Consider the following 57,671-nt stretch of genomic DNA (forward strand, 5'->3'; position numbering starts at 1 on the left):
ACCTCATCACGCTCACCCGGGCGGTCACCGCCCCCATCGGCAAGGCCGGCTGACACCCGGCCGGCCGACGGGGTCAGTCAGGCCGCCCGAGCATGCCGGGGTAGTCGCGTCCCGGCCGGCCGGGACGCTCGCGCCCGGGCACCCCCGGAGGCTCCAGCCCACCGGGCCGCCCGTGGCCGGACATGCCGGGGTGACCCGGCCCGGGCACCCCGGGCCGTCCCTGGCCGGGCATGTCCGGCCGCCACTGGCCGAGCATGCCGGGATGCCCCGGCCCGTCGGCCGGCCCAGGCTCGGGACGCTCCTCCTCGGGACGGTCGTCCCGAGGCGCCCGCAGCAGCCGGTCGGCACGGCCCTCCTGCTGCCACTCGATCGACGGCGCCGTCGGGCTCTGCCCGAGCAGCCACTCGAAGAGCCGGCGGTGCCGCCGGAAGAACGGGTGGACGCCGCGCTTCTTGCGCTTCTCCTCGGCCAGGGCCTTCTCCAGCCCCGGCGTGTGACCGCCGCCGAAGCGCGACATGTCCGGCCCCGGGAACCCCTTCGGCTCCGTACGCCGCAACGCCGGCCCCATCGACTCCACCCAGATCGGCCCCGGCAGCGACGCCCCCTGCACCGACCCGTAGTACCGGTCCCCGATCTGCACCCCCTGCAGCAGCGGGAACCGGTACGACCCCCGGATGTCCCCCACGCTGACCGCCGCCGCCAGGGCGGGCGTGTAGCCGGCGAACCAGGCCGAGGTGTAGCCGTTGTTGGTGCCCGTCTTGCCCGCCGCGGGCCGGCCGATGCCCTGCCCGTGCATGGTGCCCTTGTCGAAGACGCCCTTGAGCACGTGGTTGACCGCGTCCGCGACCGGCTTCTCGATGACCTGCTCGCACGCGGGCGGCACGTGCGTACGCCGCCCGTCCCTGCCCGTGATCTCCACGATGGCCAGCGGCCGGCAGTACAGTCCCCTGGCCGCGAACGCCGCGAACGAGGCGGCCACCGTCACCGGATCCATCTCGTTGACGCCCAGCGTGAACGTCGGCACCTCCCGCAGCGGCGCCCCGTCCGCCCTGGTGACGCCGAGCGCCCTGGCCGTGCGCACCACGTTGCAGAGCCCGACCTTGCGCTCCAGCATCATGTAGAAGATGTTCACCGACTTCCAGGTGCCGGTCTCGATGCTGTGCGGCCCGCCCTCGCCCTCGCCGCTGGCGTTGAGCACCCGGGTGCCGGGGTCGTTGACGGACCGGCCCGCGCAGTTGCGGTAGCCCTGCGCGGGGCTCATCGCCCCCGGCGTCTGGAAGCCGTCGTTGAACCGCCAGCCCTGCTTCAGCGCGGTGGCCAGGGTGAACACCTTGAACGTCGAACCGGCCTGGAAGCCCTGCCCGCCCCCGTGGGCGACGTCGGCGGGCAGGTTGAAGGTGGTCTTGGGGCCGTTCTTGCGGTTGCCGGGGTTGCGGCCGAACCGCTTGCTGGCCGCCATCGCCTTGATCCGGCCGGTACGCGGCTCCACCATCGCCTCGGCGGCCACCTCGGTGTCCTCCGGCGAGACGTGCCGGCGGATGGCCCGGTCGGCGGCGCGCTGCGCGATGGGGTCGAGGCTCGTCCTGATCACCAGGCCGCCCCTGGCCATCCTGGCCCGCCGCTCGGCGGGGGTGTTGCCGAAGACGGGGTTCGACAGGAGCTCCTGCTTCACGTACAGGCAGTAGAACGGGTAGTCGCTCTGCTCGCACCCGCCGGGCTCCGGCCGGAGCCTGATGTTCAGCGGCGCCGCCTTGGCCTGCGCCGCCTCCTGCTGGGTGATCTGCTTGAGCCCGGCCATGCGGTCGAGCACGAGGTCGCGCCGGCCCTTCAGCCGCTCCCGGTGCGCCTGGCCGAGCGAGGGATCGGTCGAGTACGGCATCCGCACCGCCCCCGCCAGCGTGGCCGCCTGGGTCAGCGTCAGCCGGGAGGCCGAGGTGGAGAAGAAGCGCCTGGCCGCCGCCTCGACGCCGTGGGCCCCGGCGCCGAAGTAGGCGATGTTCAGGTAGCGCTCCAGGATCTCGTCCTTGCGGTACTTCTTCTCCAGCGCCAGCGCGAGCCGCAGCTCGCTGATCTTGCGGGCCAGGTTCGGGGCGCGGGCCCGGTCGCGCTCGGTGTCGCTGCGCGCGCTCTCCACCAGGATGTTCTTGACCAGCTGCTGGGTCAGCGACGAGCCGCCCTGCCGGATCCCGCCCGCCTGGGTGTTGGTGAGCAGCGCCCGGATCGTGCCCCTGACGTCGAGGCCGCCGTGCTCGTAGAAGCGGGCGTCCTCGATGGCCACGATGGCCCTGCGCATCACGGGCGCGACCGCGCCGAGCGGGACGGCCGTCCTGTTGGCCTCGTAGAACTGGGCGAACTGCCGGCCGTCCTTGTCCAGCAACCTGGTCACCTGCGCGAGCGGCTCCTCGCGCGGTGCGGGCGGCAGGTCGACGAAGGTGTTCGCGACACCCATGGCGGCGAGGCCGCCCCCGCTCACCAGGGGTGCGGCCAGTGCGGCCGCCAGCACCCCGCCGAGTGCCCCCGCCAATCCGAGCGCTCCGACGGATCTGAGTACGGTCACGTCAGATGGTGTGCGACGTCCAGGTCGACGGCAAACGCCCGTTTCCGACGTCTTTACCGATATTTACCGCTGCCTGCGGATGTTCAGACCCAGCGAGGCGAACTGCTCGAACGGCCGGTGGTAACCGCGTTCGATGTGGTGCACGCCGCGCAGCGTGGAGGGCCCGTCGGCCACCGCCGCCGCCAGCACGGCCGAGAACCCGGCCCGGATGTCGGGCAGCGTCACGTCGGCGCCCTTGAGCCTGGACACCCCGCGCACGACGGCCGAGTGGCGGGCGTTGGTGTCGTGGTAGCGGCAGGCGGGGCCGCCCAGGCACTGGTCGAACACCTCGATCTCGCAGCCCATCTTCTGCAGCGCGGGCACGTACACCAGGCGGTTCTCGAAGACCGTCTCGTGCAGCACCGACATGCCCTGGCTCTGCGTGAACAGCACCATCAGCGGCGTCTGCCAGTCCGTCATGAACCCGGGGTGCGTGTCGGTCTGCACGGCCGCCGAGCGCAGGCCCTCGGGGGGCGCGGTGGCGCACAGGTACTCGTCGTTGATGTCGAACTGGGCGCCCATCCTGGCCAGCGTGGTGATCGCGGTGACCAGGCGGTCCTGGGGGCAGCCGTGCACGCGTACCTCGCCCTGGGTGACCAGGCCCGCCGCCAGGTACGAGAACGCCTCGATGCGGTCGCCGGTCAGCCAGGTCTGGGCGCCGCGCAGCCGTTCGACGCCCTCGATGACGATCCTGCGGTCGGGCGAGAGCTCGATCCTGGCCCCCATCCGCTGCAGGAACAGCGCCAGCTCCACCACCTCGGGCTCCGTGGCCGCGTTCTTCAGCACGGTCTTGCCGTCGGCCAGCACCGCCGACATCAGCACCGTCTCCGTGGCGCCCACGCTCGGGTACGGCAGCTCGATCCGGGTGCCGTTGAGGCGTTTGGCCTTGGCGTAGATGCCGGCGTCGCCCACCTCCACCTCGGCGCCCATCGCGCGCAGGGCCTCCACGTGGAAGTTCACCGGCCGCCGCCCGATCGGGTCGCCGCCCACCAGCGGCACGAACGCCTCACCCGCCAGATGCAGCAGGGGGCCGAGCATGAGGATGGGGATGCGGTTCAGGCCGGTGAACGCGTCGGGGACCCGGGGCTCGATCTCCGGGCCCTGCTCGATCCTGATCTCCGTGCGGGAGATCTCGACGTTGATGCCGAGGGCCCGCAGCATGGCGGCGGTGATCTCGACCTCGCCCACCTCGGGGGCGTTGTGGATGCTGCTCTCGCCGTTGCCCAGCATGGCGGCGACCATGTGCTTGGACACGCCGTTCTTCGAGCCGCGCACTTCGACGTCGCCCCGGAGCGGACCGGAGGGTTCTATCTGCCAGACCTCTTCTGCAATCACGAAGCGAGCCTAACCGGGGGATACCATCGAGCTGATTCGGACGTACATGTGAGGGGGAGTGGCGTGACGAGGGAAGTACGCGCTTTTGCGGTATCTGTCCTCACTCTCGCCACTCTCGGAATGGCCGCCGGGCTGCTCTGGTCAGGGCTGACGCCGCGGGCGCCGTACCAGGTCACCGACCGGGGCACGGTGCTGGCCGACCCGACCACGCAGGCGCTGATCGCGGCCGACGGCTGGTTCGCGGTGATCACGGGCGGGCTGGGGCTGCTGTGCGGCGGCGTCGCCTGGTTCATCGGGCGGCGCTGGATGCTGCCGGTGCTGCTGGGGCTGTGCGCGGGCGGGATGCTGGCCTCGTTCCTGACGTTCTGGGTCGGGTCCACGTTCACCATCGGGGCGGTCACGGTGGAGGCGGCCGCCGTGCCGGGCGCGAAGATCGTCCCCGGCGCGCTGAAGCTGACCGCCTCCGGCGTGCTGGTGTCCTGGCCGCTGGTCGCCGTGGGGTTCTTCGGGCTGCTGGAGGGCATGCACGGCTACCGCGAGTCGCCGCTGCGGCAGCCGTACGGGATCGGACCCGAGTAGCCGCTAGAGCGGCGGCCTGCGCAGGCCGTGGCCGGTGGCCTCCTCGAACGCCCGCGCCACCCGCAGCACCCTCGCGTCCTCGAACGGCCTCCCGACGATCTGCACGCCCACCGGCAGGCCGTCGCCGGTGAACCCGGCCGGGACCGAGGCGGCGGGCGAGTGCAGGACGCTGATCCAGTAGGCCGAGCGCATCCAGGCGAGGTAGTCGGGCAGCCGCCGCCCGTTGATCTCGCTCACGTGAGGGTGCTCGACGGGGAACGGCGGCACCTGGCTGACCGGCGCGATCAGCACGTCGTAGGTGTCGAAGAAGGCGGCCATGCGCTGGTAGAGGCGGCTGCGCGCGACCTCGGCCCGGGCCAGGTCGGCACCGGTGACCTTGCGGCCCTGCTCGACGTTCCAGGCGGTGTTGGGGCCGAGCCCGCTCTTGTCGCCGTGGGCGAGCAGGTAGTACCAGGCCCGGTAGGTCCTGAACGCGTCCTCTGCCCCGGTCAGGTCCAGCTCGACCTGCTCGACGCGGGCGCCGAGCCGCTCGAACACGGCCGGCGCGGTCGCCGTGACCGCCGCCGTCCTCGGGTCCACGGGCAGCCCGCCCAGGTCGGGGCTCCACGCCACGCGCAACCCCGCCACCCCCCGCTCGGGCTCCGGCGCGAAGACCTCCCTGATCGAGTACGGGGAGCGGCGGTCGAACCCGGCGATGGCCCCGAACATCAGCGTGACGTCCTCGACCGTCCTGGCCATGGGACCGGGGACGGCCAGGGTGAACCAGGCGGCGGTGTCGGAGGGGTCGGGGACGCGGCCGGGCGTGGGCCGCAGGCCGACGACGTTGCAGAAGGAGGCGGGGTTGCGCAGGGAGCCGCCCATGTCGGAGCCGTCGGCCAGCGGCACCATGCCGGTGGCCAGCGCGACGGCGGCGCCCCCGCTGCTGCCGCCGGCGGACTTGGACAGGTCGTAGGGGTTCCTGGTGGCGCCGAACACCTCGTTGACGGTGTGGGAGCCGGTGCCGAACTCCGGGGTGTTCGTCTTGCCCACGGTCACGGCGCCCGCCGCGCGCAGCCGCCGCACGATCAGGTCGTCCTCGTCGGGGACGTTGCCGGCGAAGAGCGGCGAGCCGTAGGTGGTGCGGATGCCGGCGGTGTCCACGAGGTCCTTGTGCGCGACCGGTACGCCGTGCAGCGGTCCGGCCCGCTCCCCGGACGACAGGGCCGCGTCGGCCGCCTTCGCCGCCTCGATCGCCCGCTCGGCGACGAGGGTGACGACCGCGTTGACGCGGGGATTGACCTCTTCGATGCGGTCGAGATGGGCCTGGAGGACCTCCACGGCGCTCACCTGCCGGGTCCTGATCAGCCGGGCCAGCTCGGTCGCGGTCAGGTAATGCAGTTCGCTCACGCTGCGATCCTGCCCCACGACCGCCGGGGAGGCGAGGGTCAGGCCCCCAGGCAGGCGGGGCCGAGGAGTTCTTTGAGGTCGCCCATGAGGGCCGGTGACGGTGTGACCCGCAGCCGGTCCCCCACGCGCAGCACAGTCGTCCTGGGCCCGTTGTGGACCTGCAGGTGCACCTCCGACGTGCCCGGGTGCGTGGCGAGGATCTCCTTCAGCCGGCCCACCACCGGCGGCGTGCAGCGGTTCAGCGGCAGGCTCACCAGCAGCGGCCCGCCGGACTCCTGGCTCAGGTCGGGCGCCGTGACCTCCATGGCGATGATCTTCGCCACGTCCTCGCGCTTGTCGATGCGCCCCTTGACGAACACGATCGCGTCCTCGGCCAGGATCGTCGAGCACAGCTGGTACGCCGACGGGAAGATCATCACCTCGATCGAGCCCTCGAGGTCCTCCAGCTGGGTCAGCACCCAGGTGTCGCCCTTCTTGGTGACCTTGCGCTGCACCCCGCTGAGGATGCCGCCCACGGTCACCACCTGCCCGTCGGCGCGGCTCTCGTCCTGCACCGCCGCGATCGAGCAGTCGGCCCCGGCCGCCAGGACGTGCTCGACGCCGAACAGCGGGTGGTCGGACACGTAGAGGCCGAGCATCTCGCGCTCGAACTGCAGCAGCGTGTTCTTGTCCCACTCGCCCACCGGGATCTGCACGTCGAAGGTCTGGTCCTCGCCGCCGTCGATCGCCCCGAACAGGGAGTCCTGGCCGATGGCCTCGTTCTTCTTGATGTCGATGATCGCGTCGACGGCCTGCTCGTGCACCATGACCAGGCCCTTGCGCACGTGGCCCAGCGAGTCGAACGCGCCCGCCTTGACCAGCGACTCGATCACGCGCTTGTTGCAGACGACGGCCGGCACCTTGCGCAGGAAGTCCTTGAAGTCGGTGAAGCGGCCCTTCTGCTTTCGCGCGGAGATGATGCCGCCGACGACGTTGCCGCCGACGTTGCGCACCGCCGACAGGCCGAAGCGGATGTCGGTGCCGCGCGGCGTGAAGTCGAAGTCGGAGTCGTTGACGTCCGGCGGGAACACCTTGATGCCCATGCGGCGGCACTCGTTGAGGTAGAGCGCGGACTTGTCCTTGTCGTCCTTCACCGAGGACAGCAGCGCGGCCATGTAGGCGGCCGGGTGGTTGGCCTTGAGGTAGGCGGTCCAGTAGGCGATGAGGCCGTAGGCGGCGGTGTGGGCCTTGTTGAAGGCGTAGTCGGAGAAGGGCAGCAGGATGTCCCACAGCGCCTTGACGGCGGCGTCGGGGTAGCCGTTGTCCTTCATGCCCCGCTCGAAGGAGGCGTACTGCTTGTCCAGCTCCGCCTTCTTCTTCTTGCCCATCGCGCGGCGCAAAAGGTCGGCGGCGCCCAGGGAGTAGCCGGCCACCCGCTGGGCGATGGCCATGACCTGCTCCTGGTAGATGATCAGGCCGTGGGTCGTCTCCAGGATGTCCTTGAGCGGCTCCTCCAGCGCGGGGTGGATCGGCGTGATCTCCTGCTGGCCGTTCTTGCGCAGCGCGTAGTTGGTGTGGGAGTTGGCGCCCATCGGGCCGGGGCGGTAGAGCGCGAGGGCGGCGGAGATGTCCTCGAAGTTGTCGGGGCGCATGAGGCGCAGCAGCGAGCGCATGCCGCCGCCGTCGAGCTGGAACACGCCCAGCGTGTCGCCCTTGGCCAGCAGCTCGTAGCTCTTGCGGTCGTCGAGCGGCAGCCCGAGCAGGTCGACCCGCTCACCCGTGGTCGCCTCGATCAGCTTGAGGCAGTCGTCCATGATGGTGAGGTTGCGCAGGCCCAGGAAGTCCATCTTCAGCAGGCCGAGCGTCTCGCAGGTCGGATAGTCGAACTGCGTGATGATCGCGCCGTCGGAGTCGCGGCGCATGATCGGGACGTGGTCGGTCAGCACCTCGGCCGACATGATCACGCCCGCGGCGTGCACGCCGGTCTGCCGGATCAGGCCCTCCAGCCCCTTGCCGAGGTCCATCGTCGCCTTGACGTCGACGTCCTCCTCGTAGAGCCGGCGCAGCTCGCCGGCCTCGGCGTAGCGCGGGTGGTCCTTGTCGAAGATGCCCGCCAGCGGGATGTCCTTGCCCATGACGGCGGGCGGGAACGCCTTGGAGACCCGGTCGCCCAGCGCGTAGGGGTAGCCCAGGACGCGGCCCGCGTCCTTGATGGCGGCCTTCGCCTTGATCGTGCCGAACGTAGCGATCATGGCGACCTTGTCGGCGCCCCACTTCTCGGTCACGTAGCGGATCACGTCACCGCGCCTGCGCTCGTCGAAGTCGATGTCGACGTCGGGCATGGAGACGCGCTCGGGATTGAGGAACCGCTCGAAGATCAGGCCGTGCGCGATCGGGTCGAGGTCGGTGATGCCCATCGCGTACGCCACCAGCGACCCCGCCGCCGAGCCACGGCCGGGCCCGACCGGGATGCCGTTGGCCTTGGCCCACATGATGAAGTCGGCGACCACGAGGAAGTAGCTCGGGAAGCCCATCTGCTCGATGATCCCGATCTCGTACTCGGCCTGCTTGCGGTGCTGCTCGTCGTAGCCCTCCGGCCAGCGCCGGTCCATGCCCTCCCAGACCGTCCTGCGGAAGAACTCGCTCTCCGTCATGCCGTCGGGGATCGGGTAGGTCGGCATGAGGTTCTTGAACTCGAAGAACCCGGCCGGGTCGACCTTCTCGGCCACCAGCAGCGTGTTGCGGCAACCCTCGGCCCACAGGTCGGAGGAGTCGATCGCGCGCATCTCGTCGGCGGTCTTGATGTAGTAGCCGCTGCCGTCGAAGCGGAAGCGGTCGGGGTCGGACAACTGCTTGCCGGTCTGGATGCACAGCAGGGCGTCGTGGGAGGCGGCGTCGGACTCGTAGGTGTAGTGCGAGTCGTTGGTGACCAGCGGCGGGATGCCGAGCTCCCGGCTGATCCGGGTCAGCCCGTCGCGGACCCGGCGCTCGATGTCGAGGCCGTGATCCATGATCTCCAGGTAGAAGTTGTCCCTGCCGAAGATCTCCTGGTATTTCGCGGCGGCCTTGAGCGCCTCGTCGTACTGCCCGAGCCGCAGCCTCGTCTGCACCTCGCCCGACGGGCAGCCGGTGGTGGCCATGAGGCCGTCGGCGTGCTCGGCCAGGAGCTCGGCGTCCATGCGCGCCCACTTGCGCACGAAGCCCTCGGTGTAGGCGCGCGACGACAGCCGCATCAGGTTGTGCAGGCCCGTCCTGTCGCGCGCCCAGATCGTCATGTGGGTGTAGTAGCCACCCGCCGAGACGTCGTCCTTGCGCTGGTGCGGCTCGCCCCACAACACCGGCTTCTTGTTGTGGCGCAGCTCCGGCGCGACGTAGGCCTCGATGCCGATGACCGGCTTGATGCCGGCGCCGGTGGCCTGCCTGAAGAAGTCGTAGGCGCCGTGCATGTTGCCGTGGTCGGTGATCGCGATGGCGGGCATGCCCAGCTCGCCGACCTGTCTGAACATCTGCCCGAGGCGCGCGGCCCCGTCGAGCATCGAGTATTCGGTGTGCACGTGCAGATGGACGAACGAGTCGCTGGACGACATTGAGCGGCGGCCTCCCGGTCCCAACGTGTGGTGCGATCCGACTTTAGTAGCCGCCACCGACAACCCGGGGCCGCCCGCGCGCCAGGAGCCGTCGCGATCACCGGCACCGATATCCTCGATGTCACCCAACGTCATCAAGGAGTCACTCGGTGCGCACGCAGACGGACGAGGGATACACGCACGCGCTGGGCAACCGGCAGGTCCAGATGATCGCCATCGGCGGGGCGATCGGGGTGGGCCTGTTCCTGGGCGCCGGGGGCCGGCTGGCCGCCGCCGGCCCCGCGCTCGTGCTCTCCTACGCCGCCGCCGGCGTGGCCGCCTTCTTCGTCATGCGGGCGCTCGGCGAGCTCGTGCTCTACCGTCCGGCCTCGGGCTCGTTCGTCGAGTACGCCGGGGAGTTCATCGGCCCGTGGGCCGCCTTCGCCAGCGGCTGGATGTACTGGATCAACTGGGCCTTCACCGGCATCGCCGAGCTGACGGCGATCGCCGCGTACATCACCTACTGGGCGCCCGCGTTCCCCGAGTGGCTCACCGCGCTGATCGCGCTCTGCTTCGTGATGACGGTCAACCTGCTGTCGGTGCGCCTGTTCGGCGAGCTGGAGTTCTGGTTCGCCATGCTCAAGGTCGTGGCGATCACCGTCTTCCTGGTCGTGGGGCTGGTGCTGGTGGTGTTCGCGGTCGGCGCCGCGGGCCCGCACAACCTGGTCTCCCACGGCGGGTTCTTCCCGACCGGGTTCCCGCTGGTGCTGATGAGCCTGCAGTCGGTGGTGTTCGCGTACGCGTCGATCGAGCTGGTCGGCATCACGGCGGGCGAGACCGCCCGGCCGCACGAGGTCATGCCGAAGGCCATCAACGGCGTGGTGTGGCGCATCGCGATCTTCTACGTCGGCTCGGTGGCGCTGCTGGCCATGGTCCTGCCCTGGACCGCCTACCGGGCGGACACCTCCCCGTTCGTGACGGTCTTCTCCGGGCTGGGCGTCCCGTGGGCGGCCGACGCCATGAACCTCGTCGTGATCACCGCCGCGCTCTCGTCCTGCAACTCGGGCCTGTACGCCACCGGCCGCATCCTGCGCTCGATGGCCATGAAGCAGGAGGCCCCCCGCTTCGCCGGCACCCTCAGCAGCCGGCACGTGCCGATCGGCGGCATCCTGTTCACCGCGATCATGTTCCTGGCGGGCGTCGCGCTGTTCTACTTCCTGCCCGAGCGGGCCTTCAACATCGCCACCGCCGTGGCCTCGCTCGGCGTGATCACCACCTGGGGCGTCCTGGTCTACTGCCAGACCCGCCTGCGCCGCACGGGCCACCGCTCGGCCTTCCCGATGCCCGGCTCCCCCTACACCAACTGGCTGACGCTCGCGTTCCTGGCGCTGGTGGTGCTGCTGATGCCGTTCGCCGACAAGGACCAGCGGGTGGCCTTCTACCTCATCCCGGCCCTGGTCGCCGGCATCGCCCTGGGCTGGCGGGTCATCGGCCGCCGGCGCGCCGCCGCCGGCGCGCAACCGTAGCGGCCCGGCCACGCCCGCGCCGATCATCGGCTGGGTAGTCTCGATGGCGCAGAAGGAGGAGCCGCCACCCGGGAGGTCACGCTGGACGAGGCTAGACGCAGGATCGTCCAGATCGTGGCGGCGGCCGTGGCCGGCGCCACGATCGCGGTGGCGGGCCTGCCCCTGGGCGTCTACCCCAAGCTGGCCTGCGCCGTGCTGGACGCGGGCTGCCCCACCGCCGGCGAGCCGTCCGGACGGCTGCCGCGGCCGGTCCGGCTGACGCCCGTGCAGGTGGCGCAGAGCGGCCGGTACGTCGCGCTGGGCGACTCCTACTCCTCGGGCGAGGGGGTCTACGAGCAGGACACCGCGCCGGTCAACGACGGGGCCGACCGCTGCCACCGGTCGACGGGCTCCTACGTGCCGCTGGTGGCGCGGGCCTACCGGTTCGGCGGCGGCACCGCCTTCTACGCCTGCAGCGGCGCCACCACGCGCGAGCTCCTGTCCGGCCAGCACGGCCAGCCGCCCCAGGTCACCCGCGTGGACTCCGCGGCGAGCCTGGTGACGCTGAGCATCGGGGGCAACGACGCCGGCTTCAGCAGGGTGCTGACGGGCTGCATCGTCAAGATCCCGTGGTCGTCGGCCTGCGTCGACCAGGACGCCGCCGTCGGCCGCCGCATCGAGGAGCTGAGCACGAGCATGCGCGAGGTCCTCAGGGAGCTGCGCGTGCGCGCCCCCGGCGCCCGCGTCATCGTGCTGGGCTACCCCCGGCCGTTCCCCGAGAACCCGGTGGGGAGCGTCGACAACCTGACCGTCGAGGACCAGCGCTGGCTCAACGGCGTGACGCGGCGGCTCAACGACACGGTGGGGTCGGTGGCGGCGGAGTTCGACCGGGGCCTGGCGGCGTTCGGCGCCCCGGGCAGCGTCGAGTACGTGGACGCCTACGAGGCGTTCGCGGGCCACGAGGTGGGGCGGCCGCAGCCGTTCCTGAACGGGCTGGCCATGGACATGGAGGAGCTGACGGTCAACGCGCGCAGCTATCACCCGACGGGCGACGGCTACCGCCGCTTCGCGGAGCTCATCACGAAGCAGATCGCCGCGGGCCCGGGCCGCCCGATGAACAACTTCCACCTGCCGGACGACCGGCCCCCCGCCGCGGGCCCCTGACGCCCACCGCCCCGCCCGGCTCACCGTCGCAGGCCCCTGACGCCTCCCGGACGCCCGGACTCCGGCCGCCGCCCTGACGCCTACCGCTCCGCCCGACTACCGCCCCGCCGCTCCTCGGCCAGGTGCAGGCCGGCCTCGATGACCGCGTTCATGATGGGCGAGAGCCTGGCCTCCCCCAGCGAGGGCGCCCGCACGGCCATCCTGGCGACGAGGGCGCGCTCCCTGGCCAGGTCGCGCCCGGCGAAGCCGCCCACCGGCTTGATCCGCTGCACGATGCCCGCCAGCACCGCCCGCCGCTCCAGCAGCGTGCCCAGGGCCGCGTCCACGCGGTCGATCGCCTGGCGGCACTCCGCCAGCGTGGTGGGCGCCTCGTTCCGGACGAGCGCGCCGACGAGGGTGACGGCCTCCTCGGCCACCCGCCGGTCGTCCGCCGGGACCGGCGTGCCCGCCGTGCCGATGATCAGGCCGTCGGCCCCGGCCGCGACGGCGGCGGCCGACAGCCCGAGGTCGCGCGAGACGTCCGCCAGCACCGGGCGCCCGGAGGCGGCCCTGGCCGCCCGCATGAGCCCCAGATCGGGCCGGTCCCCCTCGCACAGGATCACCCGCCCGTCCCCCTCGGCCGCGCAGTGGTCGGCCAGCCCCAGCCACTCCTCCATGGAGGCCGCGGCCCGCCGCTCCACCACCACCGGCAGCCCGAGCCCGGCCGCCGCCCGGACGAGGGGGATGTCGCGCGTCCACGACGCCCCCACCACCACGGCGTGCGCGTGCTCGGCGATCGCGGGCAGGTCGGCGGCCGAGGCCGGCTCCACGAGCGTGGCCCCCTCCCGCAGCGCCTCGAACGCGTCGGCCGGGCCGCGCCGCGCCCGCAGGCTCACCCGGCCGTCGATCAGCACGGCCGGCCCGTCGCCCACGAGCAGCTCGCCCACGGCCACCGCGCGCCGTTCCAAGGTCGATGACATCCCGACTCCCGTTCGGCCGGCTCCCGAGGCCGGCGGAAAACCAAAAAAGGCAGAGACGGGTGTCTCTGCCTCGTGCCGACTCCAGGTGGTCGCTATCCGACGACCGGCTCTCCCGGAGCCGGCTCGGTAAACGCGTAGCGACGACAAGTCATATCTGAACCCTACACCCCGGCTCCCACCTGCTGGGCTGCACTTCTCACATGCCGGACTGTCCTTCTGGCGAGTCGCCGTTGATCCCTCGCTATGGGAGTATTTCTTGGCCTAGAGGAGGGTTTGAGGCCGTTGATGTCGGATCGCAAGCAGGACGGACGCCGCATCGCCGGCCGCTACCAGCTGCAGGAACCCATCGGCAGGGGCGGAATGGGCATCGTCTGGCGAGCCCACGACGAGCTCCTTGACCGCACGGTCGCGGTCAAGGAGGTCAGATACGCCGCCGCCCTGGGCGAGGAAGTGCAGCTGCTGAACCGGCGGACGATGCGTGAGGCGAGGGCGGCGGCCAGGTTCGAGCATCCCAACGTGATCGTCGTGCACGACGTGATCGAGGAGGATGGCCGGCCCTGGATCGTCATGCAGCTCGTCCAGTCGCGCTCACTGGGGGCCGTGATCAAGCAGGACGGCCCGCTGCCGCCGAAGCGGGTGGCGGAGATCGGCCTGGCCGTGCTGGACGCGCTGCACCGCGCCCACGAGGCGGGCGTGCTGCACCGCGACGTCAAACCCGAGAACGTGCTGCTGGCCGACGACGGCCGGGTCGTGCTCACCGACTTCGGCATCGCCACGCTGGAGACCGAGACGCAGCTCACCGTGACGGGCCTGGCGGGCACGCCGGCGTTCATCGCGCCCGAGCGGCTCAAGGGCCTGCCCGCGCGGCGCGAGTCGGACCTGTGGTCGCTGGGCGCCACGCTCTACACGGCGGTGGAGGGCCGCTCGCCGCACGAGCGCGGGATGGCCCTGGCGACCATGCACGCCGTGCTCACCGACGAGCCCGACCCGGCGACGCACGCGGGGCCGCTCACCGACGTGATCAACGGGCTGCTGGTGAAGGAGCCGGTGCAGCGGCTGACGTACGAGGAGGCGCAGCGGATGCTGCGCAACGCCGTCGCGCAGACGAGCGCGCCACCGACGGCCCAGTTCCCCGCGGCCCAGTTCCCGGCGGCGCAGGAGCTGCACGTGCCCGCCCCGGCCAAGCCGAAGCGCCCGGAGGCCCAGCCGACGAAGCCCAAGCGCCCCGGTCCCGCCAAGGCCAGGCGCCCGTACGCCCCCGTCGAGGACGACACCCCGACCGATCCGAACCTCGCCCCGGCCGCGCCGGTGCCGGACATGCCCGAGACCGGCGCGCGCGTCCCCCAGCCCTCGACCGTGGACCCGCGGCCTCCGACCGTGCCCACGGTGGAGGCCGGGCGGCCCGAGCAGCAGCGCCGGGCCGGGACGATCATCGCCGCGGCCGTCGCGGTCGTGCTGGTGGCGGGCGTGGGCGGCTACCTCGGCCTGCGCTCGGCCCCGGAGGAGAAGTCCTCGGACACGGACTCCCCGGGCACGGCGGCCGTCACCGCCACCCCGCCCTCCACGGCCCCCTCGACGGCCCCCTCGTCGACCACGTCGCCGAGCCCGAGCACGAGCCCCAGCCCGAGCGAGACCGCGAGTCCCAGCCCCAGCGCGACCCCCAAGGAGACGAAGGACCCGCTGCCGGCCGGGTGGAAGATGTACAAGGACAAGAAGCTCGGCTTCCAGATCGGGCTGCCCCCGAAGTGGGAGGTGTGGACGCGCAGCGGCCGGCAGGTCAGGTTCAAGGGACCGGGCGCGGCGTCCAACGCGTACGTCCTGATCGAGGAGGCGGCCAACCCGGGCACGGACCCGTACAAGGACTGGAAGAAGCAGGAGCCGTACCTCAAGAACAACTTCGGCGGCTACAAGAAGCTCGACATCAAGAAGGTCGACTACATGAAGGCCGCGGCGGACTGGGACTTCACCTGGAACACCAACACCGGGAAGACCCGCGTCCGCAACAGGGGTTTCGTCACCGACAACGGCCGGGCGTACGCGATCTACTGGCACACGCTCAACAGCCACTGGAAGGCCGACTACCACTTCTTCGAAGGCTTCTGCGCGACGTTCGTACCCCCAAGTAGGCTGCGCTGCGTGCACGTCAGCAATCGTTATCGCCTCGTCGAGCCGCTCGGGCAGGGCGGCATGGGGGTGGTCTGGCGGGCCTACGACGAGCTGCTCGACCGTACGGTGGCGATCAAGGAGGTCCGCTACACCGGCGTCGGGGAGGCCCAGCGGGCCGAGCTCAACCGCCGGACCATCAGGGAGGCCCGGGCCGCGGGCCGCCTCGACCATCCCTCGGTGGTCGTCATCCACGACGTCGTGGAGGAGGACGGCCGCCCGTGGATCGTGATGCAGCTCGTCCGCTCGCGCTCGCTGGGGCAGGTGATCGGCGAGAGCGGGCCGCTGCGGGCCGGGCAGGTCGCGGTGATCGGCGGCCGGGTGCTGGACGCCCTGCGGGCCGCGCACGCCACGGGGGTGCTGCACCGTGACGTGAAGCCGGAGAACGTGCTGCTGGCCGACGACGGCCGGGTGGTGCTGACCGACTTCGGCATCGCCTCGCTGGAGGCCGAGGCGGGGCTCACGGCGTCCGGCAACCTGGTGGGCACGCCCGCGTACATGCCGCCCGAGCGCCTCAACGGCGAGCCCGCCCGGCCGGAGTCGGACCTGTGGTCGCTGGGCGCGACGCTCTACGCGGCCGTCGAGGGCGAGCCGCCGTTCAAGCGCGACTCGTGGGCCGCGACGGTGGCGGCGGTGCTGCGCGACGAGCCGGAGCCGCCGGTGCGGGCCGGGGCGCTGGAGCCGGTCATCATGGGGCTGCTGCGCAGGAGCCCGGCCGCCCGGATGCCCGCCGAGGAGGCCGCGCGGCTGCTGTACGAGATCGCCTCCGCCCCACCGGCGGGCGGCCTGCCGTGGACGGGCGGCCCCAACCGGCCGCACCCCGGCCACGCGACCACCGGCCACCCGGCCACCGGCCACGCGACCACCGGCGGCGCGCTCGCAGGCGGCGCGTCCTCCGGCGGCGCGCCCTCCCGCGGCGCGCCCTCTGGCGGCGGGCCCTCCGGCGGAAGGCCCTCCGGCGGAAGGCCGAGCCCGACGGTCCCCGGACGGCGAGGCGGGCGGCGGAAGGCGCTGTGGATCGGGCTGCCCGCGGCGGTGGCCGCCGTGGCGGTGCTGGGCACGGGCGGCGTGCTGCTGTCCGACCGGTGGACGGCCGCGCCCGCGACCCAGGGCCCCGCGACCCAGGGCCCCGAGACTAGGACCCCCGAGGCCCAGGACCCCGCGACCCCGACCCGGCAGGCCACGGCCGAGCCCGACGAGAGCCCGGCCCCGACACCCGGGCCCACCTCCACCGCCCGCCCCGTGCCCGCGGGCTGGCGGGCCTACCGAAGCTCCGCGGGCCGCTTCCAGATCGCCATGCCCGAGGGCTGGCAGGCCCGCAGGACCCCCGGCCGGGACAGCATCTCCATCAAGGCCCCCACCGGCCCGGGGGCGCTGATCGTGGAGTGGACGGTCCCCGACATCCCCTGGAAGGACCCGGTGCTGCACTGGATCGGGCTGGAGAAGGAGATCCGGGCGAAGGGCGAGTTCCAGGGGTACAAGCGCGTCGGCATCACCGCCACCGACTACCTCGGCCGCGACGCCGCCGACTGGGAGTTCGTCAGGATGCGCGGCGGCGTGCTGATCCACGTGGTCAACCGCGGCTTCCACACCGCCGACGGGCGCCCCTACGCCCTCTACTGGGAGACCACGCAGGCCCGGTGGCAGCGCGACCGGCACTACTTCGAGACGTTCGCCAAGACCTTCCGGCCGCTGTGAAGGAGCAGGCCCGGTTCTGGCGGCACCCGGCGGTGCCGGAGACGGACCTGCTCAAGGCCCGCTACGTCACCCACCGCTTCGCCAGGCACGCGCACGACGGCTACGCCATCGGGCTCATCGTCGAGGGCGTGGAGGAGTTCGACTACCGGGGCACGCTGCACCGGGCGGCGGCCGGCGAGATGGTGCTGGTCAACCCCGACTCCGCGCACACCGGGCAGGCGGGCGTGCCGGGCGGGTGGGCGTACCGCATGCTCTACCCGTCGGTCGACGCGCTGGCCGGGATCGCGGCCGAGCTCGGCGGGCCCCACGGCACGCCGCACTTCCCCGCGCAGGTGGTGCGCGACGAGCAGGTGGCGGCGCTGCTCGGGCGGGCGCACCGGGCGGCCGAGCGGGGCGACGCGCTGGCCGCCTCGACGCTGAGCCGCACGCTGTTCGCCCGGCTGCTGACCCGCCACGCCACGCCCAGGCCGGCCGCGATCGTGCCGGCCGAGGGCAGGCAGGCGGTACGCGAGGCGCTCGACCTGCTGCACGAGAGCCTCGTCGACCCGCCGACGCTGGACGGCCTGGCGGGCGCGGTGGGGGCCCGGCCGTTCGCGCTGCTGCGGGCGTTCAAGGCCGCGACGGGGATGCCGCCGCACGCGTACCTGACCTCGCTGCGGGTCCGCCAGGCGCGCCGCCTGCTGCGCTCCGGCGTGCCCCCGGCGCGGGTGGCGGCCGAGGTGGGCTTCACCGACCAGGCCCACCTGAACCGGCATTTCAAGCGCATCGTGGGCGTGCCGCCGGCCGCCTACCAGCGGGCCGCAGGAACGTACAAGACGGGCGATTCCCCCGTCTCCTAACCTCGGGCGGCATGGAAGAGAAGACACACCGCTCCGCCGCCGTACGGGACGGTCTCGGCGTCGGCCTGGCCGTGGGGCTGTCCGGGCTCGCCTTCGGCGCCGCGGCGATCACCGCGGGCCTGTCCGTGCCGCAGGCGTGCGTGCTGAGCCTGCTGGCGTTCACCGGCGCCTCGCAGTTCGCGCTGACCGGCGCGGTGGGCGCGGGCGGCGACCTGGCCGCCGCCGCCCTGGGAGGGCTGCTGCTCGGCGGCCGCAACACCCTGTACGGCCTGCGCCTGGCCGCCCTGCTCGAGGTACGCGGCCCCCGCAGGCTGCTGGCCGCCCACGGCGTCATCGACGAGACCACGGCCGTCGCGCTGGCCCAGCCCACCCCCCAGGCGGCCCGCACCGGCTTCGTGACCACGTTCGCCAGCCTCTACATCGCCTGGAACCTCACCACGCTGGCGGGCGCGTACGGCACCTCGTTCCTGGGCGACCCCGGCGTGCTGGGGCTGGACGTGGTGGGCCCGGTCGCGTTCCTGGGGATCCTGTGGCCCCGGCTGGCCGAGCGCGCCGAGCTGCGCCGGCTCGCCGCGATCGCGGCGGTGATCGCGCTGTGCGCCACCCCGTTCCTCCCGCCGGGCGTGCCGGTGCTGCTGTCGGCCGCGGCCGTCCTGGTGGTGCTGGCCCGATGACGCTGTGGTGGGCGGTCGCCGTCGTCTGCGCGGGCTGTTACGCGCTCAAGCTGGCCGGGCTCGCCGCGCCCCGGCGGGTGCTGGACCATCCGGTGGTGCGCAGGTTCGCGGAGCTGGTGCCGGTGGCGCTGCTGGCGGCGCTGGTCGCGGTGCAGCTGTTCACGGAGGACGGCGGGCTGCGCTTCGACCCGGCGCGTACGGCGGGCCTCGGGGCGGCGGTCGTGGCGCTGCTGCTGCGGGCACCGTTTCTGGTCGTTCTGGCCGCGGCGGCGGCCGTCACCGCGCTTGTCCGGATTCTTCTGGGGTAGTCGCCGTGCATGTCTGATTCAGCGGGGATTGTCGGTGGGCGATACCGGCTGCTCAAGACGATCGGCAAGGGCGGCATGGGCACCGTCTGGCATGCGCACGACGAGGTGCTCGGCCGGGACGTGGCCGTCAAGGAGATCCTGCCGCCTCCCGATTTGACGGGCGCCGAGCGCGAGGTGTTCGCCGTACGCACCTTCCGCGAGGCCAGGGCGGCGGGCCGGGTGGCGCACCCCGGCGTGGCCACCGTGTACGACGTCGTGGAGGAGCGCGGTCACCCCTGGATCGTCATGCAGCTCGTGCACTCCCGCACGCTGGGCGAGCAGATCCGCGACGACGGCCCCATGTCCCCCCTCGACGCGGCGAGCATCGGGCTGCAGCTCATGGAGGCGCTGCGCGCCGCGCACGCGGCCGGGGTGTTACACAGGGACGTCAAACCCGACAACGTGCTGCTCACCCCCGACGGCCGGGCGGTGCTCACCGACTTCGGCATCGCCACCACGGAGGACGAGGCGCCCGTCACGCGGACGGGCATCCTGGTCGGCACCCCCGCCTTCATGGCCCCCGAACGCGCGGCCGGCGGCCGGGCCAGGCCCGCCTCGGACCTGTGGTCGCTGGGCGTGACCCTCTACATGGCCGTCGAGGGCCACTCCCCCTTCCACCGCGACCACGCCCTGGCCACGCTGGGCGCGGTCATGCACGCCGAGCCGGAGCCGCTGGCGCGGGCGGGCGTGCTCGCGCCGGTGCTGCTGGGCCTGCTGCGCAAGAACCCGGCCGAGCGCATGTCGCTGGAGGAGGCCGAGCGGCGGCTGGCCGCGATCCTGGCCGGCGGCGCCCCCGAGCAGACGGGCCCCGTCACCGTGCCGGAGGTGACCCGGCGGCGCCGGCTGCCGGTGGCCGCGATAGCCGCGGGCGCGCTCGTCGTCGGGGTCGTCACGGGCGGGGCGGCCTGGTGGTCGCAGCGCGACCTGCCGCGCACCGCTCCGCCGAGCCGCGTGCCCGCCGTGGTGACCACACCCGCGCCGGACACGCCCGCCCCCACCACCCCGCGGCCGACGTCCGAGGCCCCGGCGGTCCAGCCGGGCAGCACCCCGCCGCCCACCATGAGCGGGCCCAGGACACCGACGGCCGACCGGACCACCGGGAAGAAGAGCCCCACGCAGCAGCCCACACCCACCAAGACGCCGACCAAGACGCCGACCAAGAAGGACAAGAAGGAAGGGGACGGGACGCCCTCACGCTCCCCCGGCCAGGTCGAGGGGTCGGACAACGGCCGCGCGGCGGACGAGGGCAAGGAGAAGGCCGGCCGGCGGGGCTGAGGGAGCCGCCCGCCGTCTCAGGACTCCTCGCGCACGATGTCGAGTGCCTTCTGCAGGTCCTGGGGGTAGTCGGTGCTGAACGAGATCCACTCGCCGGTCGAGGGGTGCTCGAACCCGAGCGCCACCGCGTGCAGCCACTGCCGCGTGAGCCCCAGCCGGGCCGCCAGCGTGGGGTCGGCGCCGTACAGCAGGTCGCCGACGCAGGGGTGGCGCAGCGCGGACATGTGCACCCTGATCTGGTGCGTACGCCCGGTCTCCAGCTTGATGTCCAGCAGCGACGCCGCCCGGAACGCCTCCACCGTGTCGTAGTGCGTGACGGACGGCTTCCCGCCCGCGACCACGGCGAACCGGCCGTCCCCCGACGGGTGCCGGTCGATGGGCGCGTCCACCGTGCCCCGGAACGGGTCGGGATGCCCCTGCACCAGCGCGTGGTAGCGCTTGTCGACCGTGCGCTCCTTGAAGGCCCGCTTGAGCCACGAGTAGGCGTGCTCGCTCTTGGCCACGACCATCGCGCCCGTGGTGTTGGCGTCGAGCCGGTGCACGATGCCCTGCCGCTCGGCGGCGCCGCTGGTGGCGATGGTGTGGCCGGCCCCGAGCAGGCCGCCGATGACGGTCGGGCCGGTCCAGCCGACGGTCGGGTGCGCGGCCACGCCGATCGGCTTGTTGACCACGATGATGTCGTCGTCCTCGTACACGATGGTCATGCCCGGCACCGGCTCGGCGACCGGCATGGGCGTGGTGACCGGCGGCGGCATCGTCACGTCGAGCCACGCGCCGGCGTGCACCCGGTCGGACTTGGCCGGCTGGCGGCCGTCCACCAGCACCTCGCCCGCGACGATCAGCTCGGCCGCGCGCGTGCGGGAGAAGCCGAACAGCCGCGAGAGCGCGGCGTCGAGCCGCTCGCCCTCCAGCCCGTCGGGCACCGGCAGGCTGCGCTGCTCAGTCATTGTCGGCCACCTCCTTGGACCCGTCGATCTGCACGTTGCGCCAGGCCAGGATGACCGCCAGGATCCCGCCGCAGACGATCGCCGAGTCGGCGATGTTGAACACCGGGAAGTAGTCGATGACGGGGAAGTGCCCAGGGAGCACCTCGATGAAGTCCACGACGTGCCCCTGGAGCTGGGACGAGCGGCCGATCCCCGATGGGTAGCGCAGCAGCCTGTCGGTGAGGTTGCCCAGCGCCCCGCCCAGCAGCAGCCCGAGCGCGACCGCCCAGGAGCGGCTGCCGAGCTTGCGGGCCGTGCGCACGATGGCCACGACCACGCCGGCCGCGATGAACGTGAAGACGAACGTCATTCCGGTGCCGATGCTGAACGCGGCACCGGAATTGAAGATCACCCGGAACTGCAGGACGTCCGGGATGACGACCATCGGCGCCTCACCCTCCAGCGTGCGCAGCACCACCGTCTTGGTGACGAGGTCGGCCGCGTAGATCACGGCCGCCAGCACGACGAGGACGGCGAAGAGGCGCCGCCGAGGCTTGCCCCCCGAGCCTACCGGCGCTCCTCCTTCTGCTTGCAGGCCACGCACAGCGTCGCCCTCGGGAACGCCTGAAGGCGTTCCTTGCCGATCGGCTTGTGGCACGATTCGCACACTCCATAGGTCCCTGCGTCGATCCTGGCGATCGCACGTTCGTTCTGCGCGACCAGATCGCGCGCATTCAGGGTAAGGGCGATCTCGCGTTCGCGCTCGTACGTCTTGGCGCCGGCGTCCGCCTGGTCGTCGCCGGCTCCCTGGGTGACGTCTCCAGAGGCTATCTCCGACTCGTGGCGCATGATGTCCGCCTCGAGCTCGTCGATCTCCGTCTGGAGCCTGCCGCGTACCTCGGCCAGCTCCTCTTCCGACCACATCGACGGTGTAGCGGTCTGCGTGACTGCCGCCATGGCTGCCTCCATTGCTGATCAAGGCCGTAAAGGGTGCGGGCAGCTTAGGATCCTCATAACGGAACGGCAAACGACCCGCCGGACGGTTTACCTCCCCCGTACTATCCCGCCTCGCGCATTCAACTCCTCCCCAGCAGCGTCCATTCCCACAACTTTGCGCCGTTTACGTCTCGCGTACCGACAAGGCGTCGTGAGTACCCCGGACGCCACCGGGAAAACCTGGAAGCCTCGGGCCCCGCTCTGCGTTATGGTTTGAGACTGCAAGGCGTTGATGGGGCCCGACTGTGAGGGATATCACCCCGGAGCCGCCGGAAGAACGGCTCTCCCGAGCTCATTAGAACCGGCCGCAGACCAAATGGAGAGGGCCCCGCCCAGCGCGAGGCCAAGAAGGGTGGTACCGCGGAGCCGCCAGGCTTCGTCCCTTCACGCACACCAGCCAGCCGGCCGATCAAGCGTGGAGGTTCCGCCCGAAATGTCTTCCCCATCTTTCCGCTCTCTTCCCGCGCAGGTCGACCTGCCCGCGCTCGAGCGCGAGGTCCTCGACCGCTGGCGGGACGGGAAGATCTTCGAGCGGTCCGTGGAACAGAACTCCGGCAACCCGTCGTGGGTCTTCTACGAGGGCCCGCCGACCGCCAACGGCCTGCCGGGCGTCCACCACGTCGAGGCGCGCGTGTTCAAGGACCTGTTCCCCCGCTACAAGTCGATGCGCGGCTTCAGCGTGCCGCGCAAGGCGGGCTGGGACTGCCACGGCCTGCCCGTCGAGGTCGGCGTGGAGCGCGAGCTGGGCCTGTCCGGCAAGAAGGACATCGAGACGTACGGCATCGCCGAGTTCAACGCCAAGTGCCGTGAGTCGGTGCTGCGGCACGTGGACGCGTTCGAGCAGATGACCGAGCGGATGGGCTACTGGATCGACCTGTCCCAGGCCTACCGCACCATGGACCCGTCCTACATCGAGTCGGTGTGGTGGTCGCTCAAGGTCGTCTTCGACAAGGGGCTGCTGTTCCGCGACTTCCGGATCACCCCCTACTGCCCGCGCTGCGGCACCGGGCTGTCAGACCACGAGCTGGGCCAGCCGGGCGGCTACGAGACCGTCTCCAGCCCGTCGGTCTACGTCCGCATGCCCGCGACGACCGGCCCGCTCGCCGAGCTGGGCGCCGCGCTGCTGGTCTGGACGACCACGCCGTGGACGCTGGTCTCCAACACGGCCGTGGCCGTGCACCCGGACGTCACCTATGTCGCGGCCCGCACGGCCGACGGCGAGGTGCTGGTCGTGGCCGAGCCGCTGCTCTCGGTGCTCGGCGAGGACGTGACCGAGCTGGCCCGCTACACCGGCCGCGAGCTGGAGCACACCGCCTACACCCGGCCGTTCGACCTGGTCGACATCCCGGGCGCCCACTACGTGGTGCTCGGCGACTACGTCACCGTCGAGGACGGCACCGGCCTGGTCCACCAGGCGCCCGCCTTCGGCGCCGACGACCTGGCCGTCATCAAGAAGTACGACATGCCCGTCGTCAACCCGATCGGCCCCGACGGCCGCTTCCTCGACGACGTGCCCATGGTCGGCGGCCGGTTCTTCAAGGACGCCGACGAGGAGCTGACCGAGGACCTGCGGGCGCGCGGGCTGCTGTTCCGCGGCGGGCACCTCGAGCACAGCTACCCGCACTGCTGGCGCTGCCACACCGCGCTGCTCTACTACGCGCTCCCCTCCTGGTACATCCGCACCACCGCCGTCAAGACCAGATGCTGGCCGAGAACGCCGGCACCAACTGGTACCCGGACACGATCAAGTGGGGCCGCTTCGGCGAGTGGCTGCGCAACAACGTCGACTGGTCGCTGTCGCGCTCGCGTTACTGGGGCACGCCGCTGCCGCTGTGGGTGTGCTCGGAGGACGAGTCCCACGTGACGTGCGTCGGGTCGCTGGAGGAGCTGGGCACCCTGGCGGGCCAGGACGTCTCGGCCCTCGACCCGCACCGCCCGTTCGTCGACGACGTCACCTTCGACTGCCCGACCTGCGGAGGCCAGGCCCGCCGCGTGCCCGACGTCATCGACGCCTGGTACGACTCGGGCTCCATGCCGTTCGCCCAGTGGGGAGAGCGCGGCAAGCCGGAGGGCGTCTACCCGGCGCAGTTCATCTGCGAGGCCACCGACCAGACGCGCGGCTGGTTCTACTCGCTGATGGCCGTCGGCACGCTCGTCTTCGGCCAGTCCTCCTACGAGAACGTGCTCTGCCTCGGCCTCATCCTGGCCGAGGACGGCCGCAAGATGAGCAAGCACCTGGGCAACATCCTCGAGCCGATCCCGCTGATGGACCAGCACGGCGCCGACGCGCTGCGCTGGTTCATGGCCTGCTCGGGCTCGCCGTGGGCGGCCCGCCGGGTGGGGCACAACACGCTCGAGGAGATCGTCCGCAAGGTCCTGCTGACGCTCTGGAACACCGCGTCGTTCTTCACCCTGTACGCCAACGCCGAGTCCTGGTCGCCGGCCAAGCTGTCCGAGGCCACCCCGCCCGGCCAGCGTGCGCTGATCGACCGCTGGGCGCTGGCCGAGCTGCACAGGACGGTCGCCGAGGTCACGGCGGCGCTCGACGAGTACGACACCCAGCGCGCCGGCCGCCGCCTGGCCGACTTCCTCGACGACCTGTCCAACTGGTACGTACGCCGCTCGCGCCGCCGCTTCTGGCAGGGCTCGGAGGACGCGTTCGCGACGCTGTACGAGTGCCTGGAGACCGTGATCCGGCTGATGGCGCCCATCACGCCGTTCCTCACCGACCACCTGTGGGACGTGCTGCGCGCGGCCGACGCGCCCTCCTCGGTGCACCTGGCCCCCTGGCCGGAGGTGCGCGAGGACCTGCTCAACCCGGCGCTGTCGGACCAGATGGCCCTGGTGCGCCGGCTGGTGGAGCTGGGCCGCTCGGCCCGGGCCTCGTCGGGCGTCAAGACCCGCCAGCCGCTGCGGCGCGCCCTGGTGGGGGCGCACGACTGGCCGTCGCTCCCCGGCGAGCTGCGTGGCCTGGTGGCGGAGGAGCTGAACGTCCATACCCTGGAGGACATGTCGGGCTTCAGCGCCGACCTCGTGTCCTACTCGGTCAAGCCCAACTTCCGGGCGCTGGGCAAGCGGTTCGGCCCCCGTACCAAGCTGGTGGCGGCCGCGGTGGCCGCCGCCGACGCCACCCGCGTGGCCAGGGCCCTGCGCTCCGGCTCCACGGTCATGGTGGAGGCGGACGAGCTGGGCGAGATCATGCTCGGCCCCGACGAGGTGATCGTCAACGAGCAGCCCCGCTCCGGCTGGGCCGTGGAGACGGGCGCGATCGGCACGGGCACGGGCGAGACGGTGGCCCTGGACCTGGAGCTCACGGACGACCTGCGCCGCGCGGGCCTGCTCCGCGAGGTCATCCGGCTGGTCCAGGAGGCCCGCAAGTCGACCGGCCTGTCGATCACGGACCGCATCACCCTGTGGTGGACCAGCACGTCCCCCGACCTGGCCACGGCGCTCCGCTCGGAGGGTCGCGTGGTGTCGGAGGAGGTCCTGGCCACGACCCTCACGGAGGGCACGGCCGAGGACCTGCCGTCGCACACGGACGAGGACCTGGGCCTGACCTTCCAGCTCCGCCGCGCCTGACCCGGCCACGCCCGGGAGTTCACGAGGGCAACACGGCACACAAGGGGCGCGCCCGACCGGGCGCGCCCCCTTCGCCTGCCACCCCCCGCAGTCGCCCCCACCACATCACCCCCGCACCGCCCACCCGAACGCCGCACCCGCCAGCACCCCGCTCATCTCACAGCAGCGTTCACGGCACCACACAGCACCCCATCGACCGCAGCGCCACACAGCAGCGGATCCCGCGCCACACATCAGCAGGCCCAGCGCCACACGACAGCGGATCCCGCGCCACTACAACAGCGGGCCCAGCGTCGCACCGCAACGCGCTCCTTCGCGTCACCCAGCCAGCCCAGGCCCTCGCCCTCGCCCGCGCCCTCGGCCTCGCCCAGGCACCAAAACGGCCCCCAGCGTCACGCTGAAGGCCGTGTCAGGACAAACGGGACCGAGCCCCTGGATCCGGATCCGGTGGGTGTCAGGAGCTCCTGCAGCCCCTCCTCAGTCAGCCGACCGTCTCGCGGTCGTGCTGGCACACCGAGCAACTGGTCAGCCCGGCCGCTTCCGCCGCGGCGAGCGTCATCGTCTCCACGCCGGTCTCCCCGGCCCCCCGGATCAACGGGCAGGCGGTGCTGTGGTAGCGGCGAGTGCCGATGATGACCTTCACAGTCCCCGGCCGCTCACCCCTGCCGCCCCCGGCAGCCCCCTTGGCCCCGGCGGCGGACTCGTCACCGGTCTTACCCCCGGACGCCTCGGCCTTGGCCCCAGAGACCTGCCCCTTCCCGGACCCACCGGAAACCGGCGGCCGGGACGCGCCCGAAGAGGGCCCGCCCTTGGACGACGAGCCGCTCCCCCCGGTTCCCGGCGCCTCCCCCTTGGCAGCCCCCGGCTTGGTGCCCGACGGTCTGGCCGGCGCCCCGGTGGGCAGCGGCCCCTTCGGCTTGGCCTCCGACTCGGCCGACGACGCGGGCCGCTCGTGCAGGATCACGGTCTCTCCCGCGGAGGACGACTCCTCACCCGGACGAGACGAACGCTCCGACGGCTTGGCAGCCGACCCCCCTGGCCGCCCAGGCGTCACGGACGCGGGCACCCGAGGCTGCGGCGCGGTAGCGGGCCCTGAGGAGTCATCGTCCTGCACACCCGCCTCAGAGGACCGCCCGAGCGAGCCCCCACCCTGACCAGACCGGTCACCGGACTGACCAGACCTGCCGCTGGAACCGGGCTTGCCCGGCCCGGCACCCGGCTGCCCCGGCTTGGCCGCAGGCTTGGCGCCACCGGGCTGCTCCGGCGTGGCGGCAGTCCGCCCGGGCTCGGCCCCAGGACGGCCGGACGTGCCACTGCCCGGCTGACCCGGCTCGGCACCAGCCCGCCCAGCCCCGGAGCCGGGCCGCCCGGACGGCTCACGCTGCCCGGACTGCTCAGGCGCGCCACCGGACTGACCACCCGGCTGCGCGGCTTTCGTACCGGCTCGTCCGGGCTCGTCCGGTGTGTCACCGGAGGGCTGCGACGGCCGGGTCTCATCGGAAGAGGGCTCACCCGAGGAGGGCGCGCCCGACTCGGCCTTGCGCGCGAAGGGCGGCGGCCGGAAGTAAGAAGTCTGCTGATCCGCCTGCTCATCATCCGAATCAGATTCGGGGGCGGCGGAGGAGGATGCCCTGGCCTGGCTCGCGGGAGCGGCCGAGGGACCCGAGGGACGGCCGAACCACCCGGTGGCGCCTTCCTCGTGGGCGGCGGCAGGCTCCGGGCTGGGGGTGGAAGCCTTCGTGTCGGGCTTCGGCGGGGCGACCGGCGGACGTAGGTCGCGGGTCTCCGCGGAGTTTTCGGCTCGGCTCCCGACGGTGGGATCCGTGGCGAGAGCGGGGCCCGGGGCGACGACGGGCTCGGGGTCGGCGGCAGGCGGCAGCTGCCGTCCGCCGAGCGCGGCGTCAGGCAGGCACGCCGTGCAGGGCGTGAAGCCCTCCTCGCGTGCCTCTTCGTACGTGAGCTCCTCGTGATCCCGGCCGATCAGCTGCCTGCACCCGGGGACGTGGTAACGCTTGCGTCCCGGGATCACCAGCACGATCGCATCCGGCGAGATGCCGCTCGCCGCCGGTCGGCGGGGGGCGGCGGCCGGGACGGTCGCCGTCCGCTGCGGAGGCTGCGGATGCGGCTGGGGTTGCACGTGCGGCTGCGGGTGCGGCTGGTGGGCCATGGGGCCGGTCTGGTTGTAAGGCGGAGCGGGCGGCATGAGCCCCTTCGGGGGGGTGGCCGGCGCAGCGGCCTGCCCACCTCCGGGAAAAAGCTCGTTCCGCCGCAGGAACGCCCCGATCACCAGGAACAGCGCGGACAGCACGCTGACCACGATGGACCACATGATCAGGAACGGCTTCGCCAGTACGAAGCCCGCGATCAGCAGAACCACTGCCGCGAGCACCAAACCAGCACTGATAAGGATCACAGGGGGCTCTTTCGAGTGACAGGTCCTAGTGACCCGCTACTTTACCGGCGGTCGTTGTGCGGACCGTCACCGCCGGGGAAGGCGCCCTGCGGAGCCTCGCCGCCGAACGGGTTGGGACCACCCGGAAGGGGCGGCTGGCCACCCTGCGGCACGGCGTGCGACATGGCGGGAGCCTGGCCCTGCGGACCGGACATCACCGGGAAGCCGCCGCTGCCCTCCGCGGAGACGTTGAGCTCGGCGAGCTGGTTCTCCAGGTAGAGCTTGAGCCTGCTGCGGTATTCGCGCTCGAAGCTGCGCAGCTCCTCGACCTTGCGCTCGAGCTCGTCGCGGGTCTGCACCAGCGAGCCCATCGCCTGGCGGTGGCGCTCCTGCGCGTCGCGCTCGAGCGTCTCGGCGCGGGCACGGGCGTCGCCGATGACCTGCTCGGCCTGGCGGCGGGCCTTGGTGAGGATCTCGTCGGCCTCGCGCCGGGCGCGGGTCACCGTCTCGTCCGCCTCCCGGCGGGCGTCGGCGATCGCCTGGTCGGCGGTCTGCTGGGCGAGGGCGAGCACGCGGGCCGCGGTGTCCATGTTGTCCTCGGCGGGAGGCATGCTCATGGCCACGGGGACCGGCTGCTGCTGCTGCATCGGCGGCGGCTCGGGGGCTCGCATGGGCTCCGGCTGCGGCGGCCCCATCATCTCGGGCTTGGGCTGCTCCTGGACCGGGGCGGAGGCCATGGGCATGTTCATGCCGCCCGGCACCTTCCCGCGCAGGCACTCGGCCAGCTTGGCGCGGAGCTCCTCGTTCTCTTGGATCAGGCGGTCGAGCTCAGCTTCCACCTCGTCGAGGAAGGCGTCGACCTCTTCCTCGTCGTAGCCCGGCCGCAGCCGGGTGGTACTGAACTGCTTGTTCCGCACATCAGCGGGCGTCAGCGGCATTTTTTGGTCTCCTTGGCGCGCTTGGAGTCTGTCCGGAGGACGGTAACCCGAATCACTTCAGCGCGGACACGAGTTGGATCACGACCGGCGCCACACCGGCCCGGCTCATCGCAGCGTTCCGGCGATCTGAATCAAGATCAGAACCACGATGAACAGGACAGTGAAGCTTAGGTCAAAGGCCACCGTACCCAACCGGAGCGGAGGAATGAAACGGCGGAGGAACTTGAGAGGTGGGTCAGTTGCGGTGTATGTGGCCTCGGCCACGACCAGCACGACGCCCGAAGGCCGCCACTGACGGGCGAAAGCCTGCACCGTCTCGAAGATCATCCTGCCGATGAGCAGCACCAGGTAGAGAGACAGGACAACGACCAAGATCCCACCGACGACGTCCACGGCCCGGCCGCGCCTCCACTTCTGATGTGCCCTCCCGGTCTCGGCGAGACCTGGTTGGGTCCGATAGGCATACAGAGACTCTAACTCTGGTTGAAGAATCCGCGTTCCGCGATTCGGGCCTTGTCCTCAGCGGTCACCTCGACATTGGCAGGGGACAACAGGAACACCTTGTTGGTAACACGTTCAATGCTGCCATGTAGGCCAAAGACCAGACCTGCCGCGAAATCGACGAGGCGCTTCGCGTCACTGTCAACCATCTCGGTCAGATTCATGATGACCGGGGTGCCGTCGCGGAAGTGCTCTCCGATCGTACGCGCCTCGTTGTACGTCCGGGGGTGGAGGGTCGTGATGCGGGCCAGATCGGTCGTGCGGCGTTCCAGGATCGTCGTGGTGGGCCTGGGCGCGGGGACCCCGGCTTCAGGCTCGTCGTCGCGGTCCTGGACCGCCACGGGCCGTTCCTCGCCGGTTCGCTGGACCTCGTCGTCGTAGGCGTACTCGTCCGTGTAGGTCTCGTACCTCTCGTAGCGGTCGTCCTCCACGAGACCGAGGTAGACCGCCATCTTGCGCATCGCGCCGGCCATCGCTAAGTCGTCCTCCTGCTCATGGTCGCACTCGCTCGGGCCCGTCGCCGTGTCCGAGGCGGTAGCCGTACCCCCCTGGAGCTCACCGCTGATCGACCTCTACTTGGTCATGGGCTTGAAGACCCACTTGAGGGGACATTACCTGACGAAGGGCTTGCGACGGCCGAGCAACGCCGTACCGACCCGCACGTGTGTCGCGCCGTAGGCGATGGCTTCCGTGAGGTCCTCGCTCATGCCCGCGGAGATCATCGTGGCACGTGGATGCTGCTCCTGGACGAGCCGCGCCAGATCCCGCAGCCGGGAGAAGGCCTTGGCCGGGTCCTCCCCCAGCGGCGCCACCGCCATGACGCCGCCCAGCCACACCCCGTCGGCCAGCGCCACCTCGTCCGCGAGCTCGAGCAGGTCGGCGGCGCGCGCGCCGCCCCTGGCGGGGTCGTCGTCGAGCGCGACCTGCAGCAGGCAGCCGACCCGGCGGCCCTGGCGGACCGCCTCCTTGCTGATGGCCTCCACCAGCCTGAGGCGGTCGACGGAGTGGACGACGTCGGCGTACCCGACGACGGAGCGGACCTTGTTGGTCTGCAGCTGACCGACGAAGTGCCAGGTCAGCGGCAGTCCGGCGAGCTCGTGGGCCTTGGGGGCGGCCTCCTGGTCGCGGTTCTCGCCGACGTCGCGCACGCCCAGCTCGGCCAGGATGCGCACGTCCTCGGCGGGCCGCGTCTTGGTGACGGCGATCAGCGTGACCTCGCCCCGGTCGCGCCCCACCGCGTGGCAGGCCTCGGCGATGCGCGCGTCGACCTCGGCGAGACCGGCCGCGATCTCGTCCCTTCTCACGTCCCTCTCCCCCTCACTACTGCCGATGTCCTCCATGCCCGCATACGACATGCTCACGTACGAAATGTCCGCATAAGACATGTCCCACGTACGACACTCCCGTCCGCACACGACGGCGCCGCTCCCGTTTCCCTGCGGGGAGCGGCGTCAGGCGAACTGCTACTTGAGGAAGTCGGGAACGTCGAGCTCCTCTTCCTGCTCCTCGAAGATCACCCGAGGACGTTTGGGCGGCTCCGACATGCGGGAGGTGATGGGCGTGGGCGGGTTGGCGGGCTCGGGCGCGGGCCGGGGGATCGAGATGGGGCCGGACGGCTCGTCGGCGGGCTCGCCGGCGTCCGTGCGGGAGTCGTGCACCGGCTCCACCGGGCGCACCGGCTCGGGCCGGGGCTCCGGACGCGACTCGGGACGGAACTCGGCGCGCGGCTCCGGACGCACCTCGGCCCGCGGCTCGGGGCGGGGCTCCGGACGCGGCTCGGGGCGGAAGTCGGCGCGCTGCTCGGACCTGAAGTCCGTACGGGGCTCCGGACGCACCTCAGGGCGCGGCTCAGGGCGCAACGTGGGCGGCTCGGACTTCACACTGGGGGACGCCATGCTCGGCCGTGGAGGCGACGCCGGAGGCGGCGCGGCGGCCTGGGCCGCGGCGGGCCGGCCCGCCGGACGGGTCACCGGCTTCTCCGTCGGCCCCGGCACGTCGTCGAAGCCCGCCGCGATCACCGTCACGCGCACCTCGTCGCCGAGCGCGTCGTCGATGACCGTACCGAAGATGATGTTGGCGTCGGGTGCGGCGGCCATGGACACGAGCTGGGCCGCCTCGTTGATCTCGAACAGGCCCAGGTCCGAGCCGCCCGCGATGGACAGCAGCACGCCGTGGGCGCCGTCGATGCTGGCCTCCAGCAGCGGGCTGGAGACCGCCATCTCGGCCGCCGCCACCGAGCGGTCGTCACCCCGGGCGTGGCCGATGCCCATGAGGGCGGAGCCGGCGCCCGACATGACCGACTTGACGTCGGCGAAGTCGAGGTTGATCAGACCGGGGGTGGTGATCAGGTCGGTGATGCCCTGGACACCGGAGAGCAGCACCTGGTCGGCCGCCTTGAACGCGTCGAGCACGCTCACCTGCCGGTCGGAGATCGACAGCAGCCGGTCGTTGGGGATCACGATCAGCGTGTCGACCTCGTCGCGCAGCGTCTCGATACCCGCCTCGGCCTGCGACGCCCTGCGTCGTCCCTCGAAGCTGAACGGCCTGGTCACAACACCTATCGTGAGCGCGCCGAGCGATCGGGCGATGTTCGCCACGACCGGTGCGCCGCCGGTGCCCGTGCCACCGCCCTCGCCCGCCGTGACGAAGACCATGTCGGCCCCCTTGAGGACCTCCTCGATCTCCTCACGGTGGTCCTCGGCCGCCTTCCGGCCGACATCGGGGTTGGCGCCCGCCCCCAGTCCGCGCGTGAGCTCGCGGCCCACGTCGAGTTTCACATCGGCGTCACTCATCAGCAGCGCCTGGGCGTCGGTGTTTATCGCGATGAACTCGACGCCCTTGAGTCCCTCCTCGATCATCCGGTTGACGGCGTTGACTCCGCCGCCGCCGATGCCGACGACCTTGATGACCGCGAGGTAGTTCTGCGGTGCTGCCACGACGAGGGGCCTTTCCGCTCGTTGACTTGCCATTTCGGTGCGGATTGTCTCCGCTTTTGTCAGTTCGGGTAACTCTCAACCTCAGGTTGAGATTTAGATTTATGTCAACCTGAGGATTGATACGGACAGTAGGAGTTACGCTCCAGGCGGGTCAACTAACCGCGCCGCAAGCACGTCCGGCGTGTCGCGGGCTGTCCGTTTCGCTCCGCAGTCACGCCTGGTCGCGGCCCTCCTCTGCCGAAAGTCCGGCTTACAGGCTCTCACGCCGCGAGCCCCGCCTCGCACAGGCTCGGCGATGCCCTTGCCCCTGAGTTGCCAGACCCTGACGATCACGATCACTTCAGCGTCACCACGTCGGGAGAACTGACGTCGTAGAGGGTGACCGCTCTTTCGCGTTTGAGCAGCGAGGTCAGGATGCGGCCTTTCTCCTCGGGCCGGTCGGTGCCGCCCCAGATGACGGTACGCCCGTCCGACAGAACGAGGGTGACGCCTTCGGCCGTCCCCGCGCGTACCTGCCTGACCCGGCCCGCCACCTCGCTCGGCAGCGCCTCGATGACCTTGAGCGCCGCCGTCATGGTGGGGTCGCCCGCGGCCGGACGGTCCACCTTGAGCAGCGGCAGCATCGGCGGCGCCGCGGACCTCACCTCGATCACCACGCCCTGCCCGTCGACGATCGCCATTTTGTCGCCCACCGGGACGGCGGCCACCGGCTCGCGCTCGACCACCTCGATCTTGAGCGTGCCCGGCCAGACCCGGTCCACCTTGGCGGTGGCGAGCTGCCGGATGCCCAGGACGCGGGTCTCGACGTCGGCGAGGTTCACGGTGGCCAGCGGGTGGAGGTCCGCCACGCCGGCCTGCTGCTTGATCCGCTCGCTCGGCACTGTGAGATTTCCCACGATCTCGATCGAGCGCACGCCCAGCACGGGCGAGAAGAACACCAGCCAGGCGGCCGTGCCCACCACTCCCGCCGTCAGCAGCACCAGGAACGCCGTGCGCGCCTTCATCACCCTCCCACCCCGGCCGGCCCGCGGCCGATGTCGGCACCGAACCTACGCCGACGCGCGGCGTAACCCCGCGCGCCACGCCCAAACACCACCCCGCCGGGGTCGCCGGGAGAGCGGGCGGCCGCCCGCCGCCTCCCCGGTGCCGGCGTCCATGATCGCTTCGCCACCCGGTGCTCGCCGTCGCCGACCGCCCCGGCGTCTCGCTCCGGCCGCACCGCCGTGTGCGTGCCCTGCCCCTGGCCTCTCACTCCACGACCCCAGCCACGAACGGCGGGGCAGCCGCCGGGCAGCCATGCGGGTCGGGACGGCCAGGGCGGGGACGGTTCAGGCCAGGCGGGCGACGATCTGCGGCCCGAGCTCGGTGATGTCGCCCGCGCCCATCGTGAGCACGATGTCGCCGGGCCGCGCCCGCTCGGCCACCATGGCCGGCACCGCGGACCGGTCCGGCGCGTACGCCACCCGCTCCGCCGGCAACGGCACCTTCCCGGCCACCATCGCGCCGGACACCCCGGGCTCGGGATCCTCCCTGGCCCCGTAGACGTCGAGCACGATGGCCTCGTCGGCCAGCCCGAGCGCCGCCCCGAACTCGTCGGCGAAGAACCGGGTGCGCGAGTAGAGGTGCGGCTGGAAGATCGCGATGACCCGGCCGGTGCCGGAGTAGGAGGCCACCACGTCGCGGGCGGCCCGCAGGTCGGCGGTCAGCTCGGTCGGGTGGTGGGCGTAGCTGTCGAACACCGCGATGCCGCCGGCCTCGCCCTTGGCCTCGAAGCGCCGCTTGGCCCCGGTGAAGGCCCCCAGGCCCTCCCTGATCTCCTCGAACGGGAGCCCCAGCTCGTCGGCCACGGCGATCACCGCGGTGGCGTTGAGCGCGTTGTGAGCGCCGGGAACGGCCAGCCGCACCTCGCCCCTGCCCTCGATGGAGAACACCGTGCCGAACCCGTCGGGCCTGACGTCGCCCACCCGGTAGTCCTCGCCCGTCAGGCCGTACGTCCTGACCCTGAGCCCCCGCTCCCTGGCCCGCCGCGCCACCTCCGCCGCGCCCGGGTCGTCGGCGCACGCGATGAGCAGCGAGCCGATCCGGTCGGCGAACCGGGCGAAGCTGTCGTGCACCGCCCGCGGGTCGCCGTAGTTGTCGAGGTGGTCGGCCTCGACGTTGGTCACCACGGCGATGTCGGGGGCGAGCATGAGGAAGGAGCCGTCGCTCTCGTCGGCCTCGGCCACGAAGACCCGCCCCTGCCCGTCGTCGGCGCCGAGCCCGGTGGTGACGAGCTGGCCGCCCACGCAGTAGGACGGGTCGGCGCCGCACTTCTGCAGCGCGACGGTGAGCATGGAGGTGGTCGTGGTCTTGCCGTGGGTGCCCGCGATGGCGACCGCGGTGCGCCCGGCCATGACGGAGGCCAGCGCGGCGGCCCGCGGGATGATCCGCAGCCCCTGCTTGAGCGCCTCGCCCAGCTCGGGGTTGGAGTCGCGGATGGCGGTCGAGACGACCACGGTGTCGACGTCTCTGATGTGCGAGGCGGCGTGGCCGATGTGCACGGTGGCGCCCAGCTCGCGCAGCTCGGTGATCTGGTCGGAGCTGCGCGCGTCGCTGCCCGAGACGCGTACGCCGCGCTTGAGCAGGATGCGGGCTATGCCCGACATGCCGGAGCCACCGATGCCGATGAAGTGCACCCGCCCCAACTCTTCCACGGTGACGGGGTCGACCAGCTTGACGAGACTCATCGGGCTATCTCCAACACTTTCCTGGCAAGCATGATATCGGCGTCCTTCCTCCCCAGTCTGGAGGCGGCCTCCGACATGACGGCGACCCGCTCTGGATCGCGGAGGATGGGCAGCACGTTGCGAATGATCCAATCAGGTGACAACTCGGCGTCGTCGACCACCAGGCCGCCGCCGCCGTGCACGATGCGCTCGGCGTTGATGCGCTGCTCGCCGTTGCCGTGCGGGAGCGGCACGTAGGCCCCGGGCAGGCCGACCGCGGTCAGCTCCGCGCAGGTCAGCGCGCCGCTGCGGCACAGGGCCAGGTCCGCGGCGGCGTAGGCGAGGTCCATGCGGTCGACGTAGGGCAGCAGGACGTATTGCGGGTCGCCCGGCGGCGGCTCGTGCTCGACCGTGTTCTTCGGGCCCAGCACGTGCAGCACCTGCACGCCGGCCCGGCGCAGCGCGGGCGCGGCGGCCAGCGCGGCCTGGTTGAGCGACCGGGCGCCCTGCGAGCCGCCGAACACCAGCAGCGTCGGCCGGTCGTTCTCCAGCCCGAACCAGGAGCGCGCCTTGTCGCCCATGGACAGCCGGTCGAGCGTGACGATCTCGCGGCGCAGCGGCGTGCCGATGAACTCCGCCTTGGGCAGCGCGCAATCGGGGAAGCCGCTGAACACGTGGTCGGTCAGCCGCGCGCCCAGCCGGTTGGCCAGCCCGGGGCGCGGATTGGCCTCGTGCACGACGATCGGCAGGCCGCGCCGCTTGGCCGCGAGGTAGGCGGGGGTCGCCACGTAGCCGCCGAAGCCGACCAGGATGTCGGCCTTGACCCGGTCGAGGATGCTCGCGGTCGCGTTGATCGCCCCGGCCAGCCGGCCAGGCACGGTCAGCAGGCTCGGAGTGATCGCCCTCGGCAGCGGCACGGCGGGCACCAGCTCCAGCTCGTAGCCCCTGGCGGGCACGAGCCGCGTCTCCAAGCCGCGCTCCGTGCCCACGCAGGTGATGCCGACGCTCCGGTCAAGATGACGCAGCGCGTCCGCAAGGGCGAGCGCGGGCTCGATGTGCCCGGCCGTCCCCCCACCGGCGAGGACCACCCTCATCTCGGTCACTCCCTAACGTGTCGCTCGGCCTCTGGTCATACCCCCCAGGCCAAGCCAGCTTAGGGCCCGGGCGGCCGGTCCGGGGCCACGAGCCGCCAAGGCCTCCCGCGCGCCGGGCTCGCGCTTGGCGAACGACAGCAGCATGCCGAGCGCGGCGAGCGTGGGCAGCAGCGAGGAGCCGCCGTACGAGACCAGGGGCAGCGGGATGCCGGTGATCGGCAGCACGCCGAGCACGGCCCCCATGTTGACGGTCGCCTGGCCCACGATCCACGCCACCATGGCGGCCGCGGCCAGCCTGATGAAGGGGTCGTTGACGCGTACGGCCACGCGCAGCCCCGCGTACCCCAGCAGCCCGAACAGCGCCACCACCATCAGCGTGCCCATCAGCCCGAGCTCCTCACCGAGGATGGCGAAGATGAAGTCGCTCTCCCCGTGCGGCAGCCAGCTCCACTTCTGCCGGCTGCTGCCCAGCCCGAGCCCGAACCAGCCGCCCGAGCCCATCGCGATCTGCCCCTGCACGGCCTGGTAGCCCGCCCCCTGCGCGTCGGCCCACGGGTCGAGGAAGGCGCCGATGCGCGCCATCCGGTACGGCTCCACCTTGATCATGATGACCGCCGCCAGCACCGCCAGCGACAGGATGCCGCCGAACAGCTTGACCGGCGCCCCCACCACCCACAGCAGCGCCAGGAAGATCATGAAGAGCACCAGCGTGGTGCCCAGGTCGCGGCCGAGCATGACCATGACGGCCAGGATCGCGGTGCCGGGCATGAGCGGGATCAGCATCTGCCGCCACTCGATGCGGCCCTGCCGCGCCCGCCTGGCCAGCAGGTCGGCCCCCCACAGCGCGAGCCCGAGCTTGGCCGGCTCGGACGGCTGGATGGTGAGCGGGCCGATGTAGATCCACCGCTGCGCGCCCAGCTCGGAGGAGCCGATGAACAGCACCATGACCAGCGCGATGATCGACAGCGCCATCATCGGGTAGCCGGCCCAGCGGAAGAACTTGACCGGCAGCCGGGAGCAGGCGTACATCACGGGCACGCCGATCGCGGCCGACAGCGACTGCTTGATGAACCAGGAGAACGGGCTGCCGGTCTTCTGCAACGCCTCGATGCTGGAGGCCGACAACACCATCATCAGCCCGAGCGCGAGCAGCAGCGCGCTGCACATGATGATCAGGTAGTAGGTGGTCAGCGGCTTGTCCAGCAGCTCCTTCAGCGTGCCGAGCTGCTCCCGCGCCCAGTGCGCCGGACTCTCCTGCGCGGCGGCCGGCCGCACCCGCTCCTCAGCGCTCGTGCTCACGTCGCGCCCTCAGCTCGCGTACGGCACGCGCGAAGGCCTCCCCCCGCGCCGGATAGTTGGCGAACATGTCCAGGGAGGCCCCCGCCGGGGAGAGCAGCACGGTGTCCCCTGGCGAGGCCAGCCGGGCGGCTTCGGTGACGACTCTTTCCATCGCACCAGTGTCCCGATCGGCGATGTCCACGAGCGGGACATTCGGCGCGTGTCGCGCAATGGCTTCGGCGATCCGCGCCCGGTCGGCGCCGAGCAGCACCGCGCCGCGCAACCTGGGGGCGGCCTGGCTCACCAGCTCGTCGACGTCGGCGCCCTTGAGCTGGCCGCCCGCCACCCACACCACCGACGGGTACGAGGCCAGCGCGGCGGCGGCCGCGTGGGGGTTGGTGGCCTTGGAGTCGTCGATGTAGTCGACCTCGCCGATCCGGTCCACGTGGGCCAGCCGGTGCGGGTCGGGCACGAAGTCGCGCAGCCCCTGGCGTACGGCCTCGGAGGGCACGCCGAGCGAGCGGGCCAGGGCGGCGGCGGCCAGCGCGTTGGCCACGTTGTGCGGGGCGAAGGGGCGCACGTCCTCCAGCGTCGCCAGCTCCTCGGCCGCCTCGACCGGGTCGGCCACGAAGGCGCGGTCCACCAGCAGGTCCTCCACCACGCCGATCTCGCCCCGCTTGGGCACGCGCAGCGTGAACCCGACCGCGCCGGGATAGGGCGCGGCCAGCCGGGTCGCCTCGGGGTCGTCGGCGTTGAAGATCACGGTTCCGGCGCGCTCGTAGATGCGGCCCTTGGCGGCGGCGTACTCCTCCATGGAGCCGTGCCAGTCGAGGTGGTCGGGCGCCACGTTGAGGATCGCGGCGGCGTGCGGGGCCAGCGTGCCCGACCAGTGGAGCTGGAAGCTGGACAGCTCGACCGCCAGCACGTCGTACGGCTCCGCGACGGCCTGCACCACGGGCACGCCCACGTTCCCCACGGCCAGGGCCTTGCGCCCGTCGGCCAGCAGGATCGAGGTGAGCATGCGCACGGCGGTGGTCTTGCCGTTGGTGCCGGTCAGCGCCAGCCACGGAGCCGCCTGCTCCGGCCGCAGCCGCCAGGCCAGCTCCACCTCGCCGACGACCTCGACCCCGGCCCGCAGCGCGGCGGCGATCAGCGGATGGTGCGGCGCCCACCCGGTGGTGACCAGCCGCGTCGCGCCCTCGGGCAGCACCATCTCCCCGAACCGGGTCTCGACGCCGACCCGGGCCAGCTCGGCCGCGGCGGCCAGCTGCCGCTCGCCCTCCACGGCCTCGACGACCACGACCCGCTCGCCGCGCCCGGCCAGCACCCGGGCCACGGCGGTGCCGGACACGCCGAGCCCGGCCACGCAGGTCGAACTCATCGGGGCATCCACTCGACGTAGAACAGCCCGAGCCCGAGCGCCGCGCACAACATCGCGATCAGCCAGAAGCGGACCACGATCGTGGTCTCCGCCCAGCCCTTGAGCTCGAAGTGGTGCTGCAGCGGCGCCATCCTGAAGACGCGTTTCCCGGTCATCTTGAAGGAGCCGACCTGGATGATGACCGACAGCGTGATGATCACGCACAGGCCGGCCAGGATGATCAGCAGGAGCTGCGTGCGGGTGGCGATCGCCAGGCCCGCCAGCACGCCGCCCAGGGCCAGCGAGCCGGTGTCGCCCATGAAGATCCGGGCGGGCGGGGCGTTCCACCACAGGAACCCGATCAGCGCCCCCAGCACGGCGGCGGCGACCACGGCCAGGTCGAGCGGATCACGCACCCAGTAGCAGTTGGGGCCGAGCTGGTCGATGCAGTTGTTGCGCAGCTGCCAGTTGCCGATCAGCACGTACGCGGCCAGCACGGTGCCGGTCGCGCCACTGGCCAGGCCGTCGAGGCCGTCGGTGAGGTTCACCGCGTTGGAGAACCCGACGATCATGATGAGCACCCAGATGGTGAACCCGACGATGCCGATCGAGGGGCCGAAGTCGCGCAGGAACGACACGCGGGTCTCGGCGGGGGTGATGCCGTACACGTTGGGCTGGCGGACCACCAGGACGGCGAAGACGGCGCCCACGATGAGCTGGCCGAGCGCCTTGGCGCCGCTGCGCAGGCCCAGGCTGCGCTGCTTGTAGATCTTGATGAAGTCGTCCAGGAACCCGACCGCGCCGAGCCCCGTCATCAGGAACAGCACCAGCATGCCCGACACGGTCGGCGGCGTGAGCATGGCCAGGTGGGAGGCGCCGTAGGCGAGCAGCGCGGCCAGCACGAACACGGTGCCGCCCATGGTGGGGGTGCCCCGCTTGGCGTGGTGGCCGCCCTGCTGCAGCTCCTCGCGGACCTCCTGGCCGTAACCGCGCCGCGAGAACAGCCGGATCGCCAGCGGGGTGCCCAGCATCGAGAGGATCAGGCCCACCGCACCGGCGATGATGATGTTGGTCACTGGGGGGCACCTCCGAGCACCAGCTCGGCCGTCCGCTCCAGACCCATGGCCCTGGGCCCCTTGATCAGCACCGCGTCACCCGGCCGCAGCCACGCGGCCAGCTCGGCCGCCGCCGCCTCGGCATCGGGCACGTGCACGATACGGGTCGGCTGCCCGTAGTAGCCGCCGGGAGGCCCGCCCACGGGCGGCGCCGGCGGCCCCTGCCACCCCTGCCCGGGAACCGGCTGCGGCATGGCGCCCGCGTCGGGCCCGTGCCACCCGGCGCCCTGCGGACCCGGCGCCGGGAGACCAGCAGTCTGGGGGCCAGCGGTCTGGGGGCCGGGGGCATGCGGGCCAGGCAACGGCTGCGCGGGCCCAGCGGGCGCCTGAGGCCCGGGAACCGGCGCTCCGGGCAGCGGGACCCCGCCCGCCGGCTGTGCCCCGTGCTGTGCCCCGTGCTGGGCCCCCTGCTGGGCTGTCTGCTGGGCGGCCGCGTGGGCGCCCTCCAGCACCGGCCCGGCGTCCGGCCCGGCCACGATCAGCCCCGCCAGCCCCGCCCCGCCGGCCAGCCGGCCGAGCTCGGCGTTGAGCGCGGGACCGTCCTCGCCCAGCTCCCGCAGCGCCGCGATGACCGCGAAGCGCCGCCGCCCCTTCCCGAGCACCTCGAACGCCTCGAACGCCGCCCGCATGGAGTCGGGGTTGGCGTTGTAGGCGTCGTTGACCACCGTCACCCCGTCGGCCCGGTCCGTGACCTCCATCCGCCACCGGCTGCGCGGCGTGGCCTCCGACAGCTCCTCGGCGATGGTGGCCACCGGCAGGCCCAGCTCGTAACCGGCCGCCGCGGCGGCCAGCGCGTTCTCGACCGCGTGCGCGCCGTACAGCTGCAGCGACACGTGCGCGGCCCCGGACGGGGTGCGCAGCGTGAAGGAGGCGCGCCCGCGGGCGTCCACGACGACGCCCTCGGCCCGGATGGCCGCGGACTCGCCGCGCCCGAAGTAGGTGACCCGCGCGTCGGTGCGCGAGGCCATCCCCCGCACCAGCGGGTCGTCGGCGTTGAGCACGGCCACGCCGGAGCGCGGCAGGGCCTCCACCAGCTCGCCCTTGGCCTTGGCGATGGCCTCCTTGCCGCCGAACACGCCCAGGTGCGCGGTGCCGACGTTGAGCACCACGCCGATCTGCGGCGGCGCGATGCGGGTCAGGTCCTTGATGTGGCCGATGTTGCGCGCGGCCAGCTCCAGCACCATGAAGCGGGTGTCGAGGTCGGCCCGCAGCACGGTCAGCGGGTGGCCGAGCTCGTTGTTGAAGCTGCCGACGGGCGCGATGGTGGACCCGATCCGCCCGGTGAGCCGGGCCAGCAGGTCCTTGGTGCTGGTCTTGCCCGCGGAACCGGTCACGCCGATCACGGTGGCCTTGGACAGGGTGCGGGCCTGGGCGGCGGCCAGCTCGGCGAGCGCGGCCGCGGTGTCGGGAACGATCACCGCCGGCCCCTCGACCGGCCGGCTGGCCAGCACGGCGACGGCTCCGGCCCGGATGGCCTGCGCGGCGAAGTCGTGACCATCGACCCGCGCGCCCCTGATGGCGACGAACAGGGATCCCGGTTCAACGGCCCGCGAGTCGATCACGACGGGTCCGCGCACCACCGCGCGGGGATCGGCCATGCCCGACAGGGCGCCCGAGGTTATCTCGGCGATCCTGGCCAGAGGCAACGGGATCATTAGTGCTTCCTGCTTTCCTTGCGTGCGTCGATCGCTCCGGCGACCACTTCGCGGTCGTCGAAGGGGATCACCTCGCCTGAAACGTACTGGCCCTGCTCGTGGCCTTTCCCGGCCACCACGACCACGTCGCCGCGCCCGGCCCGGGCGATCGCCAGGCCGATGGCGGCCGCGCGGTCGGGCTCAATGATCACATGAGCGCGGTCGTGCTGCGGAACGCGGAGCGCCCCCTCCATCATCGTCGCGAGGATGGCCAGCGGATCCTCCGAGCGCGGGTTGTCGCTCGTGAAGATCGCCACATCTGCCAGCTCAGCGGAGATTTCGCCCATAATAGGCCGTTTGCCCTTGTCGCGGTCGCCGCCGCAGCCGAGCACGATCGTCAGCGTCCCGGCCGTGACCGACCGCAGCGAGCGCAGCACCGACTCCACGGCGCCCGGCTTGTGCGAGTAGTCCACGACCGCCTGGAACTCGTCCTCGGCCGCCGTGACGCGCTGCATGCGCCCCGGCACGCCGGTCAGCGTGCCCACGCCGTGCACGGCCGTGTGCAGCGGCACCCCGGCCTCGACCAGCGTCACGATGGCACCGAGCGCGTTGGCGACGTTGAACGGGCCCGGCAGCGAGATCTGCGCGTCGGCCTCCACCCCGCCCGGCCCGACCACCCGGAACGCGCTGCCGTCGGCCCCGAGCCGGGCGTCCACCGCCCGCCACTCGGCCTCCGGGTCGCCCAGCGCCGAGAACGTGGTCATCGGCACCTTCGCCAGGCCGATCAGCTCGCGCCCGTAACGATCGTCGATGTTGGTCACGCCCTGGCGGCTCAGCTCCGGCTGGAACAGCTTCGCCTTGGTCGCGAAGTAGTCCTCGAAGTCCTTGTGGAAGTCGAGGTGGTCCTGGGAGAGGTTGGTGAACAGGGCGACGTCGTAGTAGACGCCGTCGATCCTGCCGAGCGCGAGCGCGTGGCTGGAGACCTCCATGGCGGCCGCGGTGACGCCCTCCTCGCGCATGAGCGCGAACAGGCCGTGCAGCTCCGAAGCCTCCGGCGTGGTGAGCGTCGGCTGGAAGCGCAGGTCTCCGGCGTGGATCTCGACACCGCCCACCAGGCCCGCCCGGTGCCCGGCGGCCCGCAGGCCCGCCTCGAGCATGAACGAGGTGGTGGACTTGCCGCTGGTGCCGGTGACGCCGAGGATCTGGATGTCGTGGGCCGGCTGGCCGTACACCCAGGAGGAGATCGGCCCGAGCAGGGCGCGCGGGTCGGGCACGATGAGCACGGGCAGGCCGGTGGCGACGGCCGCGTCGCGGCCGGCTCTGTCGGTGAGGACGGCCACGGCACCGCTCGCCATCGCGTCGGCGGCGAAGGTGGCGCCGTGGACCCGGTTGCCGGGCAGCGCGACGTACAGGTCTCCGCGCCTGACGTTACGGGAGTCGATGGTGACGCCGGTCAGGGCGGCGTGGGGCGACCGTGCCGTGCCTGAATCGGCGTCGAGCATGGTCGCGAGCCCGGTCAGCGGGCGAGGCGGGCTGGTCGTGGGACGCATAGACGACGGGGGACGCACGGCGAGAGCGTACCTTCCCTGGTCACTGTCCCGCGCGCACACGCACCGACGGCGCGGCGGAGCCTGTGGGAGGAATCTTCTTGCTCTTGATGGCGAACGTCATCACATCCTTGAACACGGGGGCCGCCAGTTGCCCGCCGAAGTGGCCGTTCTTCGGGTTCTGCAGCACCGAGAGCACCACCAGCCGCGGCTGGTCGGCCGGCGCGAACCCGACGAACGAGGCCGTGTAACCGTCGTAACGGCCGAGCTCGGCATCGTAGCGGTTGGCCGTGCCCGTCTTGCCCGCCACCCGGTATCCGTCGATGGCGGCGAGCTGGCCGGTGCCTTCCTCGCCCACCGCGCTCTCCAGCATCGTCGAGATCTCCCTGGCCGTCGTCTCACTCACCACTCTGGTCTGCTTACCTGCGGGAGCCGGAACGAACCTGCCGGTCGCGTCCGTCGTGCCCGCCACGATCTGCGGCTCTATCTTGACGCCGCCGTTGGCGATGGTCTGGTAGACGCTGGCCATCTGCAGCGCGGTCACCGAGACGCCCTGCCCGTAGGCGACCGTGCAGTTCTGGCTGCCGGACCACTTCCGGTAGTCGGGCAGCAGGCCGGCCTCGGCGCTGGGCACGCCGCCGCCCGGCGTGCTGCCGAAGCCGAACGCCTTCAGCATCCGGTGCAGCCGCTCGCTGCCGATCTCGCGCGCCGCCATGACCGTGGCCACGTTGCTGGACTGCGCCATGGCCTGCCGGAACGTCATCGACTCCACCTTGTGCGCGTGGGCGTCACGCAGCACCTGGTCGGCGCACCTGATCCGGTCGGGCACCTGGTAGACCGTGTCGGGCGTCACCGCGCGGGCCTCCAGCGCCGCGGCGGCGGTGATGACCTTGTTCGTGCTGCCGGGCTCGAAGACGTCGGCGGCGGCCTTGTTCACGTAGCTGGACTCCGGGGCCTTGCGCCAGTTGTTCAGGTCGAGCTCGGGGGCGTTGGCCATGGCCACGATCTGCGCCGTGCGCACGTCCATGACGATCACCGTGCCGCTGTCGGCCCCGGACTTCTGGACCTGCTCGCCGATCGACTTCTGGGCGGCCCACTGGATGTCGCGGTCGATCGTCAGGCGTACGTCCTGGCCGTCGACCGGCGCGGTGCGCTGGCTGCTGGTCATCGGGATGCGCTGGCCGTCGCGGCCGGTCTCGACGCGCTGCTCGCCGTCGCGGCCGGCCAGGAGCGAGTTCTTCGCCTGCTCCATGCCGCCCAGGCCCTTGCCCTCGTCGCCGACGAACCCGATGAGGCTGCCCGCCAGGTCGCCCGCCGGGTAGAGCCGGCGGTAGGTCTTCTTGGCCGACAGCGCGGGCACGCGGGCCTGCATGAGGCGGCTGGCCACGACGGGGTCCACGTCTCTGGCCAGCAGCTGGTAGTGGGTGCCCGTCCTGGCCAGCTTCGCGGCGATCTCCTGCTCGGTCTTGCCGAGCTGCTGGGCCAGGATCGCGGCCGCCTTCGCGCGTACGGAGGCGGGGACCTTGGTCGGGTCGATCGAGACCTCGCGGGCCTCCACGGTGACGGCCAGCTCGTGGCCGTTGGCGTCGGTGATCGAGCCGCGCTTGGCCGGGATCTCCTCGGTGTGCTGGCGCTGGTCGGCGGCCGCGGCCTCGTACACCTTGGAGTCGAGCCCCTGCATCTGGATCAGCCGTCCGGCGAAGATCGACAGGATGAAGGTCATGCCGATCAGGCCGATGTTGATGCGCCTGCGCGGGCTGCCCAGCCGCAGCACCAGCGGCGGCCTGGGCGGGCGCGGCGGCGTGGGGGGCCGGCGCGGCCCCCTGGGCGGCGGTACGTCCCCGCCGCGGCGCGCCGCCGTCCGCTCGCGGTCCCGCGCCGGCTCCTGCCGGGAGCCTCCCGCGGGCGGCCGGCCCGCAGGGGTACGGCGCGCGGGCCCCTCCTCCTGCCGGCTCCGCCGCCGGGGATCGTCGGCGCCGCCCCGTCCGCTGTCAGGGCGCTGCCTGCCGCCCCGCTCGGCCGCCTCGGCCCGATCGCGCGAACGCTCCTCACGCCCCTGCACGCGCCCTCTGAGCCGATCATCGTCCGCCCGCCCCTGGGAGCCCCGCCCCCTGAGCCGGTCGGCGTCGTCGCGTCCCTGGGACGCGCGCCCCCTCGGCCGCTCGTCCCCGTCACGCTCGGGATGGGCCCGGCCTCTCGGCCGGTCGCCCTCGTCACGCTCGGGGCGGGTGCGCCCGCGCAGGCGCTCGCTCTCGTCACGGGTACGCCGGCGGCCCCCGTCACCGTCCTCGCCCCGCGACCGCGCACCGGGCCGGTCGTCCCGCGAGCGGCCGCGAGCCCCGTCGTCGCGCGGCCGCGCCCGCGAACCGTCGTCCCGTGAGCGCCCGTCCTCGCGGGAGGTGTCGTCACGCGACCGGGAGCGCCCGTCGCCGCGGGTGCGCCCGCGCGGGCCCTCCCCGCTGTCACGCCCGCTGTCACGCCCGCTGTCACGCTCGCCGTCCCGTGCCCGGTCGCCGTCGCCCTCCCGCTCGCCCCGGCGCGACCGCCCGCGGCCCTCGTCCCCGGGTTCCCGCGGGGGCCGGTCGCGCGAGTCGTCGCGCCCGAACGGCTCGTGCCCGAACGGCAGGTCGAGCGGATCGGGGGACGGGGGTCGCGGCCGGCGCGGCGGGTTCTCCGGCGACGCCGGGCGGCCCGCCCCCTCAGAACGGGCAGAGCCCCCTTGGCGCCCTGCCCGTCCCGGCCCGCCCGGCGTACGACGAGCGGCGCCTGGCCCTCCCTGAGAGCCGGCGCCGCCAGCGCCACGGCCGGGGCCCTGCCCCCTGCCGCCTGAGTCACTCACCGTTCCGTGTCCACCTGGCTGGCCTGGTCACCGGCACTGCTCCAGCTGTTGACGGTGTCCCAGTCGGTGTGCTGGCCCTGCTTCTCGGCCCGGTCGGCGATGACGCCCGGCTGCGTCTTGAGCTGGTATTGCTGGTTGATCTTCTCGTTCTCCTGCTTCGCCACCGCGATCTCCTCGCGCAGCGTCGCGTCGGTGATGGCGTCCTGGGCGAGCATGGTGTTGAGCAGCAGCAGGCTGACCAGGCCGCCACAGAGCAGCCCGACGACGAGCAGCACGAACGGCGCCCGCTGCCGGCGCGCGGGACGGCGCCGCGACGCGGGACGGGCCGTCGCGGCCTCGGCCCGCGTACGCCCGCCGACCGGCCGCTTGCCCGGCGCCTCGGGACGCGTCCGCTCGACAGCAGGCGCCTTGCCGGCCGCGGCACGCGCCCGCTCGGCCACCGGCGCCTTGCCGCCGGCGGCGCGCACGCGCTCGGCGGCCGGCGCCCCGGCCTCACCCGCGCGCACGCGCTCGGTGGCGGGCGCCTTGGCGGCGGCGTCGGCGCGCACGCCGGCGGGCCGCCTGCCGGCGGCTTCGGCACGTTCCCGCTCGGCGGCCGATCGCTTGGCGTCGGCCTCGGGGCGCGCGTCAGGACGGGGACGCGGCTTGGGCTGGTGCGCCGTCGCCGACCGCCGCGTGCCCGTCTTGGGCACGGCGCGGCGAGCGGGCGTGCCCTTGCCGGTCTCCTGCTCAGTCGTCAACACGGATCCTCTCTGCCGCCCGTAGCCGGGCCGAGGCCGCCCGCGGGTTGCGGGCGAGCTCTTCATCGCTTGGGAGCTCTGCTCCCCTCGTCAGCAGGCGGAACCTCGGCTGGTGAGCCGGCAGCGGGACGGGCAGCCCGGGGGGGCTGGTGTCCCTGGTTCGCGCCGTGAGGGCCTGCTTGGTGAGCCGGTCCTCGAGTGAGTGGTAGGAGAGCACGACGACTCGCCCACCGAGCACCAGCGCGTCGAGTGCCGCGGGAAGAGCCGCCTCCAGGGCGGACAGCTCCGCGTTCACCTCGATGCGCAGGGCCTGGAAAGTCCTCTTGGCGGGGTTTCCCCCGGTGCGCCGGGTCGCGGCGGGGATCGCCTCGCGAACGATGTCCGCCAGCCGCTTAGTAGACGTTATTGGCTCTTTGGCCCGTTCTTTAGTGATCAGGCCCGCGACACGCGGGGCGAATCTCTCCTCGCCGTAATCCCGAAGGATGCGCGTCAGCTCCGCGGTGGGGTAGGTGTTGACCACCTGCTCCGCCGTCAGCTCCTGCGAGGTGTCCATGCGCATGTCGAGCGGCGCGTCATAGGAATAGGCGAACCCGCGCTCGGCCTCGTCGAGCTGCGGCGAGGACACCCCGAGGTCGAACAGCGCCCCGTCGATCGCGGTGTGCCCCGCGCGCTCGAGCACCTCCGCCAGATCGCCGGAGGAGGCGTGGACCAGCGTGGTCCGCTCCGCGTACGGGCTGAGCCTGCGGGTCGAGAAGTCGATCGCGAAAGGGTCGCGGTCGATCCCGATCAGGTGCAGCGCCGGATGGGCGGCGAGCAGGGCCTCCGAGTGACCGCCGAGGCCGAGGTTGGCGTCGACGACGACGGGAGCCGGCCCGGAGAGCGCGGGGCCGAGAAGCTCCAGAACGCGCTCGAGCATCACCGGAACGTGACCGCCCGTGCCATCGTTGTCCTGCATCTCCAACCCCCCTCTCGCGTCCTTGCTCGCGGATGACGCGTCATCGATCGATCGTCGGTCATTCCTGGGTCCCCACCCGGCGCCGCCCGGCCAGGTCCCCATCCGCACCCTCTTCGTGGACGCCCGCCATCTGACACCGGGGAAGGTGCATCAGCTGGCGGACAGTGGTTGCGGGTGGAGACCTCGCCGAACGACATCACCGACGGATCGACCGTGGTCACTACAAGATTCCTGGCAGCACCTCCTCCGACAGATCGGCGAACGCCTGCTCCTGTGCGCTGAGATAGGTGTCCCAGGCCTGTGCGTCCCAGATCTCCAGCCGGGTGTTGGCCCCGATGACGACGCAGTCACGTTCCAGACCCGCGTACTGACGAAGGGTCTGCGGGATCGTGATGCGTCCCTGCTTGTCTGGTTTCTCGTCGGACGCGCTGGCGAAGAAGACGCGGCTGTAGTCACGCACCGCCTTGGCGGTGACCGGGGCGGTGCTGAGAGCCTCGGTAATGCGCTGGAACTCCTCCACGGGAAAGACGTAGAGGCATCGCTCCTGGCCTTTGGTGATCACAAGACCCTCCGCCAGCTCCTCACGGTACTTAGCCGGCAGGAACAGCCGTCCCTTGTCGTCCAGACGCGGTTGATGGGTGCCGAGGAACATCGGCCCCACCTCCCGTGCCTCGTGAAGCGCTCAGCGCTGGTGCACCGGGCTCTCCACTGCGCACCACCATACTCCACTTCTCCCCACCGTCAACTGATTCGAACCGTCTTCATCATCGGTTTCCGTTGCGTTACCGCAGGTCAGAGCCATGGGGTGGGGTGGGGGGCGGTGAGCGGCCGGTCAACCCTCATGGGCGTGTCGAGGGTTCAAAAGGCCGCGGAAATAGGGGCGGCAGGGGTTGGGGTAGCCCGGCGTGGAGGAAAGTGGAGCGCTCGGCGCCCCCTCTGTCACCAGATTCGCACTGCTATGGGACAAGAACACCAACATCACCAGGGTTCCCTGGAATATCCACAAATGTCGCTGAAGAACCCGCAGCGTCGTAGGGTCGTACAGACAATGGAAAAGGAATGGCATGGCTCCCGCAATGGCACCGTACGGGACAGCCGTCGCACTTCTCATGGAGGCCTGGTGGCAGTAACCCATGACGTCCCTCCCCAGCTCGACGAGCTGGTCTCCACCGCCCACCGGATTCGGCAGGCCATCGAATCGGTGATCGAGGGCAAGAGCGACGCCGTCCGCCTCACTCTGACCGTCCTGCTCGCCGAAGGGCACCTCCTGATCGAGGACGTGCCCGGGGTCGGCAAGACGATGCTGGCCAAGGCACTCGCCCGCTCCATCGACTGCCCGGTCCGCCGGGTGCAGTTCACCCCCGACCTGTTGCCCAGCGACATCACCGGGGTGAGCGCGTACAACCAGCAGACCCGGGAATTCGAGTTCAAACCCGGACCGGTGTTCGCCAACATCGTGGTGGGTGACGAGATCAACCGTGCCTCCCCCAAGACGCAGTCCGCATTGCTGGAGTGCATGGAGGAGCATCAGGTGACCGTGGACGGGAGGACTTATCAGCTCGACGCCCCGTTCATGGTGATCGCCACCCAGAACCCCATCGAGATGGAGGGCACCTATCCGCTGCCGGAGGCGCAGCGCGACCGCTTCACCGCGCGGGTGGCGATGGGTTACCCGGAGCCGTCGGCCGAGCTGGAGATGCTCGACGTGCACGGGGGCACCTCCCCGCTCGACAAGCTGGAGCCGGTGGCGACGACGGCGGAGGTGCGCGCCCTGATCGAGGCCGTACGCGGCGTCTACGTCTCCCAGGCGGTCAAGAAGTACGCCATCGACCTGGTCGTGGCCACCCGCCACTCCCCCGACCTGCGGCTGGGCGCCTCCCCGAGGTCCACGCTGCAGCTCGTACGGGCCGCCAGGGCGCACGCGGCGCTGGCCGGTCGCGACTACGTCATCCCCGACGACCTGCAGGACCTGGCCATCCCCGTCCTGGCGCACCGGCTGCTGCCCAGCGTCGAGGCCCAGGGCCAGCGCCGCCTGCCCGAGCAGGTGGTGACCGATCTGGTCAGGCGCGTCCCGGTGCCGGAGACGCGGGGCCGTTGATGGATGCGCAGCGCAGCGAGGACCTCCGCCGACGGGGTGGGGTCGGGCAGGCACGGCCGGACGCGCGGCACATGTTGATCGAGGTGCGGTGAGGGCGGGGCTGCGGGCGCTGACCTCCAGGGGGAGGTCGTTCCTCGCGTCCGGGATCGCGGCGCTGCTGATGGCCCTCATCCTGGGCGAGAACGACCTGTTCAGGATCGGCGTCCTGGTGACGACGCTGCCGCTGCTGGCGGCCATGGTCGTGGCGCGGACCCGCTACCGGCTGAGCTGCGCCAGGCGGCTGGACCCGCCCAGGGCCGAGGTGGGCGGCGAGGCCACCGTGACCCTGCGGCTGGAGAACGTGACCAGGCTGCCCACCGGCCTGCTGCTCATCGAGGACACCGTGCCGTACGCGCTGGGCGTGCGGCCCAGGTTCGTGCTCGACCGGGTCGAGTCGCGCGGCGTGCGGGAGATCGACTACCGGGTGCGCTCGGACCTGCGCGGCCGCTACACCATCGGGCCGCTGTCCATCCGCATCGCCGACCCGTTCGGGCTGGTGGAGCTGACCCGCTCGTTCACGATCAGCGACACGCTGGTGGTGACGCCGCAGGTGGCGGCGCTGCCCCACGTACGGCTGTCGGGCGAGTGGACGGGCGGCGGCGACAGCCGTACCAGGAGCGTGGCCGCGGCCGGCGACGACGACGTGGCCCCGCGCGAATACCGGCAGGGCGACGACCTGCGGCGGGTTCACTGGCGTTCGACGGCCCGCCACGGCGAGCTGATGGTGCGCCGCGAGGAGCAGCAGTGGCAGAGCCGCGGCGCCCTCCTCCTCGACACCCGCAGGCACGCCCACCGCGGCGAGGGGCCGCGCTCGTCGTTCGAGGTGGCGGTCTCGGCCGCGGCCTCGATCGGGGTGCACCTCGCCCACGAGGGTCTCGGCCTGCGACTGGTGACCGACCAGGGCGCCGAGCACCTGACCGACACCGGCCTGAGCTACTCGCTGCTCGACACCCTCGCCGTGGTGCGGCACAGCCCGGCCCGCACCCTGGAGATGGGCGTGTCGGCGCTGCGCCAGGGCGGCGGTGACGGGCTGATCGTGGCGGTGCTCGGCGCGCTCGACGCGGAGGAGGCGAGGGAGCTGGCCCGGCTGCGGCACAGCGGCATCACCGGCGTGGCCGTCCTGCTCGACGTGAGCACGTGGGAGGGCGGCGACCGGGCGGCCGCGGAGGATCATCAGGCGGTGCAGACCGTCCTGGCCGGGTACGGCTGGCGCATCGTACGGCTGCCCGCGGGCACCTCGATCGCCTCGGTCTGGCAGGACGCCGCCAACCGCGGCAGGTACGCGGTCGGCCCCGCGGGAGGAGCGGCATGAGACTGACGATCGCCTCGGGAGTGGCCGCGTTCACCGCGGCCATCCTGCTCTACCCGCTCTTCCAGGGCGGGACCTGGTTCTGGACCTCGCTGGGGGCCGTGCTGGCCGTGGTCGCCGCGGGGCTGCTGAGCAGCCGGCTGACGCTGCCCGCGTGGGCGGCGCCGCTGCTGGGCGTGGCCGCGGCGTGGATCTACCTGACCGCGGCCTTCGCCGCCGACAAGGCGTGGGCGCTGCTGGTGCCGACGAAGGCGTCGGTGGTGGAGCTGGCCAGGCTGCTGGGCGTCGGCTGGGCCGACATCCAGCGGTTCGCGGCGCCCGTACCGGAGACGGAGGGCATCACGCTGCTGACCGCCGGCGGCGTGGCGCTCATCGCGATCGCCGTGGACCTGCTCGCCGCACGCGCGCGGCGGGCGGCGCTGGCCGGGCTGCCGCTGCTGGCGCTGGCCACCGTCCCGGCGACGATCCTGGCCGACCCGATCAGCTGGCCGGCCTTCATCGTGGCCGCGCTCGGCTTCGTCGGCCTGCTGATCGCCGACGGGCGGGAGCGGGTGGGCCACTGGGGCCGGGCGGTGCTGGTGCGCCGCACCCGCGCGGCCACCTCCCCCGCGCCGGGCGGCTCGGCGGACACGCACGGCCTGCGGCTGTCGGGCAAGCGCATCGGGTTCGCCGCGATCGCGCTGGCCGTGCTGCTGCCGGCGGCGCTGCCCGCGATGGAGCCGGTGTCGTTCTTCACCTTCGGCGTGGGCGGCCGGGGCTCGGGGCCGGGCAACTCCATCAGCATCCCGAACCCGATCGCCAACCTGAAGGGCCAGCTGGAGCTGCCCGAGCGGCGGACGGTCCTGACCTACACCAACAACGACAACAAGCCCCGCTACCTGCGCATCTACGCGCTGGACACGTTCGACGGCCAGCAGTTCGGCATGACGCAGCCGAAGGGCGCGCCGCAGAACAGGACGGAGAACGGCCCGCTGCCCCCGCCGCCCGGCCTCGGCGCGGACGCGAAGGTCACCAACGTCGTCACGAACATCCAGATCAGCGACGAGATCGCGCGGCTGCGGTTCCTGCCGCTGCCGTACCCGCCCACGCAGATCCGGGTGGACGGCGACTGGCGGGCCGACGTGGACACGCTGATGGTCTTCTCCACCCGTGAGGAGGCCGCGGGCATCGAGTACCAGGTGGCCACGAGCGAGCCGGCGCCGACGGCGGACGACCTCGACTCCCTCGACTCCACGCAGGGGGCGCCGGACCAGCGCTTCCTCCAGGTGCCGGACAACCTGCCGCCCGACATCAGGGAGCTGGCGCTCAGGGAGACCGCGGACGCCACGACGACCTACGACGCGGCGCTGAAACTGCAGGAGTTCTTCACCCAGGACGGCCGCTTCACCTATGACCTGCGTACGCAGGGGCACAGCAACTCGGCGCTGCGGGACTTCCTGATCCGTGACCGGGTGGGCTACTGCGAGCAGTTCGCCGCGTCGATGGCGGTGCTGGCCAGGCTGGTGGGCATCCCGTCGCGGGTGGCGATCGGCTACACGGGCGGCACGCAGGTGGGCGACCGGTGGGAGGTCAGCACGAGCGACTCCCACTCCTGGCCGGAGCTGTACTTCGAGGGCGTGGGCTGGCTGCCGTTCGAGCCGACCCCGTCGGGGGCGGCCGGGCAGGGCAGCGCCCGGGTGCCGACGTACGCGCAGCCCAGGCCGGAGGCGACGCAGCGGGCCACGACGCCGACGCCCGGGGCGACCAGCAGCTCCTCCGCCGACGATCCGCAGGACCCGACGGCGCGCCGCAACCCGCGCGAGGTCGACCGCGAGGGCACGGTCGCGGCCGGCGGGCTGCCGCCGGACGACTCGATGCCGCTGATGGGCAAGCTCGGCATCGGGGCGGGGGCGCTGCTCCTCGTCCTGCTGATCCCCGCCGGGGTGCGGCTGGTCACCAGGAACCGGCGCGTACGCGGCCTCGGCTTCAAGGTGGCGCAGCCCTCCGACGAGCTGACGGCGAGAATGATGTCGAGCCGGGGCCACACTTCGGTGGCGGCCGCGTGGGCGGAGCTGGACGACGTGCTGTACGACTACGGCATGGCCCGGGAGCCGAGCGAGACCCCGCGGGCGCTGGCCGGGCGGCTGACCCAGCAGTACGAGTTCGACGCCGACTCGGCGGCGGCCATCGCGACCATCGCCTCGGCGGTCGAGCGGGTGCTGTTCGCCAGGGAGCCCGGGCGGATCGGGCCCATGAAAAAGGACCTGCGCAAGGTGCGGCAGGCCCTGGCGGCCACGGTGTCACGCGGAAGGCGGCTGCGCGCGGTGCTGCTGCCCCCGTCGACACTGCGGCGGCTGCGGGTCGTGGGCGAGCGGCTGCTCGACGGATTCGACCTGCTGGAGAACATCAGGTTGCGGCGGACGGCAGCCCAGAAGGGCTCCTGACCCCGACCGGCAGACCTGATCGTGCGGCCGTCCCCCGAGGGGGCGGCCGCACCTCTGTGTCTGCCGGGCTAGCGCTCGTCGTGACGACGGCGCCAGCGCTCTTCCATGCGTTCCATGAAACTGCCCCGGTTGCCCCGGCGGGCCTGCTTGCCCGGAGGAACGGCCGTGCCTGAGGCGGCGGTGGCGGCGTCACCGAACCCATTCATTTTTTTCCAGCTGGACAAGCCCCACAGACACGCGGCGAGCATGACCACGAAACCGCCGACGCCGAGCGGGATCAGACTCATGACCACGCCGACCATCATGATGACGACGCCGAGGGCAAAGCCGATGGAGGCCTTGACCAGGCGACGCTTGTAATGGCTGCGTGGGTCACTGATCCTTACGGTGTTGGCCCACTTCGGGTCCTCGGCGTAGAGGGCCTGCTCGATCTGGTCGAGCAAGCGCTGCTCGTGCTCAGAGAGCGGCACGGCGCCTCCCAAGGACGGCCCCAGGACGGGGAAGACGGCAACGGACGACACGGGGTGTCCGAACCTCGCGGTCGGTTATCCCCAGAATACGAGGCTGTAGACGTAGGCGAAAGCAAACGTCCAACGCAGACCAAACCGGAGGTGACGTCATGGCTCTATTGTGGCCCATCTCGCCCCCCTTCCCCCAAAATCCTGACACGGACGCCCCCACCAAGTATGGACATCGAACGTCATGTCTCTATTTCATCAAGCTTGCCACGTACGAGCGACGCCGGGAGCACCGCATCGGGCCCGAATCTCCGGATCGCCTTGTCCATGGCCTGCTCCGCCTCGCGCCACCCGGTCTCCCGCTCGCCGAGACTGAGCTGACGGGTGGCCTCGCCGGCCGGCCGCAGGTTCTCCATCCGCACCCCCACCAGGCGCAACCGCACCCGCTGGAGACCGGCCGCCTCGAACAGGTCGCAGGCGGTGGCGTAAATCACCTGGGCCACGTCGGTCGGCTCGCGCAGCGTGCGCGAGCGGTTGATCGTGGTGAAATCGGCTCGGCGTAGCTTCACACTTACAGTTCTTCCCACGTGACCGGCCTTACGCATCCGGGCGGCCACCCGCTCCGACAACCGCAGCAGCTCCCGCTTGATCGCCTCGGGATCGTCCACGTCCACCGCGAACGTCTCCTCGTTGCCGATGCTCTTGTCGGGCACGTGCGGGGTCACCGACCGCTCGTCGCGCCCCCAGGCCAGCCCCGCCAGATGGGCGCCCACGGCCTGCCCCAGCTCCCGCTGGAGCGTGCTGGGCGGCACTCTGGCGAGATCTCCCACCGTGCGGATGCCCAGGCGTACGAGGGATTCCTCGGTGCGCTCGCCGACGCCCCACAGGGCCGACACGGGCAGCGGGTGGAGGAACTCCACGACCTGGTCGGCGGGCACCACCAGCAGCCCGTCGGGCTTGCACTGCTTGGAGGCGAGTTTTGCGATGAATTTGCTGCTGGCCACGCCCACGGAACAGGTGATGCCGTAGCGGTCGAGGACCTGCTCCCTGATCATGGCGGCCACGGCGGCGGGCGGGCCGAGCCGGCGTCTGGCCCCGCCGACGTCGAGGAAGGCCTCGTCGGAGGCGATGGGCTCCACGAGCGGGGTGATCGTGTGGAAGATCTCCATGACGCCCTTGGAGACCTCGGAGTATTTGCCGTGGCTGGGCGGGATGATCGTGGCCTGCGGGCAGAGCCTGCGGGCCCTGCTCATCGGCATCGCCGAGTGCACGCCCTGGGCCCTGGCCTCGTAGGTGGCGCTGAGCACGACGCCGCGCCCGGCGGGCGAGCCCACGATCACCGGACGGCCCCGCAGCTCGGGCCGCTCGAGCAGCTCGACGCTGGCGTAGAACGCGTCCATGTCGACATGGAGGATCGGGCAGCCGCTGTCATCGACCCCGGTCCGCGGAGCGGGGCCGATGCCGGTGATCTGCTTGCGAGACACGCCGTCGATTCTATCCGAACAGACGTTCTATACCGAGGGGAGCGGTCATCGAATCTTCCCTTCCTGTGGCCTCAGGCCCGGTGTCCGAGCACGTGCAGCTGTGTCGCGATGTCGCGCAGCACCGGATGGGTCGCGGCGGCGTGCTCGAGGGCCACCAGCGCCTCCGCGGCGCCCGGCTCACCGTCCACGAGCCTGCTCGGCACCAGGTCGGCGAAGACCCGCACGCCGTGGATGGCGCCGACCGTGAACCCGGTCGCGGTCAGCAGCTCGACCAGCGTGTCGGCGGCGAACCGCCGGGGCGTGGGATCGCGGTCGCCCCAGCTCCCGCAGGGATCGGCCAGCACGGCCCGGGCCTCGTCGAACTGCCCGGTCAGCGCCCGGTGGATGGCGCTGGCGACGGGGTTGGCGGCCAGCACGCTCACGGCGCCGCCCCTGCGCAGCAGGCCCGCGACCGCGGTCAGAGCGCTGATCGGGTCTTCCACGTATTCCAGCACGCTGTGGCACAGGACCAGGTCGGCGACGTCGCGGCTGAGCAGGTCGGCGAGGTCGGCGGCGTCGCCCTGGAGGCCGCGCACCCCCACGCCGCTCTCCTTGGCGCGCCGCTCCAGCGCGGCCAGCGAGTCGGGGCTCGGGTCGACGACGGTGACGGCGTGACCGAGCGCGGCCAGCGGCACGGCGAACCCGCCGGTGCCGCCACCGGCGTCGACGATGTCGAGTGACTCGCGGCCGGTGGCCGCAGTGCGCTCGGCCAGCATGGACCGCAACGCGTCCCAGACGACGGCGGTCCGCACCGCCGGGGTCCTCGTGACGCCTTCAGCACGCAACGTCGGCTCGCCTCCCTCTCCCTCGCGAACGCGCACCTCGCGAGCGGCTTTCCTGGACGGGGCCCAGCCTACGCCGTACGCGGGAGCTCCCGCTCCCCACCGGCGAGACCCGTTCCTCGCGCTCGGCCGTCGAAGCCGGCCGCCGGCCGCCCCGGCGCCCGTAACCGCCAGGCGCCGGCCGGCGGCTCGCCCATCTCCCCCGCGTCCGCCGCCCCGAACCGCACGAGCACGATGGCGTGGCCGTCGTGGCGGGGCGTGGTGCAGAACGTGGCCGGGCCGGCGGCGAGGAGCGCGTCCTTCTCCCCTTCAGTGGCCGGCGAGGGAGGCGACCGGCAGCACCAGCAGGTCGCCCTCCTGCCTGGCCCGGGGCGGGCGTGCCGTACATGGTCTTCTCGTGGCGGGGATACGGAAATGGCGCGTCGCGGCTGGTGACGCGCCATTTCCTCCGTACAGGCCGCGGGTGCGCGGCCACACGGTCAGGCCCCGCCGTAGCGGGTGGTGTGACGCCTGACCGCGCGGCAGTACACGTCCCTCGCCTCGCGAGCCGTGCAGGCCGGCGTGGTTGGAACGTACCCCGAACGGGCGGGCCCGGCCCGCCGAAAAGGGGTGTCTAAAGGGTGAGGCTTGGCTTGAGTTGCTTGAAGCGGGCCAGCAGGCCGTTGACGAACTGGGGCGACTCGTCGGTCGAGAGCTCCCCCGCCAGGTGCACCCACTCGCTGATGACCACGCCCTCGGGCACGCCGGGCATCCACAGCAGCTCGTACGTGCCGCCGCGCAGCAGGTTGCGGTCGACCGCGGGCATCCGGTCGAGCGTCCAGCCCTCGGCGTAGGTGGTGATCAGCTCGTCGATGCGCGCGTGGTGCCTGGCGACGCCCTCGACGATGGTCGAGGTGTATTCGTTCACCGGCGGCTCCTGACGCTCCACGCGCTCAGCGAGGATCTTCAGCGGATCCTCGCTGCGCAGTTCGGCCTCGAAGAGAATGTCGAGCGCTCTCCTGCGTGCTTTGCCGCGTGCCGACACCTCAGGCCCGGCCGAGGTATTCGCCGCTGCGGGTGTCGACCTTGACCTTTTCGCCGGTGGTGATGAAGAGCGGGACCTTGATCTCGGCGCCGGTCTCCAGCGTGGCGGGCTTGGTGCCGCCGGTGGAGCGGTCGCCCTGCAGGCCGGGCTCGGTGTTGGAGATGGTCAGCTCGACGGCGGCGGGCAGGTCGACGTAGAGCGCGGAGCCCTCGTTGAACGCGACCGTGGCGAGGGTGTTCTCCAGCATGTAGCTGGCGGCGGTGCCGACGGTGCCGCTGGGCACGTTGACCATGTCGTAGGTCTCGGTGTCCATGAACACGAAGTCGTCGCCGTCCTTGTACGAATACTGCATCTCCCGCTTGTCGACGTTGGCCACCTCGACCTTGACGCCGGCGTTGAAGGTCTTGTCGACGAC

Annotated in this window: 42 protein-coding genes and 2 pseudogenes (1 of these 44 running past the window's edge); 12 read left to right on the top strand and 32 right to left on the bottom strand. The window is 72.1% G+C overall.

Annotated elements, in window-relative coordinates:
- Positions 1 to 73 precede the first annotated feature (73 nt).
- On the bottom strand, positions 74 to 2,557 hold the full coding sequence (locus tag ACTWPW_RS00005; protein WP_443167534.1) for a transglycosylase domain-containing protein: 2,484 nt from the start codon (positions 2,555 to 2,557) through the stop codon (positions 74 to 76).
- Between the two features lie 63 nt (positions 2,558 to 2,620).
- Positions 2,621 to 3,931, bottom strand: coding sequence for a UDP-N-acetylglucosamine 1-carboxyvinyltransferase (gene murA / locus ACTWPW_RS00010; RefSeq protein ID WP_443167535.1), 1,311 nt, complete (start codon positions 3,929 to 3,931; stop codon positions 2,621 to 2,623).
- Between the two features lie 120 nt (positions 3,932 to 4,051).
- Here murA and ACTWPW_RS00015 point away from each other — a divergent pair, with 120 nt between their 5' ends.
- On the top strand, positions 4,052 to 4,510 hold the full coding sequence (locus ACTWPW_RS00015) for a hypothetical protein (protein ID WP_375109285.1): 459 nt from the start codon (positions 4,052 to 4,054) through the stop codon (positions 4,508 to 4,510).
- Between the two features lie 3 nt (positions 4,511 to 4,513).
- On the opposite strand, the gene ACTWPW_RS00020 is transcribed toward ACTWPW_RS00015, so the two are convergent.
- Both ACTWPW_RS00020 and dnaE read right to left on the bottom strand, forming a co-directional pair.
- Positions 4,514 to 5,896: an amidase gene (locus ACTWPW_RS00020; protein WP_375109284.1), complete on the bottom strand. Its 1,383-nt coding sequence runs from the start codon at positions 5,894 to 5,896 to the stop codon at positions 4,514 to 4,516.
- A 38-nt stretch (positions 5,897 to 5,934) separates the two neighbouring features.
- A complete protein-coding gene (gene dnaE / locus ACTWPW_RS00025) occupies positions 5,935 to 9,462 on the bottom strand; it encodes a DNA polymerase III subunit alpha (protein WP_443167536.1) in 3,528 nt (1,175 codons plus the stop codon).
- Between the two features lie 149 nt (positions 9,463 to 9,611).
- Between dnaE and ACTWPW_RS00030 the strand changes: the two genes are divergently transcribed.
- Positions 9,612 to 10,967, top strand: a complete 1,356-nt coding sequence (locus ACTWPW_RS00030) for an amino acid permease (protein WP_375109282.1) — start codon at positions 9,612 to 9,614, stop codon at positions 10,965 to 10,967.
- Between the two features lie 114 nt (positions 10,968 to 11,081).
- A complete protein-coding gene (locus ACTWPW_RS00035; RefSeq protein ID WP_375109281.1) occupies positions 11,082 to 12,110 on the top strand; it encodes an SGNH/GDSL hydrolase family protein in 1,029 nt (342 codons plus the stop codon).
- Between the two features lie 80 nt (positions 12,111 to 12,190).
- Here ACTWPW_RS00035 and ACTWPW_RS00040 read toward each other — a convergent pair whose 3' ends face one another.
- Entirely contained in the window at positions 12,191 to 13,069 is an 879-nt protein-coding gene (locus ACTWPW_RS00040; RefSeq protein ID WP_375109280.1) for a chorismate mutase, read from the bottom strand.
- Positions 13,070 to 13,354: 285 nt separating this feature from the next.
- Here ACTWPW_RS00040 and ACTWPW_RS00045 point away from each other — a divergent pair, with 285 nt between their 5' ends.
- From ACTWPW_RS00045 to ACTWPW_RS00065, 5 genes are read left to right on the top strand one after another with little or no spacing between them, the layout of a single operon-like run.
- Positions 13,355 to 16,930: a protein kinase domain-containing protein gene (locus ACTWPW_RS00045; protein WP_443167537.1), complete on the top strand. Its 3,576-nt coding sequence runs from the start codon at positions 13,355 to 13,357 to the stop codon at positions 16,928 to 16,930.
- A complete protein-coding gene (locus ACTWPW_RS00050; RefSeq protein WP_443167538.1) occupies positions 16,927 to 17,769 on the top strand; it encodes an AraC family ligand binding domain-containing protein in 843 nt (280 codons plus the stop codon). The genes ACTWPW_RS00045 and ACTWPW_RS00050 overlap by 4 nt, the downstream gene beginning before the upstream one ends.
- A gap of 11 nt (positions 17,770 to 17,780) precedes the next feature.
- The gene (locus ACTWPW_RS00055) at positions 17,781 to 18,443 is read left to right on the top strand and encodes an AzlC family ABC transporter permease (RefSeq protein ID WP_443167539.1); all 663 of its coding nucleotides are present in this window, start codon (positions 17,781 to 17,783) and stop codon (positions 18,441 to 18,443) included.
- Positions 18,440 to 18,751, top strand: coding sequence for an AzlD domain-containing protein (locus tag ACTWPW_RS00060; protein WP_364118451.1), 312 nt, complete (start codon positions 18,440 to 18,442; stop codon positions 18,749 to 18,751). Before ACTWPW_RS00055 ends, ACTWPW_RS00060 begins: the two co-directional genes overlap by 4 nt.
- A gap of 9 nt (positions 18,752 to 18,760) precedes the next feature.
- Positions 18,761 to 20,065: a serine/threonine-protein kinase gene (locus tag ACTWPW_RS00065; RefSeq protein WP_443167540.1), complete on the top strand. Its 1,305-nt coding sequence runs from the start codon at positions 18,761 to 18,763 to the stop codon at positions 20,063 to 20,065.
- Between the two features lie 17 nt (positions 20,066 to 20,082).
- On the opposite strand, the gene ACTWPW_RS00070 is transcribed toward ACTWPW_RS00065, so the two are convergent.
- Genes ACTWPW_RS00070 through ACTWPW_RS00080 form a run of 3 tightly spaced genes read right to left on the bottom strand, consistent with a single transcriptional unit; the run spans position 20,083 to position 21,948 of the window.
- Complete coding sequence (locus ACTWPW_RS00070) at positions 20,083 to 21,012, bottom strand: RluA family pseudouridine synthase (protein WP_375109273.1); 930 nt, start codon at positions 21,010 to 21,012, stop codon at positions 20,083 to 20,085.
- Positions 21,005 to 21,595, bottom strand: coding sequence for a signal peptidase II (gene lspA / locus ACTWPW_RS00075; protein ID WP_375109272.1), 591 nt, complete (start codon positions 21,593 to 21,595; stop codon positions 21,005 to 21,007). Before lspA ends, ACTWPW_RS00070 begins: the two co-directional genes overlap by 8 nt.
- Entirely contained in the window at positions 21,559 to 21,948 is a 390-nt protein-coding gene (locus ACTWPW_RS00080) for a TraR/DksA family transcriptional regulator (RefSeq protein WP_375109271.1), read from the bottom strand. The genes lspA and ACTWPW_RS00080 overlap by 37 nt, the downstream gene beginning before the upstream one ends.
- A 472-nt stretch (positions 21,949 to 22,420) precedes the next feature.
- On the opposite strand from ACTWPW_RS00080, the pseudogene ileS reads away from it, so the two are divergent.
- Positions 22,421 to 25,566, top strand: a pseudogene (gene ileS, locus ACTWPW_RS00085) (isoleucine--tRNA ligase).
- A gap of 481 nt (positions 25,567 to 26,047) precedes the next feature.
- Here ileS and ACTWPW_RS00090 read toward each other — a convergent pair.
- The 18 genes and pseudogenes from ACTWPW_RS00090 to mraZ form a co-directional block, all read right to left on the bottom strand.
- Entirely contained in the window at positions 26,048 to 26,530 is a 483-nt protein-coding gene (locus ACTWPW_RS00090; RefSeq protein WP_443167541.1) for a hypothetical protein, read from the bottom strand.
- A 1,490-nt stretch (positions 26,531 to 28,020) separates the two neighbouring features.
- Entirely contained in the window at positions 28,021 to 28,896 is an 876-nt protein-coding gene (locus tag ACTWPW_RS00095) for a DivIVA domain-containing protein (RefSeq protein WP_364118442.1), read from the bottom strand.
- 105 nt (positions 28,897 to 29,001) lie between these two features.
- Positions 29,002 to 29,289, bottom strand: a complete 288-nt coding sequence (locus tag ACTWPW_RS00100) for a YggT family protein (RefSeq protein ID WP_364118441.1) — start codon at positions 29,287 to 29,289, stop codon at positions 29,002 to 29,004.
- 80 nt (positions 29,290 to 29,369) lie between these two features.
- Positions 29,370 to 29,870, bottom strand: a complete 501-nt coding sequence (locus tag ACTWPW_RS00105; RefSeq protein WP_364118439.1) for a cell division protein SepF — start codon at positions 29,868 to 29,870, stop codon at positions 29,370 to 29,372.
- A gap of 138 nt (positions 29,871 to 30,008) precedes the next feature.
- A complete protein-coding gene (locus ACTWPW_RS00110; protein ID WP_443167831.1) occupies positions 30,009 to 30,752 on the bottom strand; it encodes a YggS family pyridoxal phosphate-dependent enzyme in 744 nt (247 codons plus the stop codon).
- Positions 30,753 to 30,860: 108 nt separating this feature from the next.
- On the bottom strand, positions 30,861 to 32,333 hold the full coding sequence (ftsZ, locus tag ACTWPW_RS00115) for a cell division protein FtsZ (RefSeq protein ID WP_443167542.1): 1,473 nt from the start codon (positions 32,331 to 32,333) through the stop codon (positions 30,861 to 30,863).
- A gap of 335 nt (positions 32,334 to 32,668) precedes the next feature.
- Complete coding sequence (locus ACTWPW_RS00120) at positions 32,669 to 33,337, bottom strand: cell division protein FtsQ/DivIB (protein WP_375109266.1); 669 nt, start codon at positions 33,335 to 33,337, stop codon at positions 32,669 to 32,671.
- A 324-nt stretch (positions 33,338 to 33,661) separates the two neighbouring features.
- Positions 33,662 to 35,059 (bottom strand): UDP-N-acetylmuramate--L-alanine ligase, encoded by a 1,398-nt coding sequence (gene murC / locus ACTWPW_RS00125; protein WP_375109265.1) that lies wholly within the window; start codon positions 35,057 to 35,059, stop codon positions 33,662 to 33,664.
- On the bottom strand, positions 35,056 to 36,132 hold the full coding sequence (gene murG, locus ACTWPW_RS00130) for an undecaprenyldiphospho-muramoylpentapeptide beta-N-acetylglucosaminyltransferase (RefSeq protein WP_364118429.1): 1,077 nt from the start codon (positions 36,130 to 36,132) through the stop codon (positions 35,056 to 35,058). Before murG ends, murC begins: the two co-directional genes overlap by 4 nt.
- Before the next feature lie 12 nt (positions 36,133 to 36,144).
- On the bottom strand, positions 36,145 to 37,431 hold the full coding sequence (ftsW, locus tag ACTWPW_RS00135) for a putative lipid II flippase FtsW (protein ID WP_375109264.1): 1,287 nt from the start codon (positions 37,429 to 37,431) through the stop codon (positions 36,145 to 36,147).
- Positions 37,415 to 38,791: a UDP-N-acetylmuramoyl-L-alanine--D-glutamate ligase gene (murD, locus tag ACTWPW_RS00140; protein WP_443167543.1), complete on the bottom strand. Its 1,377-nt coding sequence runs from the start codon at positions 38,789 to 38,791 to the stop codon at positions 37,415 to 37,417. Before murD ends, ftsW begins: the two co-directional genes overlap by 17 nt.
- Positions 38,788 to 39,846 (bottom strand): phospho-N-acetylmuramoyl-pentapeptide-transferase, encoded by a 1,059-nt coding sequence (gene mraY, locus ACTWPW_RS00145; protein ID WP_364118425.1) that lies wholly within the window; start codon positions 39,844 to 39,846, stop codon positions 38,788 to 38,790. The genes murD and mraY overlap by 4 nt, the downstream gene beginning before the upstream one ends.
- A 476-nt stretch (positions 39,847 to 40,322) precedes the next feature.
- A pseudogene (locus ACTWPW_RS00150) lies at positions 40,323 to 41,540 on the bottom strand (UDP-N-acetylmuramoyl-tripeptide--D-alanyl-D-alanine ligase); the annotation flags it as partial.
- The gene (locus tag ACTWPW_RS00155) at positions 41,540 to 43,069 is read right to left on the bottom strand and encodes a UDP-N-acetylmuramoyl-L-alanyl-D-glutamate--2,6-diaminopimelate ligase (protein WP_375109261.1); all 1,530 of its coding nucleotides are present in this window, start codon (positions 43,067 to 43,069) and stop codon (positions 41,540 to 41,542) included. The gene ACTWPW_RS00155 and the pseudogene ACTWPW_RS00150, both read right to left, overlap by 1 nt.
- Before the next feature lie 40 nt (positions 43,070 to 43,109).
- On the bottom strand, positions 43,110 to 45,905 hold the full coding sequence (locus ACTWPW_RS00160) for a penicillin-binding transpeptidase domain-containing protein (protein ID WP_443167544.1): 2,796 nt from the start codon (positions 45,903 to 45,905) through the stop codon (positions 43,110 to 43,112).
- Positions 45,902 to 46,645 carry a hypothetical protein gene (locus ACTWPW_RS00165; protein WP_443167545.1) on the bottom strand — a complete coding sequence of 248 codons (744 nt, stop codon included), beginning with the start codon at positions 46,643 to 46,645 and terminating at the stop codon, positions 45,902 to 45,904. The genes ACTWPW_RS00160 and ACTWPW_RS00165 overlap by 4 nt, the downstream gene beginning before the upstream one ends.
- A complete protein-coding gene (gene rsmH, locus ACTWPW_RS00170; protein ID WP_375109258.1) occupies positions 46,635 to 47,600 on the bottom strand; it encodes a 16S rRNA (cytosine(1402)-N(4))-methyltransferase RsmH in 966 nt (321 codons plus the stop codon). The genes ACTWPW_RS00165 and rsmH overlap by 11 nt, the downstream gene beginning before the upstream one ends.
- A gap of 220 nt (positions 47,601 to 47,820) precedes the next feature.
- Positions 47,821 to 48,252, bottom strand: coding sequence for a division/cell wall cluster transcriptional repressor MraZ (gene mraZ, locus ACTWPW_RS00175; RefSeq protein ID WP_138693897.1), 432 nt, complete (start codon positions 48,250 to 48,252; stop codon positions 47,821 to 47,823).
- 396 nt (positions 48,253 to 48,648) lie between these two features.
- Between mraZ and ACTWPW_RS00180 the strand changes: the two genes are divergently transcribed.
- From ACTWPW_RS00180 to ACTWPW_RS00190, 3 genes are all read left to right on the top strand, one after another.
- Complete coding sequence (locus tag ACTWPW_RS00180; RefSeq protein ID WP_375109257.1) at positions 48,649 to 49,698, top strand: AAA family ATPase; 1,050 nt, start codon at positions 48,649 to 48,651, stop codon at positions 49,696 to 49,698.
- A gap of 88 nt (positions 49,699 to 49,786) precedes the next feature.
- Entirely contained in the window at positions 49,787 to 51,049 is a 1,263-nt protein-coding gene (locus ACTWPW_RS00185) for a DUF58 domain-containing protein (protein WP_375109256.1), read from the top strand.
- Entirely contained in the window at positions 51,046 to 53,469 is a 2,424-nt protein-coding gene (locus tag ACTWPW_RS00190) for a transglutaminase family protein (protein ID WP_375109255.1), read from the top strand. The genes ACTWPW_RS00185 and ACTWPW_RS00190 overlap by 4 nt, the downstream gene beginning before the upstream one ends.
- Positions 53,470 to 53,537: 68 nt before the next feature.
- Here the strand turns inward: ACTWPW_RS00190 and ACTWPW_RS00195 are convergent, their stop codons facing one another.
- The 6 genes from ACTWPW_RS00195 to efp form a co-directional block, all read right to left on the bottom strand.
- Positions 53,538 to 53,939 (bottom strand): DUF3040 domain-containing protein, encoded by a 402-nt coding sequence (locus ACTWPW_RS00195; RefSeq protein ID WP_364118411.1) that lies wholly within the window; start codon positions 53,937 to 53,939, stop codon positions 53,538 to 53,540.
- Between the two features lie 230 nt (positions 53,940 to 54,169).
- Entirely contained in the window at positions 54,170 to 55,411 is a 1,242-nt protein-coding gene (dinB, locus tag ACTWPW_RS00200) for a DNA polymerase IV (RefSeq protein WP_443167546.1), read from the bottom strand.
- A 71-nt stretch (positions 55,412 to 55,482) separates the two neighbouring features.
- Complete coding sequence (locus ACTWPW_RS00205) at positions 55,483 to 56,202, bottom strand: methyltransferase domain-containing protein (RefSeq protein ID WP_364118407.1); 720 nt, start codon at positions 56,200 to 56,202, stop codon at positions 55,483 to 55,485.
- A 101-nt stretch (positions 56,203 to 56,303) separates the two neighbouring features.
- Entirely contained in the window at positions 56,304 to 56,675 is a 372-nt protein-coding gene (locus tag ACTWPW_RS00210) for a hypothetical protein (protein ID WP_443167547.1), read from the bottom strand.
- 170 nt (positions 56,676 to 56,845) lie between these two features.
- A complete protein-coding gene (gene nusB, locus ACTWPW_RS00215) occupies positions 56,846 to 57,256 on the bottom strand; it encodes a transcription antitermination factor NusB (protein ID WP_357728756.1) in 411 nt (136 codons plus the stop codon).
- A gap of 1 nt (position 57,257) precedes the next feature.
- A protein-coding gene (efp, locus tag ACTWPW_RS00220) for an elongation factor P (RefSeq protein ID WP_364118404.1) crosses the window boundary here: on the bottom strand, positions 57,258 to 57,671 show its 3' portion. Its footprint extends 147 nt past the window's final position; 414 of the gene's 561 nt are visible here — the last part of the coding sequence; its start codon lies off the right edge, out of view; it ends in the stop codon at positions 57,258 to 57,260.

Source organism: Nonomuraea sp. KM90, assembly GCF_052246675.1.
In the GTDB taxonomy this organism is placed as follows: Bacteria; Actinomycetota; Actinomycetes; order Streptosporangiales; family Streptosporangiaceae; genus Nonomuraea.

Bases quoted from the DNA above. Each gene is read 5' to 3' on its own strand.
- murD (WP_443167543.1), bottom strand. From the start codon at position 38,791: ATGAGTTCGACCTGCGTGGCCGGGCTCGGCGTGTCCGGCACCGCCGTG.
- ACTWPW_RS00015 (WP_375109285.1), top strand. From the start codon at position 4,052: ATGGCCGCCGGGCTGCTCTGGTCAGGGCTGACGCCGCGGGCGCCGTAC.
- ACTWPW_RS00055 (WP_443167539.1), top strand. From the start codon at position 17,781: ATGGAAGAGAAGACACACCGCTCCGCCGCCGTACGGGACGGTCTCGGC.
- murC (WP_375109265.1), bottom strand. From the start codon at position 35,059: ATGAGTCTCGTCAAGCTGGTCGACCCCGTCACCGTGGAAGAGTTGGGG.
- ACTWPW_RS00105 (WP_364118439.1), bottom strand. From the start codon at position 29,870: ATGGCCGGCGCGATGCGCAAGATGGCGGTCTACCTCGGTCTCGTGGAG.
- dnaE (WP_443167536.1), bottom strand. From the start codon at position 9,462: ATGTCGTCCAGCGACTCGTTCGTCCATCTGCACGTGCACACCGAATAC.
- ACTWPW_RS00210 (WP_443167547.1), bottom strand. From the start codon at position 56,675: ATGGCGCGTCACCAGCCGCGACGCGCCATTTCCGTATCCCCGCCACGA.
- ACTWPW_RS00070 (WP_375109273.1), bottom strand. From the start codon at position 21,012: ATGACTGAGCAGCGCAGCCTGCCGGTGCCCGACGGGCTGGAGGGCGAG.
- ACTWPW_RS00155 (WP_375109261.1), bottom strand. From the start codon at position 43,069: ATGCGTCCCACGACCAGCCCGCCTCGCCCGCTGACCGGGCTCGCGACC.
- ACTWPW_RS00120 (WP_375109266.1), bottom strand. From the start codon at position 33,337: ATGAAGGCGCGCACGGCGTTCCTGGTGCTGCTGACGGCGGGAGTGGTG.
- murG (WP_364118429.1), bottom strand. From the start codon at position 36,132: ATGAGGGTGGTCCTCGCCGGTGGGGGGACGGCCGGGCACATCGAGCCC.
- ACTWPW_RS00040 (WP_375109280.1), bottom strand. From the start codon at position 13,069: ATGTCATCGACCTTGGAACGGCGCGCGGTGGCCGTGGGCGAGCTGCTC.
- ACTWPW_RS00045 (WP_443167537.1), top strand. From the start codon at position 13,355: ATGTCGGATCGCAAGCAGGACGGACGCCGCATCGCCGGCCGCTACCAG.
- ACTWPW_RS00065 (WP_443167540.1), top strand. From the start codon at position 18,761: ATGTCTGATTCAGCGGGGATTGTCGGTGGGCGATACCGGCTGCTCAAG.
- ACTWPW_RS00080 (WP_375109271.1), bottom strand. From the start codon at position 21,948: ATGGCGGCAGTCACGCAGACCGCTACACCGTCGATGTGGTCGGAAGAG.
- ACTWPW_RS00110 (WP_443167831.1), bottom strand. From the start codon at position 30,752: ATGTCGTATGCGGGCATGGAGGACATCGGCAGTAGTGAGGGGGAGAGG.
- mraZ (WP_138693897.1), bottom strand. From the start codon at position 48,252: ATGTTCCTCGGCACCCATCAACCGCGTCTGGACGACAAGGGACGGCTG.
- ACTWPW_RS00060 (WP_364118451.1), top strand. From the start codon at position 18,440: ATGACGCTGTGGTGGGCGGTCGCCGTCGTCTGCGCGGGCTGTTACGCG.
- ACTWPW_RS00095 (WP_364118442.1), bottom strand. From the start codon at position 28,896: ATGCCGCTGACGCCCGCTGATGTGCGGAACAAGCAGTTCAGTACCACC.
- rsmH (WP_375109258.1), bottom strand. From the start codon at position 47,600: ATGCAGGACAACGATGGCACGGGCGGTCACGTTCCGGTGATGCTCGAG.
- ACTWPW_RS00190 (WP_375109255.1), top strand. From the start codon at position 51,046: ATGAGACTGACGATCGCCTCGGGAGTGGCCGCGTTCACCGCGGCCATC.
- ACTWPW_RS00180 (WP_375109257.1), top strand. From the start codon at position 48,649: ATGGAAAAGGAATGGCATGGCTCCCGCAATGGCACCGTACGGGACAGC.